General features: G+C 63.5%; 60 protein-coding genes (2 of these 60 only partly in view). 33 read left to right on the forward strand and 27 right to left on the reverse strand.

Features of this window, described 5'->3' with window-relative positions; translation table 11 throughout:
* From BLS13_RS02665 to BLS13_RS02695, 7 genes are all read right to left on the reverse strand, one after another.
* Window positions 1-371: the 5' end (the start) of an acetyl-CoA carboxylase biotin carboxylase subunit gene (locus BLS13_RS02665; protein WP_093449609.1), read on the reverse strand. Its footprint begins 1,612 nt before the window's first position; the window shows 371 of its 1,983 coding nt (coding positions 1-371); it begins with the start codon at window positions 369-371; the stop codon falls past the left edge of the window.
* Window positions 372-434: 63 nt separating this feature from the next.
* A complete protein-coding gene (gene bioB / locus BLS13_RS02670) occupies window positions 435-1,532 on the reverse strand; it encodes a biotin synthase BioB (RefSeq protein WP_093449611.1) in 1,098 nt (365 codons plus the stop codon).
* Window positions 1,529-3,673 (reverse strand): methylmalonyl-CoA mutase, encoded by a 2,145-nt coding sequence (gene scpA / locus BLS13_RS02675; protein WP_093449612.1) that lies wholly within the window; start codon window positions 3,671-3,673, stop codon window positions 1,529-1,531. The genes bioB and scpA overlap by 4 nt, the downstream gene beginning before the upstream one ends.
* Before the next feature lies 1 nt (window position 3,674).
* Window positions 3,675-4,463, reverse strand: a complete 789-nt coding sequence (locus BLS13_RS02680; protein ID WP_093449614.1) for an enoyl-CoA hydratase-related protein — start codon at window positions 4,461-4,463, stop codon at window positions 3,675-3,677.
* Window positions 4,460-4,885 (reverse strand): methylmalonyl-CoA epimerase, encoded by a 426-nt coding sequence (mce, locus tag BLS13_RS02685; protein ID WP_093449615.1) that lies wholly within the window; start codon window positions 4,883-4,885, stop codon window positions 4,460-4,462. The genes BLS13_RS02680 and mce overlap by 4 nt, the downstream gene beginning before the upstream one ends.
* Entirely contained in the window at window positions 4,885-6,072 is a 1,188-nt protein-coding gene (gene bktB / locus BLS13_RS02690; protein ID WP_093449617.1) for a beta-ketothiolase BktB, read from the reverse strand. The genes mce and bktB overlap by 1 nt, the downstream gene beginning before the upstream one ends.
* A 47-nt stretch (window positions 6,073-6,119) precedes the next feature.
* The gene (locus tag BLS13_RS02695; protein WP_093449618.1) at window positions 6,120-7,652 is read right to left on the reverse strand and encodes an acyl-CoA carboxylase subunit beta; all 1,533 of its coding nucleotides are present in this window, start codon (window positions 7,650-7,652) and stop codon (window positions 6,120-6,122) included.
* A gap of 121 nt (window positions 7,653-7,773) precedes the next feature.
* On the opposite strand from BLS13_RS02695, the gene BLS13_RS02700 reads away from it, so the two are divergent.
* Together BLS13_RS02700 and BLS13_RS02705 are read left to right on the forward strand one after the other, a co-directional pair.
* Window positions 7,774-9,192, forward strand: coding sequence for a helix-turn-helix domain-containing protein (locus BLS13_RS02700; protein ID WP_093449620.1), 1,419 nt, complete (start codon window positions 7,774-7,776; stop codon window positions 9,190-9,192).
* Between the two features lie 57 nt (window positions 9,193-9,249).
* The gene (locus tag BLS13_RS02705; protein ID WP_093449621.1) at window positions 9,250-9,714 is read left to right on the forward strand and encodes a hypothetical protein; all 465 of its coding nucleotides are present in this window, start codon (window positions 9,250-9,252) and stop codon (window positions 9,712-9,714) included.
* Window positions 9,715-9,720: 6 nt separating this feature from the next.
* Here the strand turns inward: BLS13_RS02705 and rpoN are convergent, their stop codons facing one another.
* The 5 genes from rpoN to BLS13_RS02730 all read right to left on the reverse strand — a co-directional run bounded on the left by rpoN (window position 9,721) and on the right by BLS13_RS02730 (window position 14,066).
* Entirely contained in the window at window positions 9,721-11,205 is a 1,485-nt protein-coding gene (rpoN, locus tag BLS13_RS02710) for an RNA polymerase factor sigma-54 (RefSeq protein ID WP_093449623.1), read from the reverse strand.
* Between the two features lie 168 nt (window positions 11,206-11,373).
* Entirely contained in the window at window positions 11,374-12,153 is a 780-nt protein-coding gene (gene lptB / locus BLS13_RS02715) for an LPS export ABC transporter ATP-binding protein (RefSeq protein ID WP_093449624.1), read from the reverse strand.
* A gap of 113 nt (window positions 12,154-12,266) precedes the next feature.
* Window positions 12,267-12,812 (reverse strand): LptA/OstA family protein, encoded by a 546-nt coding sequence (locus BLS13_RS02720; protein ID WP_256325677.1) that lies wholly within the window; start codon window positions 12,810-12,812, stop codon window positions 12,267-12,269.
* Complete coding sequence (gene lptC, locus BLS13_RS02725) at window positions 12,809-13,456, reverse strand: LPS export ABC transporter periplasmic protein LptC (protein WP_093449626.1); 648 nt, start codon at window positions 13,454-13,456, stop codon at window positions 12,809-12,811. The genes BLS13_RS02720 and lptC overlap by 4 nt, the downstream gene beginning before the upstream one ends.
* The gene (locus BLS13_RS02730; RefSeq protein WP_093449627.1) at window positions 13,449-14,066 is read right to left on the reverse strand and encodes a ribonuclease D; all 618 of its coding nucleotides are present in this window, start codon (window positions 14,064-14,066) and stop codon (window positions 13,449-13,451) included. The genes lptC and BLS13_RS02730 overlap by 8 nt, the downstream gene beginning before the upstream one ends.
* A gap of 348 nt (window positions 14,067-14,414) precedes the next feature.
* On the opposite strand from BLS13_RS02730, the gene BLS13_RS21150 reads away from it, so the two are divergent.
* On the forward strand, window positions 14,415-15,233 hold the full coding sequence (locus BLS13_RS21150) for a cold-shock protein (protein WP_093449628.1): 819 nt from the start codon (window positions 14,415-14,417) through the stop codon (window positions 15,231-15,233).
* A gap of 98 nt (window positions 15,234-15,331) precedes the next feature.
* Here the strand turns inward: BLS13_RS21150 and BLS13_RS02740 are convergent, their stop codons facing one another.
* Window positions 15,332-17,392, reverse strand: a complete 2,061-nt coding sequence (locus BLS13_RS02740; protein WP_093449630.1) for an NAD(+) synthase — start codon at window positions 17,390-17,392, stop codon at window positions 15,332-15,334.
* A gap of 80 nt (window positions 17,393-17,472) precedes the next feature.
* A complete protein-coding gene (locus BLS13_RS02745) occupies window positions 17,473-18,234 on the reverse strand; it encodes a GGDEF domain-containing protein (RefSeq protein ID WP_256325678.1) in 762 nt (253 codons plus the stop codon).
* Here BLS13_RS02745 and BLS13_RS20945 point away from each other — a divergent pair.
* Entirely contained in the window at window positions 18,202-18,480 is a 279-nt protein-coding gene (locus BLS13_RS20945) for a hypothetical protein (RefSeq protein WP_256325679.1), read from the forward strand. The two genes, BLS13_RS02745 and BLS13_RS20945, sit on opposite strands and share 33 nt — an antisense overlap.
* A gap of 111 nt (window positions 18,481-18,591) precedes the next feature.
* On the opposite strand, the gene BLS13_RS02750 is transcribed toward BLS13_RS20945, so the two are convergent.
* From BLS13_RS02750 to BLS13_RS20240, 4 genes are all read right to left on the reverse strand, one after another.
* The gene (locus tag BLS13_RS02750; RefSeq protein ID WP_256325680.1) at window positions 18,592-18,804 is read right to left on the reverse strand and encodes a DUF2842 domain-containing protein; all 213 of its coding nucleotides are present in this window, start codon (window positions 18,802-18,804) and stop codon (window positions 18,592-18,594) included.
* Window positions 18,801-19,382: a 5-formyltetrahydrofolate cyclo-ligase gene (locus BLS13_RS02755; RefSeq protein ID WP_093449634.1), complete on the reverse strand. Its 582-nt coding sequence runs from the start codon at window positions 19,380-19,382 to the stop codon at window positions 18,801-18,803. The genes BLS13_RS02750 and BLS13_RS02755 overlap by 4 nt, the downstream gene beginning before the upstream one ends.
* 236 nt (window positions 19,383-19,618) lie before the next feature.
* On the reverse strand, window positions 19,619-19,951 hold the full coding sequence (locus tag BLS13_RS02760) for a cell division protein ZapA (protein ID WP_093449636.1): 333 nt from the start codon (window positions 19,949-19,951) through the stop codon (window positions 19,619-19,621).
* The gene (locus BLS13_RS20240; RefSeq protein ID WP_143011851.1) at window positions 19,951-20,154 is read right to left on the reverse strand and encodes a hypothetical protein; all 204 of its coding nucleotides are present in this window, start codon (window positions 20,152-20,154) and stop codon (window positions 19,951-19,953) included. Before BLS13_RS20240 ends, BLS13_RS02760 begins: the two co-directional genes overlap by 1 nt.
* Window positions 20,155-20,300: 146 nt before the next feature.
* On the opposite strand from BLS13_RS20240, the gene tkt reads away from it, so the two are divergent.
* From tkt to thiE, 6 genes are all read left to right on the forward strand, one after another.
* Complete coding sequence (gene tkt / locus BLS13_RS02765; protein ID WP_093449638.1) at window positions 20,301-22,268, forward strand: transketolase; 1,968 nt, start codon at window positions 20,301-20,303, stop codon at window positions 22,266-22,268.
* Between the two features lie 13 nt (window positions 22,269-22,281).
* Window positions 22,282-23,292, forward strand: coding sequence for a type I glyceraldehyde-3-phosphate dehydrogenase (gap, locus tag BLS13_RS02770; protein WP_093449640.1), 1,011 nt, complete (start codon window positions 22,282-22,284; stop codon window positions 23,290-23,292).
* Between the two features lie 162 nt (window positions 23,293-23,454).
* On the forward strand, window positions 23,455-24,651 hold the full coding sequence (pgk, locus tag BLS13_RS02775) for a phosphoglycerate kinase (RefSeq protein WP_093449641.1): 1,197 nt from the start codon (window positions 23,455-23,457) through the stop codon (window positions 24,649-24,651).
* 1 nt (window position 24,652) lies between these two features.
* Complete coding sequence (locus BLS13_RS02780; protein WP_093449643.1) at window positions 24,653-25,069, forward strand: VOC family protein; 417 nt, start codon at window positions 24,653-24,655, stop codon at window positions 25,067-25,069.
* A gap of 47 nt (window positions 25,070-25,116) precedes the next feature.
* Entirely contained in the window at window positions 25,117-26,031 is a 915-nt protein-coding gene (locus BLS13_RS02785) for a class I fructose-bisphosphate aldolase (protein ID WP_093449644.1), read from the forward strand.
* A gap of 134 nt (window positions 26,032-26,165) precedes the next feature.
* Window positions 26,166-26,873 (forward strand): thiamine phosphate synthase, encoded by a 708-nt coding sequence (thiE, locus tag BLS13_RS02790; protein ID WP_093449646.1) that lies wholly within the window; start codon window positions 26,166-26,168, stop codon window positions 26,871-26,873.
* 3 nt (window positions 26,874-26,876) lie between these two features.
* Here the strand turns inward: thiE and fumC are convergent, their stop codons facing one another.
* Both fumC and BLS13_RS02800 read right to left on the reverse strand, forming a co-directional pair.
* Window positions 26,877-28,265, reverse strand: a complete 1,389-nt coding sequence (fumC, locus tag BLS13_RS02795) for a class II fumarate hydratase (protein WP_093449647.1) — start codon at window positions 28,263-28,265, stop codon at window positions 26,877-26,879.
* A 156-nt stretch (window positions 28,266-28,421) separates the two neighbouring features.
* Complete coding sequence (locus tag BLS13_RS02800; protein ID WP_093449649.1) at window positions 28,422-28,904, reverse strand: SspB family protein; 483 nt, start codon at window positions 28,902-28,904, stop codon at window positions 28,422-28,424.
* Window positions 28,905-29,034: 130 nt separating this feature from the next.
* Here BLS13_RS02800 and hisB point away from each other — a divergent pair, with 130 nt between their 5' ends.
* From hisB to BLS13_RS02840, 8 genes are all read left to right on the forward strand, one after another.
* On the forward strand, window positions 29,035-29,631 hold the full coding sequence (hisB, locus tag BLS13_RS02805) for an imidazoleglycerol-phosphate dehydratase HisB (protein ID WP_093449650.1): 597 nt from the start codon (window positions 29,035-29,037) through the stop codon (window positions 29,629-29,631).
* Window positions 29,624-30,244 (forward strand): imidazole glycerol phosphate synthase subunit HisH, encoded by a 621-nt coding sequence (hisH, locus tag BLS13_RS02810; RefSeq protein ID WP_093450122.1) that lies wholly within the window; start codon window positions 29,624-29,626, stop codon window positions 30,242-30,244. Before hisB ends, hisH begins: the two co-directional genes overlap by 8 nt.
* A gap of 51 nt (window positions 30,245-30,295) precedes the next feature.
* Window positions 30,296-31,027 carry a 1-(5-phosphoribosyl)-5-[(5-phosphoribosylamino)methylideneamino]imidazole-4-carboxamide isomerase gene (gene hisA, locus BLS13_RS02815; protein WP_093449652.1) on the forward strand — a complete coding sequence of 244 codons (732 nt, stop codon included), beginning with the start codon at window positions 30,296-30,298 and terminating at the stop codon, window positions 31,025-31,027.
* Entirely contained in the window at window positions 31,024-31,785 is a 762-nt protein-coding gene (hisF, locus tag BLS13_RS02820; protein ID WP_093449653.1) for an imidazole glycerol phosphate synthase subunit HisF, read from the forward strand. Before hisA ends, hisF begins: the two co-directional genes overlap by 4 nt.
* A 146-nt stretch (window positions 31,786-31,931) precedes the next feature.
* The gene (locus tag BLS13_RS02825) at window positions 31,932-32,132 is read left to right on the forward strand and encodes a hypothetical protein (protein WP_093449655.1); all 201 of its coding nucleotides are present in this window, start codon (window positions 31,932-31,934) and stop codon (window positions 32,130-32,132) included.
* Window positions 32,133-32,184: 52 nt separating this feature from the next.
* Window positions 32,185-32,505 (forward strand): phosphoribosyl-ATP diphosphatase, encoded by a 321-nt coding sequence (locus tag BLS13_RS02830; RefSeq protein ID WP_093449657.1) that lies wholly within the window; start codon window positions 32,185-32,187, stop codon window positions 32,503-32,505.
* Between the two features lie 58 nt (window positions 32,506-32,563).
* Complete coding sequence (locus tag BLS13_RS02835; protein WP_093449659.1) at window positions 32,564-32,944, forward strand: histidine triad nucleotide-binding protein; 381 nt, start codon at window positions 32,564-32,566, stop codon at window positions 32,942-32,944.
* A 137-nt stretch (window positions 32,945-33,081) separates the two neighbouring features.
* Window positions 33,082-34,605 carry an amino acid permease gene (locus BLS13_RS02840; protein ID WP_093450123.1) on the forward strand — a complete coding sequence of 508 codons (1,524 nt, stop codon included), beginning with the start codon at window positions 33,082-33,084 and terminating at the stop codon, window positions 34,603-34,605.
* Window positions 34,606-34,640: 35 nt separating this feature from the next.
* On the opposite strand, the gene BLS13_RS02845 is transcribed toward BLS13_RS02840, so the two are convergent.
* Window positions 34,641-35,636 carry an adenosine kinase gene (locus tag BLS13_RS02845; protein WP_093450125.1) on the reverse strand — a complete coding sequence of 332 codons (996 nt, stop codon included), beginning with the start codon at window positions 35,634-35,636 and terminating at the stop codon, window positions 34,641-34,643.
* A gap of 147 nt (window positions 35,637-35,783) precedes the next feature.
* On the opposite strand from BLS13_RS02845, the gene BLS13_RS02850 reads away from it, so the two are divergent.
* Entirely contained in the window at window positions 35,784-36,161 is a 378-nt protein-coding gene (locus tag BLS13_RS02850) for a hypothetical protein (RefSeq protein ID WP_093449660.1), read from the forward strand.
* A 6-nt stretch (window positions 36,162-36,167) separates the two neighbouring features.
* Here the strand turns inward: BLS13_RS02850 and msrB are convergent, their stop codons facing one another.
* On the reverse strand, window positions 36,168-36,653 hold the full coding sequence (gene msrB / locus BLS13_RS02855; RefSeq protein ID WP_093450126.1) for a peptide-methionine (R)-S-oxide reductase MsrB: 486 nt from the start codon (window positions 36,651-36,653) through the stop codon (window positions 36,168-36,170).
* A 114-nt stretch (window positions 36,654-36,767) separates the two neighbouring features.
* Here msrB and queG point away from each other — a divergent pair, with 114 nt between their 5' ends.
* Entirely contained in the window at window positions 36,768-37,916 is a 1,149-nt protein-coding gene (gene queG / locus BLS13_RS02860) for a tRNA epoxyqueuosine(34) reductase QueG (protein WP_093449662.1), read from the forward strand.
* Between the two features lie 35 nt (window positions 37,917-37,951).
* Window positions 37,952-38,821 (forward strand): 3-hydroxyacyl-CoA dehydrogenase NAD-binding domain-containing protein, encoded by an 870-nt coding sequence (locus tag BLS13_RS02865; protein WP_093450128.1) that lies wholly within the window; start codon window positions 37,952-37,954, stop codon window positions 38,819-38,821.
* Between the two features lie 109 nt (window positions 38,822-38,930).
* Here the strand turns inward: BLS13_RS02865 and BLS13_RS02870 are convergent, their stop codons facing one another.
* Together BLS13_RS02870 and BLS13_RS02875 are read right to left on the reverse strand one after the other, a co-directional pair.
* Window positions 38,931-39,695: a MerR family transcriptional regulator gene (locus tag BLS13_RS02870; RefSeq protein WP_093449663.1), complete on the reverse strand. Its 765-nt coding sequence runs from the start codon at window positions 39,693-39,695 to the stop codon at window positions 38,931-38,933.
* A gap of 308 nt (window positions 39,696-40,003) precedes the next feature.
* A complete protein-coding gene (locus BLS13_RS02875) occupies window positions 40,004-41,269 on the reverse strand; it encodes a NupC/NupG family nucleoside CNT transporter (protein ID WP_093449665.1) in 1,266 nt (421 codons plus the stop codon).
* A 229-nt stretch (window positions 41,270-41,498) separates the two neighbouring features.
* Between BLS13_RS02875 and BLS13_RS02880 the strand changes: the two genes are divergently transcribed.
* From BLS13_RS02880 to BLS13_RS02905, 6 genes are all read left to right on the forward strand, one after another.
* Window positions 41,499-42,146 (forward strand): queuosine precursor transporter, encoded by a 648-nt coding sequence (locus BLS13_RS02880; RefSeq protein WP_093449667.1) that lies wholly within the window; start codon window positions 41,499-41,501, stop codon window positions 42,144-42,146.
* Window positions 42,147-42,223: 77 nt separating this feature from the next.
* Complete coding sequence (gene argB / locus BLS13_RS02885; RefSeq protein ID WP_093449668.1) at window positions 42,224-43,129, forward strand: acetylglutamate kinase; 906 nt, start codon at window positions 42,224-42,226, stop codon at window positions 43,127-43,129.
* Window positions 43,130-43,194: 65 nt separating this feature from the next.
* Entirely contained in the window at window positions 43,195-43,488 is a 294-nt protein-coding gene (locus BLS13_RS02890; RefSeq protein WP_093449670.1) for a YggT family protein, read from the forward strand.
* A 32-nt stretch (window positions 43,489-43,520) separates the two neighbouring features.
* Complete coding sequence (locus tag BLS13_RS02895; RefSeq protein ID WP_256325702.1) at window positions 43,521-43,802, forward strand: DUF167 family protein; 282 nt, start codon at window positions 43,521-43,523, stop codon at window positions 43,800-43,802.
* On the forward strand, window positions 43,799-44,692 hold the full coding sequence (folD, locus tag BLS13_RS02900) for a bifunctional methylenetetrahydrofolate dehydrogenase/methenyltetrahydrofolate cyclohydrolase FolD (protein WP_093449673.1): 894 nt from the start codon (window positions 43,799-43,801) through the stop codon (window positions 44,690-44,692). The genes BLS13_RS02895 and folD overlap by 4 nt, the downstream gene beginning before the upstream one ends.
* 4 nt (window positions 44,693-44,696) lie before the next feature.
* Entirely contained in the window at window positions 44,697-45,341 is a 645-nt protein-coding gene (locus BLS13_RS02905; protein WP_093449675.1) for a MarC family protein, read from the forward strand.
* A 3-nt stretch (window positions 45,342-45,344) separates the two neighbouring features.
* Here the strand turns inward: BLS13_RS02905 and BLS13_RS02910 are convergent, their stop codons facing one another.
* Complete coding sequence (locus BLS13_RS02910) at window positions 45,345-47,120, reverse strand: AcrB/AcrD/AcrF family protein (protein WP_176943403.1); 1,776 nt, start codon at window positions 47,118-47,120, stop codon at window positions 45,345-45,347.
* A gap of 115 nt (window positions 47,121-47,235) precedes the next feature.
* Between BLS13_RS02910 and BLS13_RS02915 the strand changes: the two genes are divergently transcribed.
* From BLS13_RS02915 to BLS13_RS02925, 3 genes are read left to right on the forward strand one after another with little or no spacing between them, the layout of a single operon-like run.
* Window positions 47,236-47,652: a GtrA family protein gene (locus BLS13_RS02915; protein ID WP_093449678.1), complete on the forward strand. Its 417-nt coding sequence runs from the start codon at window positions 47,236-47,238 to the stop codon at window positions 47,650-47,652.
* Between the two features lie 3 nt (window positions 47,653-47,655).
* Window positions 47,656-48,639, forward strand: coding sequence for a glycosyltransferase family 2 protein (locus BLS13_RS02920; RefSeq protein WP_305367248.1), 984 nt, complete (start codon window positions 47,656-47,658; stop codon window positions 48,637-48,639).
* On the forward strand, window positions 48,639-49,373 hold the full coding sequence (locus tag BLS13_RS02925; protein WP_093449681.1) for a class I SAM-dependent methyltransferase: 735 nt from the start codon (window positions 48,639-48,641) through the stop codon (window positions 49,371-49,373). The genes BLS13_RS02920 and BLS13_RS02925 overlap by 1 nt, the downstream gene beginning before the upstream one ends.
* Here BLS13_RS02925 and BLS13_RS02930 read toward each other — a convergent pair.
* Window positions 49,301-50,899, reverse strand: coding sequence for a hypothetical protein (locus BLS13_RS02930; protein WP_256325682.1), 1,599 nt, complete (start codon window positions 50,897-50,899; stop codon window positions 49,301-49,303). The two genes, BLS13_RS02925 and BLS13_RS02930, sit on opposite strands and share 73 nt — an antisense overlap.
* Window positions 50,900-51,048: 149 nt before the next feature.
* On the opposite strand from BLS13_RS02930, the gene BLS13_RS02935 reads away from it, so the two are divergent.
* Window positions 51,049-52,653, forward strand: coding sequence for a glycosyltransferase family 39 protein (locus BLS13_RS02935; RefSeq protein ID WP_093449682.1), 1,605 nt, complete (start codon window positions 51,049-51,051; stop codon window positions 52,651-52,653).
* Window positions 52,654-52,736: 83 nt separating this feature from the next.
* On the opposite strand, the gene BLS13_RS02940 is transcribed toward BLS13_RS02935, so the two are convergent.
* Entirely contained in the window at window positions 52,737-53,957 is a 1,221-nt protein-coding gene (locus tag BLS13_RS02940; RefSeq protein WP_093449684.1) for an argininosuccinate synthase, read from the reverse strand.
* A gap of 115 nt (window positions 53,958-54,072) precedes the next feature.
* Here BLS13_RS02940 and BLS13_RS02945 point away from each other — a divergent pair, with 115 nt between their 5' ends.
* The gene (locus BLS13_RS02945; RefSeq protein WP_093449685.1) at window positions 54,073-54,570 is read left to right on the forward strand and encodes an EF-hand domain-containing protein; all 498 of its coding nucleotides are present in this window, start codon (window positions 54,073-54,075) and stop codon (window positions 54,568-54,570) included.
* A 136-nt stretch (window positions 54,571-54,706) separates the two neighbouring features.
* Window positions 54,707-55,318, forward strand: partial view of an EF-hand domain-containing protein gene (locus BLS13_RS02950; protein WP_093449687.1) — the 5' portion only. It continues 102 nt past the right edge of the window; the window shows 612 of its 714 coding nt (coding positions 1-612); its start codon is at window positions 54,707-54,709; its stop codon lies beyond the right edge, outside the window.

Below are 55,318 nucleotides of genomic sequence, written 5' to 3' on the forward strand. Positions count from 1 at the left end.
TTGGCGAGCTTCTTCGATTCGATCTTGTCGCCCATCGCCGCGATCGCACCGATCGGCGGGCCGATGAAGGCAATGCCGGCGTCTTCCAGCGCCTGCGCGAAGCTGGTCCGCTCGGACAGGAAACCGTAGCCCGGATGGACAGCCTCGGCACCGGTATCCTTGCACGCCTGGATGATCTTCTCGGCGATCAGATAGGACTGGTTGGCCGGCGGCGGCCCGATGTGGACGGCCTCGTCGGCCATCTGGACGTGCGGGCTGCGCGCATCGGCGTCCGAATAGACGGCCACGGTCTTGATGCCCATCTTCCGGGCGGTCTTGATCACGCGGCAGGCGATTTCGCCGCGATTGGCGATCAGGATCTTCTTGAACATTCGAGCCCCTTCAACACGCAAATACCGTCACCCGGCCCTGTTGGGCCGGACCGGGAGAGATCATCATTTCGCCAGGGATGGTTTCAGCCCAAGCTTCGCAAATAGTTTCGCATCCGAATCGCCGCCGGCATTGCCCGTGGTGAGCAATCGGTCGCCGGTGAAGATCGAATTGGCGCCAGCCATGAAGCACAAGGCCTGGGTCGCATCCGACATCGACTCGCGCCCGGCCGACAGGCGGACGACCGAATCGGGCATCGTGATCCGCGCCACCGCAACCGTCCGGACGAATTCGATATCGTCGATCCGCGCCGAGGGCACGCCCTTCAGCATGTCGCCGAGCGGGGTGCCGTCGATCGGCACCAGCTCGTTGATGGGCACGCTGCCTGGATGTTCGGGCAATGTGGCGAGCGCATGGATGAAGCCGACCCGGTCGGAGCGCGCTTCGCCCATCCCCATGATGCCGCCGCAGCACACGTTGATCCCCGCATTACGGACACGCTCCAGGGTCTGCAGCCGGTCGTCATAGCTGCGGGTGGTGACGACATGGCCGTAATATTCGGGCGAACTGTCGAGATTATGGTTGTAATAATCGAGCCCGGCGTCGGCAAGCCGCTCGGTCTGCTCGTCGCTGAGCATGCCCAGGGTCATGCAGGTTTCGAGCCCCATCGCCTTGACGCCTTCGACCATCGCCACGATCGCGTCCATGTCGCGATCCTTGGGGCTCCGCCATGCCGCGCCCATGCAGAAGCGCTCGGAGCCGCTGGCCTTGGCCTCGCGCGCAGCAGTCAGCACCTCTTCGACCTGCATCAGCTTGGAGGCCTTGAGATCGGTGTCGTTGCCGGCCGCCTGGCTGCAATAGCCGCAATTTTCGGCGCAGCCGCCGGTCTTGATCGACAGCAAAGTCGATAGCTGAACGGCGTTGGCGTCGTGATGGCGACGATGCACGGTCTGCGCCTGCCACAGCAGATCGTTGAACGGCAGATCGAACAGCGCCGCGATTTCCTCACGGGTCCAGTCGTTCCTGACCGGGCTCCCCTCCCTGCCTGCAGGGAGGGGCTGGGGGTGGGTGGGTGCCCCATGCGCCTCGATCGAGGAGGGGAGGAACCCACCCCCGGCCCCTCCCTTGGCAGGGAGGGGAGAGATTTTTGTGACCTCATTCATTCTGCGGCCTCATCGATGCCCTCGGGCGGGACGTTGTGGCCCAGCAACTGGAGCACTTCGGCCGCCGCGGCAACCAGGTTCGTGCCCGGGCCGAAGATGCCCTGCACACCGGCGTCGCGGAGGAATTGATAATCCTGCGCCGGTATCACACCGCCGGCGATCACCTTGATATCGCCGCGGCCGGCATCACGCAGATGCCCGATGAGCTCCGGAATCAACGTCTTGTGGCCCGCCGCCAGGCTCGACGCGCCGACCACGTCGACATCGGCCTTCACCGCCAGCTCGGCGACTTCGCGCGGCGTCTGGAACAAGGGCCCCGCAACGATATCGAAGCCGAGATCGCCGAACGCCGACGATACCAGATTGGCGCCGCGGTCATGGCCGTCCTGGCCCATCTTTGCGACAAACATCTTGGGCTTGCGGCCCTTGCGCCGTTCGATCGCGGCGACGCCCTCCATCAGCCCGGTCCAGCGCGCATCATCGTCGAACGCGCCGCCATAGATGCCCGAGACCGGTGTCGGCGTGGTGCCGTAGCGCCCAAACACATCCTCCATCGCCGCCGATATCTCGCCGAGCGTGGCGCGCGCGCGCGCGCATTCGACGGCAAGAGCAAGCAAATTCTCGCTACCTTTCGCGCCTTCGCGCAGCGCATCGAGCGCCGCCCGGCACTTCGCTTCGTCGCGGCCGGCCTTCACCTTGTTGATCCGTGCGATCTGCGCCTCGCGCACCGCGACGTTATCGACGTCGAGAATGTCGATCGGCGCTTCATTGGCGAGCTTATATTTGTTGACGCCGACGATCACGTCCTGGCCGCGATCGACCCGCGCGGCGCGGCCGGCGGCGGCTTCCTCGATCATCGCCTTGGGCCAGCCCGCCGCCACGGCCTTCGCCATGCCGCCATCGGCCTCGACCTTCTCGATGATCGCCCACGCCTTGTCGACGAGTTCCTGGGTCAGCGCCTCGATATAATAAGAGCCGCCGAGCGGATCGACGACCTTGGTCATCCCGGTCTCTTCCTGGATCACGATCTGCGTGTTGCGCGCGATCCGGGCGGAGAAGTCGGTCGGCAGCGCGATCGCCTCGTCGAGTGCGTTGGTGTGGAGCGACTGGGTGCCGCCCAGCATCGCCGCCATCGCCTCGATCGTGGTGCGCATCACGTTGTTGTACGGATCCTGCTCGGTCAGCGACACGCCCGATGTCTGGCAATGGGTGCGCAGCATCTTCGAACGCTCGTCCTTCGCGCCGAGATTGGTCATCACCCGGTGCCACAGCACGCGGGCGGCGCGCAGCTTGGCGATCTCCATGAAGAAGTTCATGCCGATCGCGAAGAAGAAGCTCAGCCGTCCCGCAAACTTGTCGATGTCGAGGCCCGAGGCGACGCCATATTTCACATATTCCTGGCCGTCGGCGATGGTGAAGGCGAGTTCCTGCACCTGCGTCGCGCCGGCCTCCTGCATATGATAACCGGAGATCGAGATGCTGTTGAACTTCGGCATTTCGCGCGACGTATAACCGAAGATGTCGGAGATGATCCGCATCGAGGGTTCGGGCGGGTAGATATAGGTGTTGCGGACCATGAACTCCTTGAGGATGTCGTTCTGGATGGTCCCGTCGAGCTGCGCGCGCGGCACGCCCTGTTCCTCACCGGCGACGATGAAGAAAGCGAGGATCGGGATCACCGCACCGTTCATCGTCATCGACACCGACATCTGATCGAGCGGGATGCCGTCGAACAGGATCTTCATATCGTCGATCGTGTCGATCGCCACGCCCGCCTTGCCGACATCGCCGGTCACGCGCGGATGATCGCTGTCATAGCCGCGGTGGGTCGCCAGATCGAAGGCGACCGAGAGGCCCTTCTGCCCCGCCTTAAGATTGCGATGATAGAAGGCGTTCGATTCCTCCGCCGTCGAGAAACCGGCATATTGGCGGATCGTCCACGGCCGGCCGGCATACATCGACGCACGCACGCCGCGCGTGAACGGCGCGAACCCCGGCAGGCCCGGATCGATGCCTGCGACATCATCGGCGGTGTAGAGCGGCTTGACGGCGATGCCCTCCGGCGTCTGCCAGGTCAGATCCTTGCCTTTGACTTCCTTGGCGGCGGCGGCCTGCCAGTCTGCGATCGTCTTCTCGGTCATCTCAATGGCCCTCAAATATCGGCTTGCGCTTCTCGATGAAGGCCGCGACCCCTTCGGCACAATCGCGGGTGCGGCCCGCGACGGTCTGATTGGCGGCTTCGAGATCGAGCGTTTCGGAGAGTGTCAGGGTAAGTGCGCTTGCCACCTGCTTGCGCATCATGCGGATCGCCATCGTCGGCCCGTTGGCAAGGCGAATCGCGATCTTGCGCGCCTCTGCCATCAGATCGGCATCGTCGACGACCCGGGCGATCAGGCCGGCGGCCTTCGCATCGTCGGCGCTCAATTTCTCGCCGAGCAGCGCCATCTCCAGCGCCTTGGCCCGGCCGACACCCCTGGCGACGAACCAGCTCGATCCGGCATCGGGCACCAGCCCGACATTGACGAATGCCATCAGCAGAAAGGCCGATCGCGCCGCGATCACGATATCGCCCGACAGGGCCACGCCGACGCCAGCGCCGACCGCCGGCCCGTTCAGCGCGGTGATGATCGGCAGCGGATAATCGGCCATCTTGCGAAGACCAGGATTATAGGATTCGTCGAGCAAGCCGCCGACATCCTCGGGAAGACCGAAATTGCCGTCCTCGTCGATCAGATCGGCCCCCGAACAGAAGGCCCGGCCCGCGGCCGTGATGATCAGCGCGCGGGCCCCGTCCCCAACCGCCTTGTCCATCGCATCGACCATCTCGGCGAAAACCGTCGGGATCAGCGCGTTCATGCGGTCCGCACGATTGAACGTGATCGTCGCGACATTGTCGGACAGTTCGAACAGGATCGTGCGATAGTCGCTCAATGCGCGGCCCCTTGCTTCGGCGTTTCCATGATCTCGGTCAGCACGCCACCCATATCCTTGGGATGCAGGAAGAAGACCGGCGTACCATGCGCGCCGATGCGCGGTTCGCCCAGCACGCGGATGCCCTTCGCCTCGAAATCGGCCTTGGCGGCATGAATCTCGGGCACCTCGAAGCACACATGATGCTGCCCGCCCGCCGGATTCTTGGCGAGGAAGCCGTGGATCGGGCTATTCTCACCCAGCGGTTCGATCAGTTCGATCTGGCTGCTCGGTGTATCGACGAAGCAGACGCGCACGCCCTGCGGCGGCAGATCGAACGGCTCGTGGATCTTCGTCGCGCCGAGCACGTCGCGATAGAGCGCGATCGACTTTTCGATCGACGGCGTCGCAACGCCAACATGGTTCAAACGCCCGAGCGCCATCAGATTCTCTCCACGATAAGAGCAATGCCCTGTCCGCCACCGATGCACATGGTGATCAGCGCGTAGCGGCCGCCGCTACGCTGCAATTCGTAAACGGCCTTGACCGTAAGGATCGCGCCGGTCGCCCCGATCGGGTGACCCAGAGCGATGCCGCTGCCGTTGGGATTGACCTTTTCAGGATCGAAACCCAGCGCGTTGGCGACCGCGCAGGCCTGCGCCGCGAACGCCTCATTGGCCTCGATCACGTCCATCTGGTCGATCGTCAGGCCCGCGCGCTCAAGCGCGATCGGCACGGCCTTGATCGGCCCGATGCCCATCAGGTCGGGCTCGACGCCGGCATGACCCCAAGCAACGATGCGCGCAAGCGGGGTCAGGCCCTTGGCGTCGGCGACGGCGCGGGTTGCCAGCACCAAGGCGGCGGCGCCATCGTTGATGCCCGAGGCGTTGCCGGCGGTGACCGAGCCTTCCTTGTCGAAGGCCGGGCGCAGCTTCGCCAGGCTTTCCATGCTGGTTTCGGCGCGCGGATGCTCGTCGGTATCGAAAAGGGTCACGCCCTTGCGGGTCTTGAGTTCTACCGGGACGATCTGGTCCTTGAAGCGACCTTCGGCGATCGCCAGGGCAGCGCGGCGATGGCCTTCGACCGCAAGAGCATCCTGCGCCTCGCGACCGATGCCGTACTTCTTCGCGATATTTTCGGCGGTGATGCCCATGTGGAACCCGCCCCATGGGTCGTTGAGCGTCTCCAGCAGCACGTCGAGCATGCTGACATTGCCCATCTTCTGGCCCCAGCGCGCGTCCTTCACGATATAGGGCGCCTGGCTCATGCTCTCGGCGCCACCAGCGACGGTGATACCTGCCTCGCCCAACCGCATCATCTGCGCGCAGGAGATAATCGCCTGCGCGCCCGATCCGCACAGCCGGTTGACCGTCAGCGCCGGCGCGGAAATCGGCACACCCGCGTTGACCGAAGCGACACGCGCCAGATAGGCATCCTTCGGGTTCGTCGGGATCACCTGGCCGATCACGACATGCTCGACATCGGATGCCGCGACGCCCGCACGGCGCAGCGACTCTGCGATCACCGTCGCCGCCAGTTCGGCCGGCGGAACATCCTTCAACGCTCCGCCGAAATCGCCGATCGCTGTCCGCGCGGCGCCAACGATCAGAACGTCCTGCAAATCAACCATGTCACTGTCCTGCTGTCGGCGTCAGGGGCCGAAATATCGGGGGCGCCTCAGAGCGGAATATTGTCGTGCTTCTTCCAGGGGTTTTCGAGGCTCTTGTTCCGAAGCTTGCGCAGGCCCAGCGCGATCCGCCGCCGCGTCGAATGCGGCATGATCACTTCATCGATGAAGCCCTTCGAGGCCGCGACGAACGGATTGGCGAAGCGCTCTTCATATTCCTTGGTGCGTGCGGCGATCTTGTCGGTATCGCCCAGGTCCTGGCGGAAGATGATCTCCACCGCGCCCTTGGCGCCCATCACTGCGATCTCGGCGGTCGGCCAGGCGTAATTGAAATCGCCGCGCAGATGCTTCGAGCTCATCACGTCATAGGCGCCGCCATAGGCCTTGCGGGTGATCACGGTGATCTTCGGCACGGTCGCCTCGCCATAAGCGAACAGCAATTTGGCGCCATGCTTGATGATGCCATTATGCTCCTGCGCGGTGCCCGGCAGGAAACCCGGCACGTCGACGAAGGTGATGATCGGAATATCGAACGCATCGCAGAAGCGCACGAACCGCGCCGCCTTCTTCGACGAATTGATGTCGAGGCAGCCCGCCAGCACGCTGGGCTGGTTGGCGACGATACCGACCGGACGACCTTCGATCCGGCCGAAACCGATGACGATGTTCGCGGCATGATTAGGCTGGACCTCGAAGAAATCGCCCTCGTCGACGACCTTCGTGATCAGTTCCTTCATGTCATAGGGCTTGTTCGCGCTGTCCGGTATCAGCGTGTCGAGACTCTCCTCGAGCCGATCCCACGGATCGTCGGTCGGGCGGACCGGCAACGGCTCGCGATTCGACAAAGGCAGGAAATCGAAGAAATCGCGCGTGGCGAGCAGCACCTCGATATCATTTTCGAACGCATTGTCAGCGACCGACGATTTGGTGGTATGGGTGACGGCGCCGCCCAGTTCCTCCTGAGTGACCACTTCGTTGGTGACGGTCTTCACCACGTCGGGGCCGGTCACGAACATGAAGCTCGAATCCTTCACCATGAAGATGAAGTCAGTCATCGCCGGCGAATAGACCGCGCCGCCCGCGCACGGGCCCATGATCAGGCTGATCTGCGGCACGACGCCGCTGGCCAGAATGTTGCGCTGGAACACCTCGGCATAGCCGCCGAGCGAAGCCACACCTTCCTGGATGCGCGCGCCGCCCGAATCGTTGAGGCCGATCACAGGGGCGCCGACCTTCAGCGCCATATCCATGATCTTGCAGATCTTCTGCGCATGCCGTTCGGACAGCGCACCACCGTAAACGGTGAAATCCTGGCTGAACACGAAGACCAGCCGGCCGTTGATCGTACCGGACCCGGTGACGACGCCGTCGCCCGGAATATGCTCCTGATCCATGCCGAAGTCGGTGCAATTATGCTCGACATACATGTCGACTTCTTCGAACGATCCCTGATCAAGCAGCACGTCGAGCCGTTCGCGCGCCGTGAGCTTGCCCTTCTTGTGCTGGGCATCGATACGTCGCTGACCACCGCCGAGACGGGCTGCCGCGCGCTTTTCTTCGAGTTTTTGCAGGGTAGCCAGCATGGGCCACGATACTCCACGATTCAGGGATGATCGCCCCCTTTTCAAGATTTGCGCCATAGTGCAAATGTAAACTTGTAAATTTGCGAAGTTCCATTTTGCAAATTGCTGAAAGGTCGCGATTTTGGCACGCAAGCTCAAGCATCGATTGTTTGCCGGCCACGAATTGCGCGCCCTTCGCGTGCGGGCGGGGCTGGGACAATCGGCGATGGCAACGCGACTGGGGCTTTCCGTGAGCTACCTTTCGCAACTCGAAAATGACGATCGGCCGGTCACGCCCGCGGTCACGGAGGCGCTGGCGCGGGCTTTCCCGATTGATTGGAACGTCGATCAGGCCGGCGATGCCGAACGCCGGCTGATGGCGATGCGCGAGGCGATCGCCGATCCGCTGTTCGGCGACGAGCTGTTCACGCCCGAAGTGCTTCACCGCGCGGTGGAACAGCAACCGCAGCTGGCGGATCGCTTCGTGCGCCTCCACAGTGCCTATCGCCGCAGCGAGGAAAAGCTCCAGGTCGTCGACGATCGGATCGGGAGCGGCGTTCCCGGCGATGATCGCCTGCCATGGGAAGAGGTTCGCGACTGGTTCCACGAGGCCGGCAATTATGTCGACAGCCTCGACCGCGCCGCCGAGGAACTTGCGCAACAGCTCGATGCCGAGCCGCTGCCGGAAGCGCTGATCGCCTTCTTCCTCAAGGACCGCCATGGCGTCGATCTGGTCACATCCACCGACGATGGCGGGACGATGCGCCGCTTCGACAAGGCGCGCGGCCTACTGACGGTCAGCAGCTCTCTACCGGCGGAAACGCGTCGCTTCATGCTCGCGCATCAACTCGCCTTGCTCGAGTTCAAATGGCATATCGGCGTGGTTGCCGCCGGCGCCAATTTGCGGTCAGCCGAGGCCCACACCTTGCTGTCGGTGGGCCTCGCCAATTATGCGGCAGGCGCACTGCTGATGCCTTACGGCGCGTTTCGGCGGACCGCACGGGCGATGCGACACGATATCGACCGGCTCTGCCAGCGCTTCGGAGTCAGCTTCGAGCAAGCGTGCCACCGCCTCTCGACGCTGCAGCGGCCGGGCCAGCGCGGCGTGCCCTTCTTCTTCTGTCGCGTCGACATGGCCGGTAACATCACCAAGCGTCATTCGGCGACCCGGCTGCAGTTCGCGCGCTTCGGCGGTGCCTGTCCCTTGTGGATCGTCCATGAGGCAGTTGCGATTCCGGACCGCATCCTCGTCCAGCTCGCCGAAATGCCCGATGGCGTGCGCTATGTTTCGATGGCGAAGGGGCTGGTCAAACCCAGCGGCAGCTTCAAACGCGCACCGCGCCGCTTCGCGGTCGCCCTGGGCTGCGAGGCCGAACACGCCCGCGAATTCATCTACGCCGACGCGCTCGACATGGGGAACGCTGCCGCGGCAACCCCGATCGGCATCTCCTGCCGGCTATGCCCCCGCGAGGCCTGCGACCAGCGCGCCTTTCCGCCCGCGGACCGATCGATCGCGGTCGATGCCGATGTGCGGAATGTGGTGCCGTATCGGGTGCTGTAGCAGCGTCTTGCATCACTGATACGGGTATGAAAGCATGCGCATCAAGGGAGAGCCTGCATGTTCAGATCGGCCGCCGAACGCGCAATCGTCACCGCCACCGCCATTTCCGGCACGCTCGACCTGTTGAGCGCTTTCCTGTTCGCGGGCATGAAGGGCAACAGCCCGGCGCGCGTCCTCCAAAGCGTCGCCAGCGGACCGTTCGGCAGCACGATGTTCGATCGGGGGGCGCGTGGCGCACTCGCGGGGCTGCTTGTCCACTATGGACTGATGACGATCATGGTCTCGGTCTTCGTCCTGGCCGTGACCCGGCTTCCGGCGTTGCTCAGACGGCCTGCCATTACCGGCATCACCTACGGATTCGGCATCTATCTGGTGATGTACTGGATCGTGCTACCGCTGCGCTATCCGGCGGCTTTCCCGCAGACCGGCGCATGGCAAGTCACTAACGCCCTGATCTCGCACGTATTATGTGTAGGGTTGTCGATGGGATTGGTTGTCGGTCGGATATTGCGGAAAGGTTGATTGCCGCTACCCGCCCTTTCCGCTCAATGTCCGTTGCCGGCGCCGCTGAACCGACGACCCCAATCCTATCGCCTCGCGATATTTGGCTACTGTCCGCCGCGCGACCTCGAACCCCTTGGCGTTGAGCAGTTCGACCAACTTGTCATCGGACAGGATATCGTCACCCTCGGCACCGATGAGCCTTCCGATTTGGCTTTTCACCGCCTCCGCCGAGACATTTTCGCCGCCATCCGCCGCCTGAACGCCGCTGGTGAAGAAATATTTGAGCTCGTGGAGCCCGCGCTCACACATCAGATATTTGTTCGATGTCACCCGGCTGACGGTCGATTCGTGCATGCCGATCGCATCGGCCACCGCCTTCAACGTCAGCGGCCGCAGATGATCGACGCCCTTCAGGAAAAAGCCTTCCTGTTGTTTCACAATCTCATGCGCGACCTTCAAAATCGTGCGGGCGCGCTGATCGAGCGCCTTCACCAGCCAGTTGGCGCTCGCCAGACATTCGGAAAGCCAGGCCTTGCTGTCCTTGTCCTGCGGACCATGGCTCAATTCGGTGTAATAAGAACGGTTGACGAGCACGCGTGGCAGCGTCCCGCTATTGAGTTCGATCGCCCAGCCACCTTGCGTCCGGCGAATGAACACGTCGGGCGATACCGGGGAGGCCGGCTCGCCACCGAAACGCAGGCCGGGCTTGGGATCATAGTTGCGCAATTCGCGGATCATGTCCGCCATGTCCTCTTCATCCACCCCGCACATCCGGCGTAGCTGCGGCAAGGCTCCACGCGCGAGCAGATCGAGATTGGCAATCAATTTGGCCATGCAGGGGTCATACCTGTCCGCCTCCTTCGCCTGGAGCATCAGACATTCGGCAAGCGATCGCGCGCCGACACCGCTGGGATCAAAAGTCTGGATCACCGCAAGAACACGCTCGACATGAAACAGGGCCTGATCGAGCTGCTGGGCGACATCGAAGGTCTGGCCAATGAAATATCCCGCATCGTCGATCAGGTCGATCAACGCGATCGCGATCGCCAGATCATTGCCAGCCAGTTGTTCACCGGCCTGCCCAACCAGATGGTCTTGAAGCGATATCCGCGCCGCGGCGAACGAATCGAGATCCGGCGCATCCTCGCTTCCCGATCGATCGGAGGCGCTTCCCATGTCGCTGGCGCTGTCATGATGGAAGGTTTCGGCTTCATAGTCGGCATCGAGCGGTTGATCGGCGATCGCATCGCCCGCCTCGATCAACAGGTCCGCCGTCGGGCCATCATCGTCGAAACCATCTTCGCGCTCGCCGCCCTCTTCGACGACATCGCGATCATCGGCGGCTTCGGTACTGCCGCTTTCGAGCAGGGGGTTCTTTTCGATCTCCTCGGCGAGGAACGCTTCGATTTCGAGATTGGACAAAGCCAGCAGCCGGATCGCCTGCTGCAATTGCGGCGTCATCACCAGCGACTGGCTCTGACGCAAATCGAGGCGGGGCCCGATGGCCATTATGCGGTCCGTTTTGAATTGCGCGAAAGAGCGCATTTCAAGGCGGCGCCGGCCCGCTCCCCCACCCGACCTCCCAACGGCAGTATCATATGGGAGGTCGGGTGGGGGAGCGGGCCGGTGCCGCAAATGCGCCGGAGACGCATTTCAAAACAGGCTGTCCGCATCATCTCAAAGCGAGAAACCTTCACCCAAATAGAGCCGGCGGACATTTTCATCCGCGACCAGCGCTTCGGGACTGCCCTGAAACAGCACTTTGCCATCATAGATGATACAAGCACGATCGACGATATCCAGGGTCTCGCGGACATTGTGATCGGTGATTAGCACCCCGATGTCGCGCCGCTTGAGGTCCTTCACCAGATCGCGAATGTCGGCGATCGAGAGCGGATCGATGCCGGCGAAAGGCTCGTCGAGCAGCATGATGGACGGTTCCGCCGCCAGCGCGCGCGCTATCTCGCACCGCCGCCGCTCGCCGCCCGACAGCGCCATCGCGGCCGAATCGCGCAAATGCGCGAGATGGAACTCGCTGAGCAACTCCTCGAGCCGATTCTGCCGAACCGTTGCATCGGGCTCAATCAGTTCGAGCACGGCCATGATATTCTGGCCGACCGTCATCCCGCGAAAGATCGAAGTCTCCTGCGGCAGATAGCCGAGACCCAGGATCGCACGCCGATACATCGGCAAGGTCGTGATATCGTCGCCATCGAGCAATATGCGCCCGGCATCGGGCTTCACGAGACCCATCACCGAATAGAAACAGGTGGTCTTGCCGGCACCATTCGGTCCCAGGAGCCCCACCACCTCGCCCCGCGCGACATCCAGCGAAATATCCGACAATACCTGCCGTTTATCGTATGATTTCGCGATCGACACGACAGACAGGCCGCGGATGATCGCATCCTCGTGCGGGGGCCTGGCGAGCCGTTCAATCGTTGCACTGTCATTCATCAGCCATTGTCCCGGGCAACGTCATCGCGCGCCCCTCAATTAGCGAAAGCCGCGACGCGTGGAAACTGGCAAGCTTCATGCATGCCGCGATTATCGCCAGAGTCGTCCGAATATCAGTTTCCGGTGCGGGCCGGCGGGGTGAAGCGCCCCGTCACCCGGCCATTGGCGCCACCGGCAACGACACCGCCGTCCATCGTCGCCATCCCCGTATTCAGGTTGAAAATCAGGCGCCCACCATGCGTGTCACCTTGTCCTGGACGGGTTAGAACAACGCCCCCGATCATCGTGATCAACCGTTTTTGCAGATCGTAGATGGCGAATTGAGCCCGCGCGGTTTCGGTCCGGCTCTTGAGAACGACATCGCCGCTCGCATCCATGCGATTGACCTGCGTGTGCCCGGCGGACGTATATGCAATCGTCATCCGATCCGACGTCAGCGTCATGTCGCCCTGACGAACGTCGACATTGCCCGAAAGAATGGCGCGATCGGCGCGGTCCTGCAATTCGATGCGATCGGCCGAAAAATCGACCGGCGCATTACTGTCGTGCCCTTTCAGGGCAGATACGCCTTGGGCATGCGCGCCCATGGCCATGCCGAACAAAGCCATCGCGAACAGAGCGCGCACCATCGAAACTGCCTTCCAAACCCCGCTGATCATCGCGCTGCCTTGGACTGGCCCTGCACGATATGCAAGCGCGCGCGCCCCTTGAGCACAACGATACGGTTGGTCAGGTCCGCAGTGAAATGATCGCTGGTAAACGTGCCCAACGGCATCGTCCCATCGACCGCGCCCTCGCTCGCTACCATGCGCGTCACGAGGTCGATGCCGACGTCGCGGGTCTGCATCTGATAGCCGTCGGCGGCGCGAAACAGCACCGGTCCGTCGATATTCACCTTTTCGCTGTCCATGTCATATCGGCCGCGGCCAGCATTGATCGTTGCCGGACCGTCCGGCAGTTGTATCTGCGCGGCGAGGCTGGTCAACTTCACCACCGGATCGCGCGATGTCACCTGCACCGCCGAACCCGCCGTCAGCTGAAACGGCTGCCCCTTCGAATCCTCGCCACGATAGGTGGCGCGCGTCACACGCATCCGCTCGCGGGCCAACTCCACGCGATCTTTGGACAGAACGAAGCTGATATCGCTGCCCACCGTCAACGGCGCCAATGCCAGCAACATGATCAGGATCAGGATCGCCGCCGGCAGCGCCAGCCGCATGATCGCCATCAACCGATCGTGGCTGCTGCCGGGAACGGCCCAAACCTGCCGCTGCGTGCGGACGCGGTCGGCAAGTTCAGACATGCGCGAAAATATCGATCTCCGGCCAGCCGGCCAGATCGAGCTCGGCGCGGGCGGGCAGGAAATCGAAGCAGGATTGCGCCAGCGCCATTCGCCCTTCGCGAATCAGCCGATCGTCAAGCTTCACCTTCATGGCGTGCAGATAGCGCACGTCCGAAGCCGCATATTCCTTCTGGGCATCCGAAAGCTCGGGGGCGCCCCAATCCGATGTCTGCTGCTGCTTCGAGATTTCCTGGCCCAGCAGTTCGCGGACGAGTTCCTTCAATCCGTGACGGTCAGTGTAGGTCCGAATCAGTCGCGAAGCGATCTTCGTGCAATAGACGGGCGCTGCCACGACGCCCAGATAATGGCGGATCGCCGCCAGATCGAAACGGGCGAAATGGTAGAGCTTGAGCCGCGCCGGATCCGCGAGCACTGCCCGCAGATTGGGCGCCGCATAATCGCTGCCGGCGGCAAAGCGCACCAGATGCTCGTCACCCCGCCCATCCGAAATCTGGACGAGGCACAGCCGATCCCGGGGCGTCTGGAGCCCCATTGTTTCTGTATCGATAGCAATGGATCCCGGGGCGAGGACATCCGGCGGCAGGTCTTCCTGGTGGAGATATATGGTCATTGCGCACGCATAGGCCGCAACCCCGCGGGGCTCAACCGCCTTGCCAGTCTTCCTTTACGCTTCATGCCGGCAGGGGACCGAATCGGCGCGCGTTTTGAATCTCGCCGCGTGGCAATATCGTTGGATATTCGCGCAAAATTGCCCGAAATAACGGTAACACAATCGTTCCAGCTACAGTTTGCACCATATTGCCGCGCGCCTTCGAGCAAAACTGCTCGCAGGATCGGGACTTTTGCTTTATGGCAAGTGTTTGGCGTGACTGATTTTGCGCGCCGAAAGGTTCGTGCGCTGGCCCGGCGCATTCGCCTTTCGACGTAACGGGGCGACATTCGGGAAGACTTTGACGGCATGAGTTTCGATAGAGGGCGGCGCGGCCAGCGCGGCGGCAGGGACAAGCGCGATAGCTTCGGTGACGAAAGCTTCGGTGGCTATGGCGGTGGCGGCTTCGGCGGCGGTGATCGTTTCGGCGGGGGCGGTGATCGCTTCGGCGGTGGCGGCGGCGATCGTTTCGGCGGCGGCGGTGATCGCTTCGGCGGTGGCGGCGGGGGCGGTGATCGCTTCGGCGGCGGCGGCGGTGGCGGTTTCCGCGGCGGCGGCGGCGGTGGCGGTGGTCCCCGCGGCGGCATGCCCGCCCAGGTGATCGGCGAAGGCAAAGGCGTCGTCAAATTCTTCAACTCGCAAAAGGGCTTCGGCTTCGTCGTGCGCGATGATGGCGGCGAGGACGTTTTCGTTCACATCTCCGCGGTCGAGCAGGCCGGTCTGACCGGTCTCGCGGAAGGCCAGCCGTTGGAATTCACGTTGGTTGATCGCGGCGGCCGCGTGTCGGCTACCGATCTCAAGATCGATGGCGAACCGATGGCGGTCGAGGATCGCGGTCCTCCGCGTGAACGCGAAGATCGTGGCCCCCGTGACGGCGCTCCGCGCGGCGGTGCGCCGACGCGCCAGCTTACCGGCGAAAAGGCAACCGGCACGGTCAAGTTCTTCAATGCGATGAAAGGCTTCGGCTTCATTCAGCGCGATGATGGACAGCCCGATGCCTTCGTTCACATCTCGGCCGTCGAACGCGCCGGCATGACCAATCTGAACGAAGGCGATCGCCTGGAATTCGAGCTTGAGGTCGATCGTCGTGGCAAATATGCTGCGGTCAACTTGACGCCGCTTTCCTGATCATCGCGCCTCGGCGCGGTATCAATTGAAGGCCCGGTCTCCGCGAGGAGACCGGGCCTTTCATTTTCCGGATGCCAATAAAAAGGCCCCGGCGGGCTCTACGCTTCGCCTTCCAGTGCCTCAGCCAGTTCCTCAAGCCACACGCGCGCCGTTCCGTCCGAAGGCGCCCGCCAATCGCCACGCGGCGAGAGACTACCACCTCCGGACACCTTGGGGCCGTTGGGGATCGCCGACCGCTTGAACTGGCTGATTTCGAAGAAGCGAAACAGGAAGCTTTCCAGCCAGCGCCGAATCGTCGGCAGATCATAACTGTTGCGCAGATTCGCAGGAAACTCGATCGGCCAGAGTCCGGCATCGGCATTCTGCCACGCATGCCACGCCAGGAAGGCGATCTTCGATGGCCTGAGCCCCAGACGTGCGACATGGTGCAGGAAGAAATCGCACAGTTCGTAAGGCCCGATCTTCGATTCGGTGCTCTGGATCTTGCCATCGTCACCCGCCGGTACGAGTTCGGGCGAAATCTCGGCGCCAAGGATGCCGGTCAGGACAGCATCGGTTTCAGCGTTGAACTGACTGGTGCGTACGGACCAGCGAATAAGGAACTGGATCAGCGTCTTGGGTACGCCGCAATTGACGGCATAATGGCTCATCTGATCGCCGACGCCATAAGTACACCAGCCCAGAGCAAGCTCGGACAGATCGCCGGTGCCAACAACGATACCGCGCTTCTGATTGGCGAGCCGGAACAAATAATCGGTGCGCAACCCGGCCTGCACATTTTCGAACGTCACGTCATAACGCGGTTCGCCGCGCGCGAACGGGTGGTCCATGTCGGCAAGCATCTGCCGCGCCGCCGGCCGGATATCGAGTTCGGCGGCAGTGATGCCGAGCGCCGTCATCAGCGCCCACGCATAGCCCTTGCTCGCCTCGCCAGTGGCGAAACCGGGCATGGTATAGCCCAGAATGGCGGTCCGCGGCAGGCCGAGCCGGTCGCACGCCTTGGCGGCAACGATCAGCGCATGCGTCGAATCGAGCCCGCCCGACACGCCGATCACCAGAGTTTCGCTGCGGCTGGCGGCCATCCGCGTGGCAAGGCCCGCCACCTGAATGTTGAACGCCTCATAGCAATCGGCGTCGAGCCGTTCGATATCGTCGGGCACAAACGGGAAACGCGCTACCAGCCGGCGCAGTCCGACATCGGCGAAATCGGGCCGATGGCCGAAGACGATCCGCCTGAAGTGCCTTTCGGGATGCCCCGCCGCCGCCGCCGCATCGTTAAATGTACCGTTGCGCATCCGTTCGAGCCGCAGCCGTTCGACATCGATATCGGCGACGATCAAATCGGATGCCGTTGCGAATCGCCGCGACTCGGCGACGACGGTACCCAGTTCGTGGATCATCGCCTGGCCGTCCCAAGCCAGATCGGTGGTGCTTTCGCCCGGACCGCTGGCCGAATAGGCATAAGCGGCGATCGACCGCACCGACTGGGCCGCCGCCAACAGTGCGCGCTCGCGCGCCTTCCCGATGATGATGTTCGATGCCGAAAGGTTGCACAGGATCAGCGCACCGGCCAGCGCTCCAAGCGACGATGGCGGAATTGGCGCCCAATAATCTTCGCAGATTTCGACGTGGAAAGTGAAATCGACAAGATCATCCGCAGCAAAGATCAGATCGGGGCCAAACGGCACCGTCTGGCCGCACAACAGCATGTCGAGTCCGGACAGCCCGGCACCAGGAGCAAACCAGCGCTTTTCATAATATTCGCGGTAATTTGGGAGGAAGCTCTTCGGCACCACGCCTAAAATACGACCCCGCGCGATTACCACCGCACAATTATAGAGTCGACCCACACGCCGGATCGGAGCACCAACCAGCAATATGGTAGGCAGATCCTTGCACGCCGTGACGATCCGGCCCAGCTCGGCTTCAACCCGATCGAGCAGGGCATCCTGCAGGTGGAGATCGTCGATCGCGTAGGAGGACAGTGCAAGTTCCGGCAGGACGAGCAGATCGACCGCCTCCGCCCCTGCCCGTCGTGCGAGCGTGATCAGCGCATCGGCATTGGTGCCGACATCGCCCGCGCTGGCGGCCGGCGTTCCCGCCGCCACACGCACGAATCCGTGTCGATGAATGGAGCGAAAATTGCCGGGGCGTTTCATCTTGCACCATCCATATGCGGAACGACGAGCGAGGCTATGTCGTTGCCCTTACAGGAGAGGGAGCAGTTACGGCAAATCGCTCAATCCGCAATAAGCACGCGATTTCGGCCTGCTTCCTTCGCGCGGTAGAGCGCTTCGTCAGCGCGCTTCAGGATCGAACCTGGCGAATCATGGCTTTCGAACGCTGCGATCCCGGCCGAAAATGTGAGCTTGCCAAGCGATTGGCCCGTGTTGGTGACCTTCAGTTCACGCGAAGCGATCGCCGCGCGTACCTTGTCGAGCAAGGTGCCAGCCTCGGTTGGGGCCAGCTTTTCGAAGACGGCAACAAATTCTTCGCCGCCATAGCGGGCCACGAACATATCGGCATGGCCCGATCGCGCCAGCGACGTGCCGACAAATTTGATCACTTCGTCACCGATCTGGTGCCCGTGCGTATCATTGAAGATCTTGAAATGATCGATGTCGCAGATCGCCAGCGACAATGACGACCGGGTCCGGCGTGCCCGCTCAAGTGCCGCGCGCAAATGCTGATCGAACGCCCTGCGGTTCGGCAACCCTGTCAGGGGATCGCTGTTCGCCGTTCGCTGCGCGACGGCCAGATCGTCCCGCAACGCCTTCATCTGGATCTCGGTGCGCTGCAGCTCGCCTTCGGCAGCTCGGGCCTTGTCGATCATCGAGCGGGTGAGCCCCATCAACGCGTCGACCGTCGGCGTCAGGTGCGCCCCATCTTCGAGAACGGCAGCCGTGCTCGCAAGCGCAGCCCCGTAATTTCGGGCGTCCTGGCCCGATCGCGACACAATGGCGCTGGCATGATCGATGACGCCGCTGAAATCGACTGTCATCCGTTCGAGGTCATCGGCGGACATACGCGAATCGCGTTGCGCCATGATCGTTTCGACTGCCTTGCCCGTCAGCCCGCCTCCCTCGCGAATCGCGCGATCGACCATCGCGATAAGATCGCGGTCACGGCCTGTCAGATAGCGGTGGCAAAGTTCGAAATTGATGGGGTTCGGTTGCAAACCATTATCGAACAGCAGCTTGCCGATCTTGTCAAAGAGACGGCGCCATTCTTCGCGTTCGGCATGTGACTCGATAATTCGCTCTGCGCGCACGGCGATACATCCCTGACCAGGGTTCCTACTTAGGTCAGGGTTCGATTACATCAGGTTAACGCAGGCCGAAATCCGCTCGCGCTGTCCTTAAGGACGCCAATGCCCGGTTTCCATCCAGGCGAGCAGCGGCTTGAGGGGCAGGATCCACGCCATCCCCAAAACGAGATAGACGATGGCCTGCACCAGCTGCGGCAATACCGCAATAAGAGGCGCGATCTGCAGAACCAGGGCCGCCCAGACGGCAATGATCAACAGGATCAGGAACATTCCGAACGGCTTGCGCCAACTGGGGTTTGTCACACGTTTTCGCCTTCGAACACGGCGCCCTCGGTTACGATCGCGTGGAGCCGTTCATCCCATGGATCGCGCGGAATCTCCGCGACCTGCTGGATCGACCAGCCGACACCGATCCGCCTGGCGTGCGGCATAGCCGCAAAGCCGCGATCATAGAAACCCGCGCCCTGGCCGATTCGCCAGAGCCCGGCATCGAAGCCGAGCAGCGGCGTGACGATCAGATCAGGCAAGACTTCGCGGGCATCGGTTGCCGGTTGAAGCAAGCCCGCGGGGCCCGGCTCGAGCAAATCACCGGGCGACCATGCGAGAAACCGCATCGGCACGTCACGCCGCGTGACATGCGGCAAAGCTGTTTCCAATCCGGCGGCGGCGGCGGCGCGGAGCACCGGCAGGCAACAGAACTCGCTGCCAATCGCCAGATATCCAGAAACGCAGCATGATTGCTCCAGCCATCGGACGAAGGACGTTGCGGCCCGTTCCTCCAGGCGCACGCGTTCTCCGTCCGCCAGATTCCGCACATAGCCATCCCGGCGCGCGCGCAGCGCAATGCGCAGGGCTGCCTTTGTCTCACGAGAAGAAGTCATAAGAGGCCTGGCGGGGTGGCGGGACCGCCATGGTCGTTTTCCGGAATATCCACTGACGCCAGGTACGTCAGGTGGGGGCCATGTGTATCAGACCAGGATCCGATCAGGGACAGCTCCCATGGATGAAGAATCGCCTCAGGGATTTTCGCTAAGCTCGTGCCGGGCAGTACCCGCCAAGGACTAGATAGGACGGCTGCGCCCATTGCTCAAGGCCCACCGTAATTTGGTCGTCCCCGCTATTCGGCAACGCCTTCCAGCCGCACCGCCAGGCGCTCCACCCGTTCGGCGATTCGCTCGATCGCGACGGCATAGGCCGGATCGGGCGCAACGTCCGCAGGCGATTCGTTACGAATCACTGCGGCGGCCCCTCGCACATCATTCAGCTCGTCAGCGATCAACAGCGCGCTCAACAGCAACGTGCGCGCCTCGGTCATTTCGCCGAGCGCCTTGCTGATGTCGGCCGCCTTTTGATCTACGACGCGAGCAAGCGCGCGCAATTGATCTTCCTCACCATCACGACAGGACAATTTGTAGCGGCGCCCGCCTACCGAGACTTCGACGTCTGCCATCAATCCATACCCAACAAGCGATCGATCCGCTCGATCGCCGATTCGGTCGTCTCGCGCAATGTGCGGTGGCGCTCGGCCAGCCGAAACAGCGCCTCACTCTCGTCATGCGTCATCGGCTGAGGCGCAGTCTCGATTCCGGCCTCGACCCGGGCCAAGGCACGCTCCAGTCTTCCCAGCGCTAATATCAGGCGTCGATCAGTCATCTGATACTGCAAATAGCAGGCTGATCGAGCGCGGCAAGCGGCGCGCGCGGTTGACGATACGGTAATAGCGCGACAAAGGGACGCGGGCGATGCGCATATCGCCCATCAAATCCTATATCTGTCCGACATTACAAAAGGCCTTCTGAATGACGATCACCCCGAGACAGCTCGCCAATGCGGTTCGAGCGCTGTCCATGGATGCCGTTCAGGCCGCCAATTCGGGTCATCCCGGCATGCCGATGGGCATGGCCGACGTCGCGACCGAATTATTCACCCGCCATCTCAAATATGATCCGTCGCAGCCCAAATGGGCCGATCGCGATCGCTTCGTCCTGTCGGCCGGCCACGGATCGATGCTGATCTACGCATTGCTGCATCTGACCGGCTATGCCCGCCCGACGATCGACGACATCCGCAATTTCCGCCAGCTGACCAGCCCGTGCGCCGGCCATCCGGAGAATTTCGAGCTCGCGGGCGTCGAGGCGACCACCGGGCCGCTCGGCTCTGGACTCGCCACCGCGGTTGGCATGGCGATCGCCGAACGGCATCTCAACGCTCGCTTCAGCGACGACCTGGTCGATCATCATACCTGGGTGATCGCAGGCGACGGCTGCCTGATGGAGGGCATCAATCACGAAGCGATCGGCCTGGCCGGGCATCTCAAGCTCGGTCGGCTCAACGTCCTGTGGGACGATAACAAGATCACGATCGACGGTGCCGTCTCGCTCTCGTCGAGCGAGGACGTGCTTGCGCGCTATGCCGCGACCGGCTGGCATACGGTTTCATGCGACGGCCATGATGCCGACGACATCAATCGTGCGATCGAGGCTGCGAAGGCCGATCCGCGCCCGTCGCTGATTGCCTGTCGCACCATCATCGGCTTTGGCGCGCCCAACAAGCAGGGAACCTCGGCCACCCATGGTTCCGCGCTTGGCGCCGCCGAGGTGGCGGCGGCGCGCGAAACGCTGGGCTGGACATCCGAACCTTTCGAGATTCCGGCAGATATCGCTGCAGCCTGGGCGAAAGCCGGCGCCCGTGGCGCGGCCGTACGCAGCGGTTGGGAAGGCCGGCTGGTGGCATCCGCCGACAGAGCCGAATTCGAGCGCCGCATGGCCGGCAAGCTGCCGACGAATTTCTCGCTCGATGCCTATCTTGCCGATCTGATCGCCAACCCGCAGAAGGTCGCCACCCGCAAGGCATCCGAAATGGTGCTCGGTCCGATCAACGACCAGCTGCCCGAGACCTTGGGCGGATCGGCCGATCTCACCGGATCGAACAACACCAAGACCAAGAGCCAGGCGCCCTTCACCGCCGACGATTATAGCGGCCGCTACATTTATTATGGCATTCGCGAGTTCGGGATGGGCTGCGCAATGAACGGGATGGCGCTGCACGGCGGCATCATTCCCTATGGCGGCACCTTCCTGGTGTTCTCCGACTATTGCCGCGCCGCGATCCGACTGTCCGCGATCCAGGAGCAGCGCGTCATCTATGTGATGACCCATGATTCGATCGGCCTTGGCGAGGACGGCCCGACCCATCAGCCCGTCGAGCACTTGATGAGCCTGCGTGTCATGCCAAACCTCGATGTCTATCGTCCGTGCGATGTGATCGAGACCGCCGAATGCTGGGCGCTGGCGCTCGAAAAGGGCGATGGCCCGTCGTTGCTCGCGCTGTCGCGTGAAGGCCTGCCGCAGCTGCGCACCGATATTTCGGAGAATTATTCGGCCAAGGGTGCCTATCGCCTTAAGCCCGCCACCGCGGTGCGCCGGGTCGTTCTGATCGCCACCGGCTCGGAGGTTGAGATTGCGATGGCCACGGCCGCGAAGCTCGAGGAGGCAGGTATCGGTGCCGACGTCGTCTCGATGCCATGCTGGGAGCGCTTCGACGCGCAGACCGATGCCTATCGCGACTCGATTCTGCCAGCCGACGCCCTGTTGGTATCGATCGAAGCGGGTACGACGATTGGCTGGGAGCGCTATGTCGGCCGCAAGGGCCTGCGCTTCGGGCTCGACAGTTTCGGTGCCTCGGCGCCGGTTAAGGCGCTGTACGATCATTTCGGATTGACCGCGGACAAACTCGCACCCCGGATCATGGGTGCATTAACGAACTGAGGAGTATTTCGGCATGGCAGTGAAAGTTGCGATCAACGGTTTCGGGCGTATCGGGCGTCTGGTGGCACGGGCCATTCTCGCGCGTCCGGAGAGCGGACTCGAGCTGGTGGCGATCAACGACCTTGCCGATGCCAAGTCGAACGCCCTGCTGTTCAAACGCGATTCGGTTCATGGCGCCTACAAGGGCAATGTCGAAGTCGACGGCAACGATCTGATCATCGACGGCAAGCGCGTGAAGGTTTCGGCCGAGCGTGATCCAGCCAACCTGCCGCATGCCGCCAATGGCGTCGACATCGCGCTCGAGTGCACCGGCTTCTTCACCGATCGCGCGTCGGCTGAAAAGCATATCGCCGCTGGCGCCAAGCGCGTGCTGATCTCGGCCCCCGCCAAGGGCGTCGACCTGACCGTCGTGTTCGGTGTCAACCATGACAAGCTGACCGGCGATCACACGATCGTGTCGAATGCATCGTGCACGACAAACTGCCTGGCACCGATCGCCAAGGTGCTGAACGATACGATCGGCATCGAGCGCGGCCTGATGACGACGATTCACAGCTACACCAACGACCAGCGCATCCTGGATCAGATCCACAGCGACATGCGCCGCGCCCGCGCTGCCGCCATGTCGATGATCCCGACGACGACGGGCGCCGCCCGCGCGGTCGGCGAAGTTCTGCCGGAACTCAAGGGCAAGCTCGATGGCTCGTCGATCCGCGTACCCACCCCCAACGTCTCGGTGGTGGACCTCACCTTCACGCCGAAGCGCGACACCTCGATCGATGAAGTCAACGCCGTGCTGAAGGCGGCGAGCGAGAGCGGCCCGCTGAAGGGCATCCTCCAGTTCGTGACCGAGCCTTTGGTATCGATCGATTTCAACGGTGACGCGCACAGCTCTTCGGTCGACAGTCTCGAGACCGCCGTAATCGAAGGCAAGCTGGTCCGGGTGCTGAGCTGGTACGACAATGAATGGGGTTTCTCGAACCGCATGGTCGACACCGCAGGGGCGATCGCCAAGTTCCTGTAACTCCAAACCCCTCCCCGAGCTTGTCTCGGGCGGGGGACCGCTCGAAGAGCGGTGGAGAGGTCTGCGGAACATTCGAAGGTCGCGCACACCCCTCCACCATCCTGCGGATGGTCCCCCTCCCCGCGCAAGCTCGGGGAGGAACGTCTCCATCGAGGACCGTGTATGAGCAGCTTCAAGAGTCTTGACGATATCGGCGATGTACGGGGCAAGCGCGTGCTCGTACGCGAGGACCTTAACGTGCCGATGGATGGCACGCGCGTGACGGATGACATGCGGCTGCGGGCCGCTGCGCCCACGATCGCCGAACTCGCCGACAAGGGCGCGATCGTGCTCGTCCTTGCCCATTTCGGACGCCCGAAGGGAGAGCGCAAGCCGGACATGTCGCTCGCTCAGGTGACGGGCGCGCTGGAAGGCGTCCTCGGCCGCGACGTTCGCTTCATCGGCGATTGCTGCGGCGAACAGGCCGAAGCCGCCGTTGCGCAGCTTAAGGCCGGCGACATCGCCGTGCTCGAAAATACCCGCTTCCACAAAGGCGAGGAGAAGAATGACCCCGAACTCGCCAGAGCGATCGCCCGGCTCGGCGACCTTTACGTCAACGATGCCTTTTCGGCCGCCCACCGCGCGCATGTCTCGACCGAAGGCCTCGCCCACATCCTGCCCGCCTTCGCGGGTCGTTCGATGCAGGCCGAGCTGGAAGCGCTCGAAAAGGCGCTCGGCAAGCCGGAACATCCTGTCGCTGCGGTCGTCGGCGGCGCCAAGGTTTCGAGCAAGCTCGACGTTCTGCGCCACCTCGTCAGCAAGGTCGATCATCTGATCATCGGCGGCGGCATGGCCAACACCTTTCTGGCCGCACGCGGGGTCGATGTCGGCAAGTCGCTGTGCGAGCACGACCTGAAGGACACGGCACTCGCGATCCTCGATGCCGCCGACAAGGCCGATTGCACCGTCCACCTGCCTTATGACGTGGTGGTGGCCAAGGAGTTTCGCGCCAATCCGCCGGTCCGCACCGTCAACGTCCATGAAGTTGCCGCTGACGAGATGATCCTCGACGTCGGCCCTGCGGCGGTCGAGGCGCTCGGTGATGCTCTCAAGAATTGCCGGACGCTCGTGTGGAACGGCCCGCTCGGTGCGTTCGAGATCCCGCCTTTCGATGCCGCGACGGTCGCGCTGGCGAAAACCGCAGCCGCGCTCACCAAGAGCGGATCGCTGGTCTCCGTCGCCGGCGGCGGTGACACCGTCGCGGCACTCAACCATGCCGGCGTGGCGGACGACTTCACATTCGTCTCGACCGCGGGCGGCGCCTTCCTCGAATGGATGGAAGGGCGCGAACTGCCCGGCGTAAAGGCGCTGGAGGCCTGAGATGATCAGGATACGGGATATCGACCATGTCGTTTTCCGTATCGTCGATCGTCAGGCCATGCTCCGCTTCTACACCGAGGTTCTCGGTGCCGTCGTAGAGAAGGTTCAGGAAACGATCGGGCTATATCAGCTGCGCGTGGGATCCTCGCTGATCGATCTGGTACCGGTCGACGGCGAACTGGGCAGAAGGGGTGGCGGCGCACCGGGTAAGGATGGCCGCAACGTCGATCATGTCTGTTTTCGGGTTGCACCTTGGGATGAAGATGCCATCAGGCGACATCTGATGGAGCATGGCATATCGCCAGTTGAGGTGGTTTCGCGCTACGGCGCAGAGGGAGAGGGTCCGAGCATCTATCTGACCGACCCGGAGGGGAATATGCTGGAGCTCAAGGGCCCGGCATGGCCGACGGACGGATAGGGATCGGTTTTGGTTCGAACAATTCACGTTTTGGGAGCGTAACAGAAATGACGTTTACACCGACGGTCAAGAAGATCCTCGCCGGCTATGAAAGCGACAATCCGGGGACTAAGACGAACATCGCCCGTATCCTGATGCACGGAAAGCTCGGCGGCACCGGCAAGCTGGTAATCCTCCCGGTCGACCAGGGCTTCGAACATGGTCCCGCGCGCAGTTTCGCGATCAACCCCGACGCTTATGATCCCCATTATCATTACAGCCTCGCGATCGAAGCCGGCCTGTCGGCTTATGCCGCGCCGCTCGGTATGCTCGAAGCCGGCGCCGACACGTTCGCCGGCCAGATCCCGACGATCCTGAAGGTCAACAGCTCGAACAGCTGGGCGACCGCGATCGATCAGGCGGTGACCGGCACCGTTGACGATGCGCTTCGGCTCGGCTGCTCGGCGATCGGCTTCACCATCTACCCGGGCTCGGACAATGTTTTCGAGATGATCGAGGAAATCCGAGAGCTTTCGGCGCAGGCCAAGGCCGTCGGTATCGCCACGGTGATCTGGTCCTATCCGCGCGGCGGCGAGCTTTCGAAGGCCGGCGAGCTCGCGCTCGATGTCGGCGCTTATGCCGCGCACATCGCGGCTTTGTGTGGCGCGCATATCATCAAGGTGAAGCTGCCGACCGATCACATCGAGCAGAAGGACGCCATCAAGGCCTATGAGGGCGGCGACTGGTCGACCCAGGCGAAGCGCGTCGCACATGTCGTGCAGAGCTGCTTCGCCGGACGCCGCATCGTCGTCTTCTCGGGCGGCGCGGCCAAGGGCGCCGATGCGGTCTACCAGGATGCGCGCGACATTCGCGACGGCGGCGGCAACGGTTCGATCATCGGCCGCAATACCTTCCAGCGTCCGCGCGAAGAGGCGTTGGCGATGCTCAACCGCATCATCTACATCTATAAGGGCGGCGAATGACCCCTGCTCCCTCTCCTGCTTGCGGGAGAGGGCCGGGGAGAGGGGGCGAGCGCGTAGCGCGAGCCTTCGGCCCGCGCCCCTCTCCCTCCCGTCTGCGACGGGCCCCTCCCTCTCCCGCACGCGGGAGAGGGTAGATGATCGATCTTCCAGAGGAAGATGACGACAGCATCGCGCTTGATCCCGGCTTCGCCGATCGTTTCGAGCGCGATGCGCGCCGTCCGGCTTGCCAGCTCTATCTGATCTCGCCGCCCTCGATCGATTCGCGCTTTGCCGAATCGCTCGCGGCCGCGCTCGATGGCGGACCGGTCGCGGCGTTCCAGTTGCGGCTCAAAGGGCTCGACGATCATGCGATCGCCGAACTCGCGCCGCCGCTCCAGAAAATCTGCGCCGATCGCGATGTCGCCTTCATCATCAACGACAATATCGGGCTTGCGAAGCGGCTCGGCGCCGACGGCGTCCATCTCGGCCAGGACGATGGTGATCCGCGCGATGCCCGGGCGCAGCTCGGCCCGCAGGCGCAGATCGGCGTCACGTGCCATGACAGTCGCCACCTCGCGATGGAGGCCGGCGAGGCCGGCGCGGATTATGTGGCGTTCGGCGCCTTCTATCCGACCACGACCAAGGAGGTGAAGCATCACCCCGATCCGTCGATTCTCGGCTGGTGGTCGACGGTGTTTGAAATCCCCTGCGTCGCGATCGGCGGTATCACTGCCGAAAATGCACCGCCACTGGTCGAGGCCGGCGCCGATTTCATCGCTGTGTCGGGTGCGGTGTGGAACGATCCCGCCGGCCCCGGTGCGGCGGTCGGCCAATTCGCGAAGGTGCTGGCCAAAAAGGGCTGAACCTCAGCGACCGACCATATTTTCAGGCCGCACCACCCGATCGAAGGTTTGCTCATCGATCAGCCCCAATGCCAACCCGGCCTCCTTCAATGTCAGGCCGTGCGCATGAGCGTGCTTTGCGATCTTCGCGGCATTGTCATAGCCAATTTCGGGGGCCAGCGCGGTCACCAGCATCAGCGAACGGCCGACCAGATCGGCGATTCGCGCCCGATCTGGCGCCAGTCCCTCAAGCGCGCGCGTGGTGAAGCTCGTCATGCCCGTGGCGAGCAGATCGATCGACCGCAACACGTTCGCGCCGATCAGCGGCTTGAACACGTTGAGTTCGAGATGCCCCTGCAATCCGCCAATCGTTACCGCCTGATGATTGCCGATCACCTGGGCCGCGACCATCGTTAGCATTTCGCACTGGGTAGGATTGACCTTGCCGGGCATGATCGAACTGCCGGGCTCATTTTCGGGCAGGATCAGTTCACCCAACCCGGATCGCGGGCCGCTGCCCAGTAGGCGAATGTCGTTGGCAATCTTGCTGAGCGACACGGCCAGTACGTTGAGCGCGCCCGATAGCTCGACCAACGTATCATGCGTGGCCAAAGCCTCGAACTTGTTCGGCGCGGTGACGAATGGCAGGCCGGTCAGCCGCGCCAGTTCGGCGGCCACATCCTCTGCGAACCCCGGTGCCGCGTTAAGGCCGGTGCCCACCGCCGTTCCGCCCTGCGCCAACCGATAAAGACGCGGTAGCACCGCCTCGGTGCGGGCGATGCCGCCTTCGACCATCGCGGCATAACCCGAAAATTCCTGGCCCAGCGTCAGCGGCGTCGCGTCCTGCAAATGGGTGCGGCCGATCTTGACGATATCGTCCCACGCGACCACCTGCCCGACAAGCGCGAGATGCATCGTCCGCAGCGCGGGCAGCAGATCGCGATCGATCGCCCGCGCAGCCGCGACATGCAACGCGGTGGGAAAGCTGTCATTCGATGACTGGCCCATGTTGACATGGTCGTTGGGATGAACGGGGCTCTTGCCCCCGCGCGTGCCGGCGATCACCTCGTTCGCGCGGCCAGCGATCACCTCGTTGACGTTCATATTCGATTGGGTGCCCGAACCCGTCTGCCAGATGACCAGCGGGAAATGATCATCGAGCGCGCCCGTCGCCACCTCGGCCGCCGTCGATTCGATCGCTGCGGCCAGTTTCGAATCGAGCCCATGGTGGCGATTCACGCGGGCAGCCGCCTGTTTTACCAGTGCCAGCGCATGGATGATACCGATTGGCATGCGCTCAGCCGTTCCGAAGGGGAAGTTTTCGATCGATCGCTGGGTCTGCGCGCCCCAATAGGCGTTTGCCGGGACGTCGATGGGTCCGAACGAATCGGATTCGGTGCGGGTGTCGGGCATGGCCGTCCAATCTCCCCTCCCTGCAAGGGAGGGGTAAGGGGTGGGTAGCGACCGACGCGGCTCTATGCCGCGGAGGGCGCATTTGCGGGGCGGTCGGATGGTCGCTGCGCTCGCACCCACCCCCTTACCCCTCCCTCGAAGGGAGGGGAGATTTCCTTATTTCTTCCGGGTGAAATCGATCGAAACGACGTTCGAACCGTCCTCGATCGGGGTCGCGGTCGGGGCATCATTGCCCGCGGAGCTGACCTCAGGCTGACCGTCATCATCGACCTGCGCCTGGAATTGCAGCGCGAAATTGACCGCCGGATCGACGAACCCGGTGATCGCAGCGAACGGAATGATGAGCTTAGAGGGCGTCTGGTTGAACGACAGACCGACCTCAAAACCGTCGGGCTTCACCTTCAGATCCCAAAAGCGGTTCTGGATGACGATCGTCATTTCGTCAGGGAAGCGCTCCATCAAGTGGCGCGGGATTTCGACTCCGCTCGCCTGCGTCTTGAAGGTGATGTAGAAATGATGGTCCCCCGGCAGGCCGCCACCCTTCTCGACCTCACCCAGCACACGGCCAACCACGGCGCGCAACGCCTCCTGGACGATCTCATCGTAGGGAATCAGGCTATCTGGCGCTGTGTCGCTCATGCGCCACTTCGTGGACGCGTGGGCCGCGCGGGTCAAGACGTGCGTTGCCACATGCGCGAACCGCGTTATAGCGACGGCGTTCCGGTGCGGCGTCAAAGCCACACCTTCAGGCCAGCGAAGCGAACAGACCATGCGGACGGCATCGATCACGCGCAAAACCAACGAAACCGACATCGCGGTTTCGATCAACCTTGATGGAACGGGCATATATGAGGTTGCGACGGGCATCGGGTTTCTCGATCACATGCTCGAGCAATTGTCGCGCCATTCGCTGATCGACATCAGCGTCAAGGCGGTTGGCGATCTCCACATCGATCAGCACCACACCACCGAGGATAGCGGGATCGCCCTCGGTACGGCTGTGGCGAAGGCCCTGGGCGACCGGCGGGGCATCACTCGCTATGGCCACGCCTATGCACCGATGGACGAGACTCTGACCCGCAGTGCAATCGACATCTCGGGGCGCCCCTATCTTGTATGGAAGGTCGAGTTCAGTCAGCCCAAACTCGGCGATTTCGACACCGAACTGTTCCGCGAATGGTTTCACGCCTTTGCGGATGCGGCCGGCATCACCCTGCATGTCGAAACGCTCTATGGCCGCAACAACCATCACATCATCGAAAGCGCCTTCAAGGCAACCGCGCGCGCGCTGCGCACCGCGGTGACGATCGATCCGCGCAAGGCCGATTCGGTGCCGTCGACCAAAGGAACGCTTGGCGGTGCGTGATCGAATTGCGCTTATCGATTATGGCGCGGGCAATTTGCGATCGGTGGAAAATGCGCTGCGCGCGGCCGGCGCTGGCGCGATCGACGTAACCGCCGATCCGAATGCCGTGCGCACCGCCGATCGCGTCGTATTGCCGGGCGTCGGTGCGTTTGCCGCCTGCATGGGCGCGCTTTCGGCAATCGACGGCATGATCGCAGCGATGGATGAAGCGGTCCATGGTCGCGGCATGCCGTTCCTCGGCATTTGCGTCGGCATGCAATTGCTGGCCGACGCGGGCCACGAATATGGCCGCCATGCGGGACTGGGCTGGATAGGGGGCGACGTCCGGTTGATGCGGCCCCACGATCCGGCGCTGAAGATCCCACACATGGGCTGGAACGACGTCCGTCCATCCCGGCCGCACCCACTGATCGTGCCCGGCGAGGCCTATTATCTTCACAGCTATGCATTTGAGGTGTCAGATCCGGCCGACGTGCTGGCCTTAACCGAGCATGGTGCGCCGGTGACGGCGGCGGTGGGGCGCGACAATGTCGTCGGCGTGCAATTTCATCCGGAGAAGAGCCAGGCTTACGGGCTGGCGTTTCTGGAGAAGTTCCTGGCGTGGCGGCCGTGACTCCCAATATTTTTCGTCATCCCAGCGAAGGCTGACGATAAGGATCGACTCATGACAATCACCGTTTTCCCCGCGATCGATCTCAAAAACGGGCAGGTCGTGCGACTCGCCGAGGGCGATATGGATCGTGCAACCATCTATGGCGACGACCCAGCCGATCAGGCACGCCGATTTGCCGAACAGGGCGCCGACTGGCTGCATGTCGTCGATCTCGACGGCGCCTTTGCCGGCCGGGCAGTCAATGCCGGGGCCGTCGAATCGATCCTTAAGGCCTTTCCTGGCAAGGTCCAGCTTGGCGGCGGCATCCGCGATCGCGCCGGCATCGATCGCTGGCTCGGCCTCGGCGTCCACCGCGTGATCATCGGCACCGCCGCGCTCGAAAATCCCGATCTGGTCAAGGCCGCCGCGAAGGAACTGGCAGGCCGTATCGTCGTCGGCGTCGATGCACGCGACGGATTCGTCGCAACCCACGGCTGGGCCGACGTGTCCACTGTCAGCATCAACGACCTCGCCGACCGATTCGCCGATGCCGGCGTCGCGGCCCTGCTGTTCACCGATGTCGGCCGCGACGGGCTGCTCAAGGGCTGCAATGTCGAGGCGACCGTCGCGCTCGCCCGCCATGCTACGATCCCGGTGATCGCCAGCGGCGGCGTCAAGGATATCGACGATATTCACGCGCTTGCGGCCTATGCGGGCGACGGTATCGAAGGCGTGATTACCGGCCGCGCGCTCTATGACGGCCGTCTCGATCTCGCCGAGGCGCTGAAGGTCGCGCGGGCATGACCGTCCGCGTTCGCATCATCCCCTGCCTCGATGTCGCTGGCGGCCGCGTCGTCAAAGGCGTCAACTTCGTCGATCTCGCCGATGCCGGCGATCCGGTGGCGCAGGCCAAGGTCTATGATGCGGCCGGTGCCGATGAAATCTGCTTCCTCGATATTACCGCCAGTCATGAAGGCCGCGGCACCTTTCTCGACGTCGTCGCGCGCACCGCGGCGGTCTGCTTCATGCCGTTGACCGTCGGCGGCGGCGTGCGCACGGCCGAGGATGCACGGGCGCTGCTGCTGGCTGGCGCCGACAAGGTGGCCGTCAACTCCGCCGCAGTCGCCCGCCCGGAACTGTGCGCCGATATGGCCGAGCGATTCGGCGCGCAATGCGTGGTCGGCGCGATCGACGCGCGCAATGTCGGCCCCGGCAGATGGGAAATCTACACCCACGGCGGCCGCAAGCCGACTGGCATTGATGCCGTGGCCCATGCCAGGCGTCTCGCCGAACTGGGCGCTGGCGAGATATTGCTGACCTCGATGGACCGCGATGGCACGCGCGACGGCTATGACCTGGCCCTGACCCGCGCCGTCGCCGATGCCGTATCGGTGCCCGTCATCGCCAGCGGCGGAGTCGGCAAGCTTTCCGATCTGGTCGATGGTGTCGCGATCGGCGGGGCCAGCGCGGTGCTCGCCGCATCGATCTTCCACTTCGGCCAGCACAGCATCGCCGAAGCCCGCGCAGCGTTGCGCCAGGCGGGCCTTCCGGTCCGAACCTGAGTCGGAAAATCTTACATCGGCCGCGAATCGGCCCGAGGCCGATCTTCATAAATTATTGAAAATACGTACAATCCCAGATTTGGCCCGCAACTTGCTGTGCTATCCCCGAACCAGTTCCGGCATCTGACGCCATGGGGGATAGCGATATGATAGCCAAATATATGCTTCGCGGCGGTGCGCTGCTGGCCGCAATTGCGATCACGTCGCCGGCGTGGGCCGGTTGGGAAGACATTTCGGCCTGGCTACCGAAAGCGACGCCTCAGCCCGGCGGCCTCGGCATTCTGGTGCTGGCCGTGCTCGGCGTGCTGGTGGGCCGCTTCGCCAGTCGCAAGCGCCGCGATCCATAAGGCGGGCAACAGCACGATTGACCTTTCGGTGGCGCCTGCGCTTAACGCCGTCATGACCCATACGCTCGAACAGCTCGAATCGACCATCGTCGGCCGCCGCGCGGCCGATCCGGCGACCTCCTATGTCGCGAAGCTATTTTCCAAAGGCATGCCGAAGATCGCCCAGAAGCTGGGCGAGGAAGCCGTCGAGACAGTGATCGCCGCGGTCGCGGGCGATCGCGAAGGCGTGATCGGCGAGGCTGCGGACCTGCTCTTCCACCTGACCGTGCTGCTCGCAGCCGCCGATATCCCGCTGAGCGCGGTCATGGCCGAGCTCGAACGGCGCGAAGGCGTGTCAGGCCTCGCGGAGTATGCGGCCCGAAAACCGGAATAGACATCGAACATTCGCGGGTTCAAAATCCGCGTCGTCGTACCATGACCGGAAAGCCAAGATGCCGATCGACCCCTCCCTGCCCTATGATGACAATAACATCTTTGCGCGGATCCTGCGGGGCGAGATTCCGTCCCGCAAAGTCTATGAAGATGAATATGCCTTCGCCTTTCATGACATCAATCCGCAGGCGCCGGTTCATCTGCTGGTGATCCCCAAGGGACGTTATGTGTCGTGGGATGATTTCAGCGCCAAGGCATCGGATAGCGAAATTGCCGGCTTTGTTCGCGCGGTCGGCGAAGTGGCCCGGCAAGCGGGGCTTTCGGAACCCGGTTACCGGCTGTTGGCCAATATGGGCGGACACGGACATCAGGAAGTCCCCCACCTCCACGTTCACATCTTCGGCGGCCGCCAGTTCCGCGCGATGATCCCGCCGGCTTGAGGGTCTGGTTTGAAGCGCGGCTTTGGCGGATTTCCAAACCGGCTCTCAAGCCTATTGCGCGGGGCGAATAAGCGGTTAGGCTCCCAACCCCATGACTGGCCGATGCTTTGGACATCGGCCTCCAAGGGGAAATCCGCATGATTTTTGGGCGCGTAAAATCACTCGACGCCATTTTAGCCACTGCCGCTAAGAAATCGCTCCACCGCTCGCTCGGTCCCGTTCAGCTCACAATGCTCGGCATCGGCGGGATCATCGGAACCGGTATCTTCGTTCTCACCGCCGAGGCCGCGCAAAAAGCAGGCCCCGGGATGATCCTCGCTTTCATCATCGCCGGCTTCGTCTGCGCGGTAGCAGCGCTCTGTTACGCCGAGATGGCGGCGATGGTACCGGTATCGGGATCGGCCTACACCTATAGCTATGCCGTCATGGGCGAACTGGTCGCCTGGATGGTCGGCTGGGCTTTGGTCCTCGAATATGCCGTGGCGGCGGGCGCCGTTTCGGTCGGCTGGTCCGGCTATGTGGTCGGACTGTTCCAGGCGATGACCGGGATAACCATCCCGAAGGATTTCATCCTCGGGCCAATCGATGGCGGCATCGTCAACGTACCGGCGGCAATCATTGCGGGCCTGGTCACCTGGCTGCTGGTGCTGGGCACCAAGGAAAGTGCCACGGTCAACGCGGTGCTGGTCGGTATCAAGATCGCGGCACTCGCGCTGTTCGTCGTGCTGGCATTGCCGGTGATGCACCTCCAGAATTTCCACCCATTCGCGCCAACCGGTTTCGGCGGGATTTCCGCAGCCGCCGCCTCGATCTTTTTCGCTTATGTCGGCTTCGACGCGGTCTCGACCGCCGCAGAGGAAACCAAGAATCCTCAGCGCAACATGCCGATCGGGCTGATCGGATCGCTCGGCGTGTGCACGGTTTTCTACATCCTTGTCGCGATGGGGGTGATTGGCGGCGTCGGTGCGCAGCCGATGCTGGACGGATCGGGTCATGCCATCGCCACGGGTTCGACCGAACTGGCCCAGAGTTGCTCGGCGATTCATGACAATGCCGTGGTCTGCTCGAAGGAAGCCTTGGCCTGGACACTACGCCAGATCGGATGGCCGCAGATCGGCAATCTGCTCGGCCTTGCCGCCGGGCTCGCGCTCCCCTCGGTCATCCTGATGATGATGTTCGGCCAGACCCGCATCTTCTTCGTGATGAGCCGTGACGGCCTGCTGCCGACCGGCCTGTCCAAGGTCCATCCGAAATATCGCACGCCGCATGTGATCACGATCATCACCGGCATCTTCGTCGCGATCTTCGCTGCCCTGTTCCCGGTCGGCGCGCTGGCCGATATCTCGAATTCCGGAACCTTATTCGCCTTCATGCTGGTGGCGATCGCGGTGATGGTGCTGCGCAAGACGGATCCGGATCGCCGTCGCCCGTTCCGTACCCCTGCGGTCGTGCCGGTGGCTAGCCTCGCGGTGCTCGGCTGTATCTATCTGTTCTTCAGCCTGTCGAACTACACGATCACCTTGTTCTTCAGCTGGGCCGCGATCGGGCTCGTCGTCTATTTCCTCTATGGCTACCGGATGAGCAATGTCGCGCGCGGCATTGTCGAAACCCATGAGCTGGACGAGGACGCACCGCACTCCCCGATCGATCCTTTGCTGTGAAGTCCGAGACATCCCGGCCGGCCACGGCCGGGATGTCAGCCGAGCCGCGCCGCCATCAGCGCAGCCAGATCTTCGCCGGTCGCCAGCCGAGGACCGATCTGCGTGATGATCTTGCCCGCCGCGATCGATCCCATGCGCAGGACGGTAGGCAGCGGGCGGCCCTGCACCAGGCCGATCAACACACCGGTGGCAAACAGATCGCCGGCGCCGGTCGTATCGACCACCGGACCGATCGGTTCGGCCGGCGTCGTGTGGCGCATGCCACCCTCTACCGCGATCGCGCCATCAGCGCCTCGGGTCGCGATCAGCAGCCCGACATGCGCCGCCGCCCAATCGACCGCCGCATCGAAATCGGCGGAACCGGTCAGTTCGGCCAGTTCGCCCTCATTGGCGAACAATATGTCCACCTGGCCGCTCTCGATCAGCGCGCGAAAATCGGCCCTGTGCTGACGGATGCACCATTCCGCCGACAAGGTGAACGCCACCTTGCGGCCCGCGTGTCGCGCAATCGTGATCGCCTCACACACCGCTACGCGCGGCTGCTCGGTCGCCCACATATAGCCTTCGACGAACAGGACCGCCGAATCGGCGATCAGCTGGCGATCGATCTGTGGTAGAAACTCCGACGCACCGATCGCGGTGTTCATCGTGCGATGGCCATCGGGCGTGACGATGATCAGGCAGCGGCCGGTCGGCGTGCCGTCGGTCAGCGGCGGCGTATCGAAGACGATCCCACGATCCGCCATGTCCTGGCGGAACAGCCGGCCCAGCCGATCGTCGCCGACCTGCCCGACAAACGCGGCGCGCACGCCGAATCCCGTAAGCCCCGCCAGCGTATTCGCCGCCGATCCGCCGCTGACCTCCTCACAGGCACCCATTGCCTCATGCAGGGCGACACCGCGATCGGGCGCAATCGGGCGCATCAGCCCCTTTTCCAGCCCCTGTGCAGCAACGAATTCGTCATCCCTGCTGCAAATCACATCGACGATCGCATTGCCGATGGCGACGATATCATAAAGAGGAGATGTCAAAACGGCGATATCCTCGAGAAGCATTGGGAATCGGCATCGTCTAGACGATCGCCAATCGGACCGCAAAGGAGGCAATCCACCGCGATTGCAGCTCATTGGGTGCGATTCATGCTTGCTTCGGATGCACGATGATGGTCCCTCGCCGCAATGAACTCGCTGCGTATCGTGCCGCTCGCGGCCCTCACCCTGCTCGCCGCTTGCGGCCCGTCAACCTCCCCGCACCCCGCGACCATGTCCACGGTAGCGGCCTCAAGCCGCCCGGAGGCTGGCCTCGATCGCGTGCTCGGCCACGATGCCCGCGCGCTGATCGTGCTGTTCGGCACGCCCGATCAAGATGTTCGCGAGGAGCCGGCGCGCAAGCTGCAATATGCGAGCAAACTCTGCGTTCTCGACGCCTATCTCTATCCGCCGTCGTCCGGTGCCGAGCCAATCGTCACGCATGTCGATGCGCGGCTGCCGAATGGCGAAGACATCGACCGCGCCTCATGCATCGCCGCGCTCAGCCGGCGCAAAGAAGCACGATAACGTCGATCAGGCTTTCGGCACGAACTTCAGCGCGACGCCGTTCATGCAATAGCGCTTGCCGGTCGGTGCAGGGCCGTCGTCGAAGACATGGCCAAGATGGCCGCCGCAGCGCCGGCAATGGACCTCGGTCCGCGGGTAGCCGAGCGCGTAATCGGTCTTCGTGACCACCGCTTTGGGCAAGGGTTGCCAGAAACTGGGCCAGCCCGTGCCACTATCGAACTTGGTGTTCGACGCGAAATTGGGCAAATCGCAGCCCGCGCAAAGGAAGGTGCCGACGCGGTGCTCCTTGAGCAAGGGACTCGTAAATGGCCGCTCGGTAGCCTCATGCCGCAAGGTTTCATACGCGTCCGGCGAAAGCTTCCGGCGCCATTCGGCGTCGGTCCGCGTGACTTCGAATTTTTCGGAATCGGCACCGAAGGCCCGGCTGCCCAGCACGACACCCAGCGCCGTCGCAACACCCGCAGCGCCAATCAATGTCCGGCGATCGATCATCGCTCCCATCCTCATTCCCGGTTCGAGCAACATTGTTCCGCACACTATACGCGGCAGCCATCAATAAAGTTACATAGACTTGCACCAAAACGGACGGGCTTTCATGGTCAGCCGATGACCGATGCAGACGCCAAATCGCAGCTCCGCGACGCAATCCGCGCGCAGGCGCTCGCGATTGGCTTTGCCTCCTGCGGCTTTGCCGCGGCCGATGCTGCGCCGGAAAGCGCCGACCGTCTTCGCGAATGGATCGACACGGGCGCTCATGGCGAGATGGGCTGGATGGCGGACCGGCGCGACCAGCGCGCGCGGCCAACGACACTTTGGCCGGATGCGCGATCATTGATCATGCTTGGCATGAACTATGCGCCGCGCGAGGATCCGATGCGGCTGGAGGCCGCCCCCCGGATCGGCCGGATCTCGGTTTATGCGCAGGGCAGCGACTACCATGACGTGGTGAAGAAGGCGCTGAAGGCGCTCGCCCGCTGGATCGTCGATGCGGCCGGCGGCGACCTTAAAGTGTTCGTCGATACGGCGCCGGTGATGGAGAAGCCGCTGAGCGCCGCGGCCGGCATCGGCTGGCAGGGCAAGCACAGCAATCTGGTATCGCGCGATCATGGCAGCTGGCTGTTTTTGGGCGCAATCATGACCTCGCTCGATCTGCCAGCCGACGCCCCGCATCCCGATCGTTGCGGGACGTGTGACGCCTGCCAGCGCGCCTGCCCCACCGATGCCTTCCCGGCGCCCTATCAGGTCGACGCCCGGCGCTGCATTTCCTATCTCACGATCGAGCATAAGGGGCCCATCGCGCGCGAATTCCGCAAGGCGATCGGCAATCGCATCTATGGCTGCGACGATTGTCTCGCCGTATGCCCGTGGAACCGCTTTGCGCGCAGCGCCGCCGCCAATCGCGCCTTCGCGCCGCGCGCCGAACTGGCAGCACCCGAACTCGGTGACCTTATCGAGCTCGACGATGCCGGCTTCCGCGCGACCTTCGCGGGATCGCCGATAAAGCGCATCGGCCGCGACCGGATGATCCGCAACGTCGCGATCGCCGCCGGCAACAGCGGGGAGCGCGGTATCGTACCGAAATTGCTGGCATTGCTCGACGATCCCGCAGCGATCGTGCGCGGAGCCGCGATCTGGGCGCTGGCCGAACTCGATCGCGATCAATGGCTTGCCGAACGCGCGCGGCGGCTCCCCTGTGAAAAAGACGAGGACGTGGCTGCCGAGTGGCGGCTTGCGGACGCCGGGAACCGCCGATAACAGCACGGCGTCACTTTATTATCATGGGGAATGTCATGCAGACGATCGGCATCGTGGGCGCGGGGCAGATGGGCGCGGGCATTGCCCAGATCGCGGCCCAATCGGGCATGAAGGTTTTCCTGTCCGATGTGTCGCTCGAGGTCGCTGCCAAGGGACGCGACGGGATCATCAAGATGCTCGACAAGGCCGTCGATCGCGGCAAGCTGGACGCGACTGCGCGTGACACCGCCGCCGCTCTGATCGAGCCGATCGGCGATCTCGCCCCGATGGCCGCCGCCGACATCATCATCGAAGCAGCGACCGAGCGCGAGGCCATCAAGCGCGCGATCTTCGCCGACATCTGCAAAGTGCTGCGTCCCGATGCGATCCTCGCCACCAACACGTCCTCGATCTCGATCACCCGGCTCGCGCAGACCACGCCCGATCCGAGCCGCTTCATCGGGATGCACTTCTTCAATCCCGTGCCCCTGATGCCCTTGCTCGAACTGATCCGCGGGCTCGCCACCAGCGACGCAGCCGTCGAGATCGCGCAGCAATTCGGCAAGGTGACGGGCAAGCAGACCATATTGGCGAAGGACAGCCCCGGCTTCCTGGTCAACCGCATCCTGCTGCCCCTGCTCAACGAAGCCTTTTTCGCTTTGGGCGAAGGAATCGGATCGGTCGAGGATATCGACAAGGGCGTGAAACTCGGCCTCGGCCATCCAATGGGCCCGCTGACCCTGGCCGACATGATCGGCCTCGATACCATCCTCGAAATCTGCCGCATCGTGCAGAATGATTTCGGTGATCCCAAATATCGCCCGGCACCGATCCTGGTCAAATATGTCGAGGCCGGCTGGCTGGGCCGCAAGACCGGACGCGGCTTTTACGATTATTCGGGGCCTGTGCCGGTTCCGACGATGTGAACCGTTCCTTCATTCGTCACCCCAGCGAAGGCTGGGGTCCCTCCAAAGCCTGTTCAAAAGACGAGCCTGGAGGGGTAAGCCTTCGCTGGAACGACGAAAATGTGGAAGGTCAATCCGCAGCTCTCGCCGCCCCTGCCGCCTTGATAAAGTCCCACACCGCCATCGCGAACGGTGGCGTCTGCTCGGCCTGCCACTCACCCATATTGTCGTAGAGCTTCGCCGCGCCCCGCATCATTTGAGGGGTCGCTGCCTTCGTGAACGGCTCCAGCAGCGCCCGCCACTCCTCGAGAAACGCCTGCGCCCGCTCCGATGCCGGATCGAGCGGCAGCGCCGCCTCGACCCGGGCGGAGAGATCGCTCCACCGGTGGCCATAAGCCTCCTGATCGAAATCGGCGGGCACATCGCCCGCCCGATCCGCCCAATGCGCTTTTTCTTTGGGCGTAAAATAGCGGTCGGTCACCGCTTTCCAATTTTCGGATTCCATCACCGATTCTCCACATCGTATCAACGAGCACAGGGTCGCGACGTCGATCGGCTCGCCACGATCGATGCGGGACTGGACAGAGAGGAGAAGCGTGCGCGATTCCGCCAGTTCGGCAGCACGCGCATTGATTTCGGCGAGTTGCGCTGCCACCAGCCGGCCGAGATCGGTGTGACGCGCGCCGAGCATCCGGCCGATTGCGGCCAGGCTGAACCCCGCCCGCTTGAGCGCGACGATCGCATTGAGCCGCGCGAGCTCGCCCGCACCGTAAACCCGCCGCCCGCTGCCGGTCCGAAGCGGCCGCACGAGCCCGCGCGCCTCGTAGAAGCGCAGCGCCCGCGCTGTAAGGCCGGTCTGTCGGACGACATCGCTGATATCGAGAATGTTCTCCATGAACACCCTCGTAGCGGTTTACGTTACGTCAACTGCAAGCGGTTTTTGCTATTAGAATCTCTGCGAGCGGAGTCTAGCGGAGCGAGCGAAACCGCTTGGAATTCCCGATAGCAAGCCAACTACCCAAGTAGAGCATCACCCAGGCCCAATATGCCCAGTCGGGAGCGGCCAACCCGTCAAGGACATATGTCCCTACGAGCCATACGAGCCCCAATCCCAAAGCGACTGGCAGAAGGCGTCGCCACATGACACACATCGATATTACGCCTTCGAAACATCTTGGTAAGATAGCAAGATCGCCTTTCCATTCACCCCGGCAGCAATATCCCCGCCAGCGCCGCGCTCATCAGGTTGGCGAGCGAGCCCGCTGCCAGCGCTTTCAGCCCCAGCTTCGCAATTAGCGGCCGTTGATTCGGCGCGAGGCTACCGGTCACCGCCATCTGGATCGCGATCGAGCTGAAATTGGCGAAGCCGCACAACGCGAAGGTCACCACCGATACGGTATGCGGCGACAAGGTCTTCTGCACCGCGCCGAGATGGATATAGGCGACGAATTCGTTGAGCACGATCTTCTCGCCGAACATGCCGCCGGCGATGCCCGCCTCGTTCCACGGCACGTTGAGCAGGAACATCACCGGCGCGAACAGATAGCCGAGCAATTGCTGGAAGCTCAAATCGGGATAGCCGAACCAGCCGCCAATGCCGCCGAGCAGACCATTGGCGAGTGCCACCAGCGCGACGAACGCCAGCACCATCGCGCCAACCGCCACGGCCAGCTTGACGCCGGTCTGCGCGCCGGTCGCAGCGGCCTCGATGATGCTCGCCGGCCGCACGTCGACCTCATGCGCCTCCACGGCTGCGAGCACCTGCTCCTCGGTATCGTCACCCAAGGGCAATTCGCCCGGCCGCGCCAGGTTACGTGCGTCGGGCATGATGATCTTCGCCATCAGGATCGCGCCGGGCGCACCCATGAAGCTGGCCGCCAGCAGATGATCGATGCTGATCCCCATCGATGCATAAGCGGCAAGGATCGTCCCCGCGACGCCGGCCATGCCTGAGGTCATCACCATGAACAGCTGCGGCGGGGTCAGCGAAGGGATGTAGGGCCGGATCACCAGAGGCGATTCGCTCTGCCCGACAAAGATGTTGGCGGCGGCGCACAGCGCCTCGACCTTCGATACGCCGATGATCCATTCGAGCGCGCCGCCAATCCAGCGGATCACCGCCGGCATGATCCGCAAATAATACAGGATCGACACCAAAGCTGCGAAGAAGATGATTACCGGCAGTGCCTGCAGCGCGAAATTCTGCCCGAGCTTATCAGCGGCCAGTGCGCCGAACAGGAAGGCCGTGCCCTTGTTCGCGTAGGACAGCAGCGCCGAAACCCCTCCCGAAAGCCACTCGATCGCCGCACGACCGGCCGGCACATACAGCACAAGCAGGGCTATTCCGGCCTGCAGCGCGAACGCCGCCCCGACCACCCGCAACCGAATCGCCCGCCGATCGGAAGACAACGCCAGCGCGATGGCGAGAATCAACGCTATCCCACACAGGCCGATCAGGATTTTGGTCATTGCGGAAAGAGCCCCCGGGGAAAATGAACGCCATCACCATGTGGGGCGATCGACGGACACAGCTTGCGCGGCCGGTGGCTCGGGTCAAGCAGAGAGTGACCCGATTTCGCGTCCGGGTTGCGGAAAGCGCCTGCACAGGCAACGATGGTCGCCTTCCCACGGCAACCTTCTGGCAACGCCGCCAAATCCTCCATTTCCCCCGCGCGGAAAAATAATCTAGCACCATAGGATGACGACATCTCCTGCCCCCGCCATTCCCCGCTCATTATTCGTGTTCGCGCTCTTCTATGGCGGCATGGTCTGCATATCCGGCGTGCTGGGGGTGAAGCAGGTCGCGCTTGGGCCGCTCGCTGTGGAGGCGGGCATCTTCGGCTTTCTGCTGCTGGTCGTGATGGGAAGCGCCGTCACTGAATTGCATGGCCGGAACGCCGCCGATGCACTGGTGCGCTGGGGCTTCCTGCCGCTGATCATTTCGGCCGCCTTGATCCAGCTCGTCCTGGCGCTGCCGACTGACAGCGGCATGTATCCGCCCGCGATCGCCGCCTTCCCGATCGTCGTCGGCCAGGGCGCTCGAATGATGATTGCCGGGCTGATTTCCTACGGCACCTCGCAGACGCTCAACGTGCTGATCTTTTCGAAGCTGAAGTCCGGCGAGGGGCGGGGTCGGCTGGTGTGGTTCCGCGGCATGATCGCCAGCGTCATCAGCCAGGTGATCGATACCGTGCTGTTCATCTCGATCTCCTTCTACGGCGAGCGGCCGATCATGGCCCTGATGGCCGGGCAGATGGCGACCAAGGTGGTGCTATCAATCATCCTGGTGCCACCCCTGATCACAGCCTTCGTCGCCATCGGTCGAAAGCTCGACGCGCGCGCCTGAACGGCGGCGATCAAACAGCACGCCAAAGGTGAACCGAATCCTTTCGCTGCCGCTCCTGCTTCGCTAAGGGCTCCCCCATGTCGACCAACAACGCCCCCGATCCCGGCCTGCTGGCCAAAGCCGAAACGCTCGTCGAGGCGCTGCCCTATATGCAGCGTTATGCCGGCGAGATCTTCGTCGTGAAATATGGCGGCCATGCGATGGGCGATCCCGAGGCGGCGCGCGACTTCGCCGAGGATGTCGTGCTGCTCAAGGCCGTGGGCATCAATCCCGTGGTCGTCCATGGCGGCGGGCCGCAGATCGGCCAGATGTTGAAAACGCTCGGCGTCGAGAGCAGCTTCATCGACGGGCTGCGCGTGACCGACGCCGAGACCGCACGGATCGCCGAAATGGTGCTGTGCGGATCGATCAACAAGGAGATCGTCTCCTGGATCAGCCAGGCCGGCGGCCGTGCCGTCGGCATTTCGGGCAAGGACGGCCGGCTCGTCGTGGCGGAAAAGGTTCAGCGCACGACCCGCGATCCCGGCAGCGCGATCGAACGCATCGTCGATCTGGGCTTTGTCGGCGAACCCGCCGATATCGATCGCCGCGTGATCGACACGATCTCGAAGGCGGGCATGATTCCCGTCATTGCCCCGATCGGCATCGGTACCGACGGGCACACCTACAATATCAACGCCGATACCATGGCCGGCGCGATCGCGATCGCATTGGGCGCGGCGCGCCTGTTTCTGCTGACCGATGTTGCCGGCGTCCTCAACAAGAACAAGGAACTGATCCGCGATCTGACACCGCGCCAGATTGGCGAGTTGCGCACCGATGGCACGATCAGCGGCGGCATGATCCCGAAGCTCGAAACCTGCGTCCATGCAGTCGAGGGTGGAGTCGACGCCGCCGTCATCCTTGATGGCCAGGTGCCGCATGCGATGCTGATCGAGGCCTTCACGAAACGTGGTGCGGGCACTTTGGTCCACGCAGATTGACACGGCGCTTGGCCACAACGGCGAATTTCGGCTAGATACCGAACGGCTCTCGTGAAGGAATTGCGATGATTGTTCTTTTCCAGATCATCGATCTGTTACTGGGCGTCCTGACCTGGATCATCGTGATCCAGGCGGTGATGTCGTGGCTGGTCGCGTTCAACGTGATCAACACCTACAATGATTTCGTCCGCCAGTTCCTCTATGCGCTGGATCGGATCACCGAGCCGCTCTATCGCCCGATCCGTCGGATCATGCCCGATTTCGGTGCATTGGATCTGTCGCCGATGGTGGTCCTGCTGCTGCTCTATATCGCACGCAACATCCTTTTGCCGGCGGCCGCGCGCGCGGTGATCGTCTGACCTGCTGGGCGCTGGAAAGCGACGGCATTTCGCTGTCGGTACGGGTCACGCCACGCGCGTCGCGCAACGCGATCGAGGGTGTCAGGACCGCAGACGATGGCCGTGAATGGCTCGCCGTCCGGCTGATGGCCGCGCCGAACGATGGCGCCGCCAATGTCGCGCTGGTGACTTTGCTGTCCGGCGCGCTGGCAGTGCGGAAGAACGACATCACACTGACGAACGGCGCGACCTCACGGATGAAGCGCATGCAGATCAAGGGCGATCCGGCGAAGCTGATCGGCGCCATCGCCAGCTATGACGGGGAACGGGAATGAGCGCGGACATCATCGACGGCAAGGCCTTCGCTGAAGGACTGCGCACCCGGCTGGCCGCGATCGTCGCGGATTTTCGCGCCAAGGCCGGGCGTGCTCCGGGGCTAGCGGTCGTGCTCGTCGGCGAGGATCCGGCGAGCCAGGTCTATGTCCGTTCCAAGGGCAAGGCGACCCGCGAGGCGGGCATGGAAAGCTTCGAATATAGGCTGCCCGCCACTGCGACGCAGGACGAGATCGTGGCGCTGGTGAAGAAACTCAACGCCGACGATGCGGTCGACGGCATTCTCGTGCAGCTGCCCTTGCCCGCGCATGTGAACGAAGATCTGATCATCGCGACGATCGACCCCGACAAGGATGTCGACGGCTTCCATGTCGTCAATGTCGGCCGCCTCTCGACCGGGCTTCATGGCTATGTGCCGTGCACGCCGCTCGGCTGCATCATGCTGCTCCGCGATCGGCTTGGCGATCTGAGCGGGCTCGACGCGGTGATCGTCGGCCGCTCCAACATCGTCGGCAAGCCGATGGCGCAATTGCTGCTGGCCGAGAATTGCACGGTGACGGTGGCGCACAGCCGCACGAAGAACTTGCGCGATGTCGTGCGCCGCGCCGATATCGTGGTGGCGGCGGTCGGCCGACCCGAAATGATCCGGGGCGACTGGATCAAGCCCGGCGCCACCGTGATCGACGTCGGCATCAACCGCGTGCCGGGTGCCGAACCGGGCAAGACAAAGCTGGTCGGCGATGTCGCCTTTGCCGAAGCGGCCGAGGTCGCGGGCGCGATCACGCCCGTGCCGGGCGGGGTCGGGCCGATGACGATCGCTGTCCTGCTGCGCAATACGGTCGTTGCCGCACACCGCCGCGCCGGCGTGCCGCTCGCCAAGGGAGCGATCTGATCGCATGATCGCGGCCTTCCTCTCGGCCTTCGTCACTTTGTTCGTGGTGATCGATCCGCCGGGTTGCGCGCCGATCTTCGCCAGCCTCACCAGCGGCGCATCGAATGCGCACCGGCGGGCGATGGCCCTGCGATCGACGATGATCGCGTCGGTGCTGCTGCTGGTCTTCGCCTTGATCGGCGAGAAATTGCTCGATACGCTCGGCATCAGCCTCGACGCGTTCCGAATCGCCGGCGGGATCATGGTATTCCTGATCGCGCTGGAAATGGTGTTCGAGAAGCGCACCCAGCGCCGCGAGGACCGCGCCGAGGAGATCAGCAAGAAGGCGGCGCAGCAGCATCGCGGGGTCGAGGCCGAGGATATTTCGGTCTTCCCGATGGCGATCCCGATGATTGCCGGCCCGGGATCGATTGCAACCACCATGCTGCTCGTCTCGCGCAGCCGCGGGATCGAGCAGACCGCGATCGTGATCATGGCGCTGATATCGGTCTTGGTGCTGACGCTGGCTGCCCTGATGGCCGCGGGCCCGATCATGCGCGTGCTGGGGCCGAAGCTGGAAGCGATGATCACCCGCATCCTGGGCGTCCTGCTCGCCGCGCTCGCCGCGCAGTTCGTGATCGACGGGATCAAGGCGAGCTTTGGGCTCTGACCCTTATCCGACCCGCCGCCACAGCTTGAAAGGCGCGTTCGCGGGGAGTTCCACCGGCTGCAGCCAGGCAGGCACCTGGCCGTGGATCAACTGCTCGTAAAAGCCTTTCGGATTCTGCGCGGCATAGAGTGTCGTCTCCGACATGCCGGGGCACAACAACAGCATCGTTGCCGCATGTCGAACCATCACGTCATGCGCGACTTCGGGATCGAGGCTGCGAAAAGCATGATGTACGTCGAGGATCGCGGCAGCGTTGCGATGATAGGGTCCGGCGATCGCACGGTGACCGGTCATCGCGATCAGGCGTGGGCTGAGGTCGACCAGGGTCAGCATCGTGGCCGGCGGGATTTTCGAGAGCATGTGCAGTGCCGGGAGCGTCGGGCAGCGCCGGTTGGCAGTCTCCACCGCCTTGCGGCTCTTCGGCACCGGTGTTTTCGGGAGATACCCCACGCCATATTCGACGAGCAGACCCGAGCAGGCGAGGAACGCCAGCGTCGAACCGCCCATGCGGATGATCGCGTTGGGATGATCGAGCGTGAAACGCAACGCCAGCCAGGCGAGCATCGTCGCGCCCGGCACGCCGAGCAATTGCGCCTGCGGCCCATAGCGGCTCTGCCACAGCATCAGCACGGTCGAGAACGCCGCGAGGAGCGTGATCGTCGCCCAGGGCGCGCCGAGCGCCGTACCCCGTGCCCGCCAGCATGCCACAGCCGCGCCGATCACCCCGACCACCGGCAGCGCGGCGATGCTCAACGCATCGGCCCACGGCTTGGTATAAAGCGGCTTGACCTCGCGAATATTGCGAAACCACAGCCTGTCGAGCTCGGGTGAGATATGTTCGGGCCGGCCCAGGCATTGCGGCGAGAAGCCCGCGAATGCGGCCGCCACGATCCCGGCGGCGGCCAGTGCCAGCAGAAGTCGCGCGGCGCGACTTTCGATCCGCAGCATCGCCACGACATAGAGCAGGGCCGAGGCGATCAGGATCGGGCCGAGATAGACCGGCGACAGCGCATCGCAGACCATCTGGCGATTGTCGTAACTTGCGAAACCGGCGAATGCGATCGCGGTGCTGCCGCCCAAGGCAATCGCATAAGTGGCAAGCCGCTGCGCCTCGTCGCGATCCCATATCCAGCGCAGCACGATCGCCGCCCCCGCCATTGCCATAGATGGCAGCAATTCAAGCCCGATGCCCGTCGAAATCGCTGTCGCCACCGCGACGGTGACGCCGCCGCGCCGCTGCTGCGGATCGGCAAGGCCGGCGACCGCCAGCATCAGCATCGCGAGCTGCCAGCCATGATGATCGATCCGCGTCGGCATCCACATGAAGAGCGCGGCCTGCGCCGACATCAGCATCGCAAACGCCAGCGGGTAAGCCGTCGGCGCGATCAACCGCCGCACGGCGAGGATCAATGCCCACAGCGTCGCGCCGAACGCCAGCATCGGCGCCACCGCGCAAGCGACCTGCTGCGCTACGAAACTGCCCGCGATCGGCTGCACGACCAGGATCATCGCCGCGATCGGCAGATCGACGATGCGCGTCCAATGGATGTTCGCACCCAGCGGCGGATCGAGCTTATATTGCCGCAGATCGTACCAGCTTTGCCCGTTCAGCAGCGCCTGAACCTGCGCGAAGCGGATATTGTCGTCGGTATCGCTGAGCGACAGCCAGCGTATCGCGTTCCACTTATAGGCGAGCATGTAGATCGCCGCGCCGGCGAACAGCAGCCAGAAGACACGGCGCCAGTGCCGATCGATATAGGCGATGATCCTGTCTTCCACGCGGCCCTCTCGTCGGCGTTGTGCGCGGAGCCATAGCCGATCACGGCGACGGAGCAAGCGCGCCGATATTCGAGCGCTTGAGGCCGCGCCGCTTTTATGGAAGAGCGCGTCCCCGATGCGCACCGCTACAGTCTTCACACAGGATCGTCTCGCTTTGTTCGGCCAACTGGTGCGCTATGCGATCACCGGCGGCTTTGCGAGCCTGGTCAATATCGGCATCTATCATGCCGGAGTGAAGCTGTTCGGCCTCGATCCGAACCTGGCCTGGACGATCGGCTTTCTCGGCGCGGCGGCGAGCGGCTACCTGATCCACAGCAAATGGAGCTTCAAGGGGCATGGCAGCCGCGACAATGTCTGGCGCAACACCGCGAAATTCATGGTCGTGTCGCTGATCAGCTTTGCGCTGAACAGCTTCTGGGTGTGGCTGCTGGTGCGGCATTTCGCGCTGCCGATCTGGTCGCCTTACCCGCTGGCGCTCGGCGTCACCCCGCTGCTCGTTTTCTGGCTGAACCGTCAATGGGTTTTCGGCTAGGGCATGACGATGGAAATTCCCCCGTCCCCGTCTCCCCTCATTTCGGTCATCGTGCCCGTCAAGGACGAGGAGGATGCGATCCTTCCCTTCGTGGCGCGCGTCTCCGCGATTCTCGACATGCTGCGCGAAGCCGATGGCAGCGCCGCGGCCTGGGAGATCATCTTCATCGATGATGGCAGCAGCGATGCGACGCTTGCAGCCATCCTGAGCGCCAACGCAGCCGATCCGCGCATCCAGGGGCTCTCGCTGTCGCGCAATTTCGGCAAGGAGGCGGCGCTTTCGGCCGGGCTCGACAACGCCCGCGGCCGCACGGTGATCCCGATCGACGTCGATCTGCAGGATCCGCCAGAGGTGATCGGCGAGATGCTGGACCGGTGGCGCGAGGGCCATGAGGTCGTCTATGGCGTGCGCCGCAACCGCATGACCGACAGCCTGCCGAAAAGGCTGACCGCGGACCTCTATTATCGCGCGCACAACTGGCTATCGATGGACAAGATCCCCGAACATGCCGGTGACTTCCGCCTGCTCGATCGCAAGGTGGTCGAGGTGATCAAGCGCATGCCCGAGCGCAATCGCTTCATGAAAGGCCTGTTCGCCTGGTCCGGCTTCCGCCAGACGGCGGTCGAATATGATCGCGCCGAACGGGAAGTCGGCACCACCAAGTTCAATTACTGGAAATTGTGGACGCTCGCGATCGATGGGATCACGTCGGCATCGACCGTGCCCTTGCGCGTCTGGAGCTACCTCGGCGGGCTGATCGCCTTGTTCGCGCTTTTTTATGCGGTGTTCCTGATGGTGCGCACGCTGCTGTTCGGGGTCGACGTCGCAGGCTATCCATCGATGATGGTCGCGATCCTGTTCCTGGGCGGCGTGCAATTGCTGTCGCTCGGCATATTGGGCGAATATGTCGGCCGCATCCTGGTCGAGACCAAGCATCGCCCGATCTACATCGTAAGGCAGCGGATCGGCTGCGAGGAAGGGCACTGATGGATCGCGCCGTTTATGACCGGATGGCGGAGATCGATGCCGATCATTGGTGGTTCACCGCGCGCCGAAAAATCATCGCCCGGCTGATCGAACGCTTTCAGCCCCGGCCATCGCCGCTCAAGATCCTCGAGGTCGGCTGCGGCACCGGATCGAACCTGCCGCTCCTGCGCCGCTATGGCGATGTCGATGCTATCGAGCCCGACGACGGCGCCCGCGCGCTCGCCGAACAGCGCAGCGGCCTCGCGATCAAGGGTGGCTATCTGCCGCATGGCGTACCGCTGGAGGATGGCTATTACGATTTGATCGTGCTGCTCGACGTGCTCGAACATATTCCGGAGGACGTACCCGCGCTCGCCGCATTGCGCAGCAAGCTGGCACCCGGCGGCCGGATCCTGGTCACCGTGCCGGCCATGCCTTGGCTATGGAGCGCGCACGATGTCGCGCACCATCACCAGCGCCGCTATACGCCCGCGAGCCTGAACAAGGTGTTCCACGACGCCGGGCTGAAGCCGATCCACCAGACCCATTTCAACAGCCTTTTATTCCCGCTGATCGTCGCGGTGCGCGCGCTGCACAAGCTCACCGGCCGCGAAGGCGGGGATGATGAGATGCCGTCGCGGCCGGTCAATGCCGTGCTCGCCGCCCTGTTCGGAACCGAGCGTCACTGGGTGACGACCTTGTCCATTCCCTTCGGAGTGTCCATGGCCATGGTGGCGGAACCGACGACGCGGTAGAGCGCGCCGCGCGTCCCCCCGTTCCAGACCATCTTCAGGGTCGGATCATTGCCCGGCCAATGGTCCGGCGTCGCATCGATCAGCCAGAGATAGTCGAAGGCCTGCCGCGGGAACAGGGCGATCGAGCTTTCGATGCTGCGCGCATTCCACGCCCGGCAATGTTTCGGCCGCATCACCTGCGTCGGATCCTCGGCATAGCCCTTGGCCGGCGCATATTTGATGCTGAGCAACTGGGCGCCCGCCATCGTCCACTGCCCGTTGACGAACGCCTGCTTGCGCACGATCGCCATCGCGCCGAGATGCTCCATGCGCGGCGATTCCCAGCGGCTCAGGCAGGGCAGATCGACCAGCACGAACACACGTGAGCCGGTTTCGATATGCTCGACCGCCTGCAGCTGCGCTTCCTGATGCGATGAAAACGCCTCGTAGCGGACCGTCGACAGATAGAGGCGAAAGCCGAAGATCGCGAGCGCGAGCAACGCCACGCCCTGCAATGCATAGCGGTTGGTGAAGCGCGGCGCGACCGCCAGCACCCCGATCGCCACGACATACGGCGCCAGCCGCATATCGGCATAAGCCGACCCGATCACGATCCGCGGCATCAGCACATAAGCGATGATCAGCACCAACGTCGCCACGCCCAGCGTGCGACGCATCCGGAAGCCGAGGCCGAACAATCCGAACACCGTCATCACGATCAGCCCGGCGACGAGCCGGATATCGAACACCATCCAGTGATTGCGCAGCGAGGATACCAGATAGACATATTTGGCTACCCAGTTGAACCAGTCGGTGGTTGCGCCAGAAACGGCACCACTGCGCCACATCGCCATCAGCACCAAAGGCGGAGCCAAGGGCAGGCAGTGCACGGCGCCGAGCAGGATCGACATGCGGTGCGACTGGCCTGCATCGCGCACGCGCACGATCTCCGCGGCAAAGGCGAGCAGCCCGAGCACGCCCCAGGCGAAGCCATGCGCGAGCCAGATCAGCGCACCGATCGGAACGAACAGGATCGCACGCAGCCGGATACGCTCGGTGCGGCCAAGATAGAGCCAGAGCGCGAACGCATTGAGCGCCAGCGCCATCGCCAGCACATAGTTGATGAAGCCCCACTGGAAGGGCCAGCAATACGCGAAAGGCGCGGCAAACACCGCCGTAGCGGGCAGCCGGCCATGCACTTCGCGGGCGATCAGCATCATGCCCGTGAGCGTGAGCGGCGGCACCATCATCACGATCAGCTTCACCGCCAGCTCGAGACCGAAGATCTTCGACAAGGGGATGACGAGCAGGTCGACGCCGAGATTGCCCATCAGCGCCCATTTGAAATCGAAATAGCGCGTGCGGAGCGGCGATTGCGGATCGGCCAGTTCGACCGAATAGCGCCCCATGTGGCCGAGCAGATCGACCAGCGGCGGGATATGCGGTTGCCAGAGCGGAATCACGCAGATGAGGGCCAGCACACCGATATACCAGGGGCTGGTCCACCAGCCCTCCGGTGGCAGTTCATGCGGCGTGGCGCGAAACATATAGTCGGGCCTTATTTCGCCACGCTTTCGCCCGCAAGGGGTGGCGCGCATCAGCGTGCGGCTATTTGGGTTCACACGGTGCCGTCCCACGCAGCCGAAGGACATCGGCGATTGTCGTTTGGTGCCGCGTCTTCTAAGCCCCGAAGCGCATGACCGACGCACAACCGCGATTATTCCGCATATCTCCACTCGCCTGGACCAGCCTGGTTTCGATCATCATCGCCGCCGGCATCGGTTTGCGGGCGTGGCGGATCGGCAGTGATCCGATGTGGCTCGACGAGGCCTATAGCGCCTACGCCGCCGCCGGGGGATGGCATTTCCTCTGGTCCGTGGTGCCGCGCTACGAGACCCACCCACCCTTTTATTATTCGTTGCTGCGCCTGTGGACTCTGATCGCGGGCAACGGCCTGCTCGCGCATCGCATGCTCGGGCTGGTCTGCGGGATCGCAACGATGCCGCTGGCCGCCTGGGCGACATGGTCCGCGGCGAAGCTTACCGGCCTGTCGGCGTCGCGCGCCCATCTGGGCGCTCTCGCCGCGCTGACCCTGACCGCGGTGGCGCCGATGCTGATCCGCATGACGCGCGAGGTGCGCCCCTATCCGGTGATGATCCTGATCTACGCGATCGCGATCCTCGCGCTGATCGCGATCGCGCGCCGTACGAACGAAGGCCATCCGCTCGCGAGCCGGGCCTACATGCTGTATCTGGCCATGACCGGCGTGATGCTATGGCTGCACAGCCTGGGTCCGCTTTACGGCGCCTCGCTCGGCCTCGCCTTGCTGACAGTGCTGCTCCGGCGCGGCATGACGCGCGCCGACTGGTTCTGGCTGATCGGCGGCCATCTGGCCGTCGGCCTGCTATATGCGCCCGCTTTGTACATTTTGTTCGATCAGGCGCCGACCTGGATCAGCTCGACATGGCTCAAGTTCGGCACCGAGGATCTGTGGCGCACCGTGACCAGCATCCACGCCGGCCCCGGCGACGAGATGCGGATCGGCGCGCTGGTGCTGGTGGTGGCCGGACTGGCGACGCTCGGGCGATCGGCGATCGGGCGGAGAATTGCCGCCATGCTGCTGATTCTCGGCCTGCTGCCGGCTTTGCTGTCGATCCTGATTTCCGCGACGATCGCGCCTGTCTTCATCGTGCGCACGATGACCCCGCTGGCGGTTCCGGCAACGATCCTGATGGGTATCGGCACGGTCGGGCTGATCGGCCCCGCCCGTTGGGCAAGCTTCGCAGCGTTTGTCTGGCTGGTCGCGCAGCAAGCCGATCTCGGCGTCCAGATGCGCCGCGCGCCGCCGATGCAGGACTGGTATCGCGCGATCGCGTGGATCAAGCGGCAATATCGGCCCGGCGACGTGGTGCTGGCGTACCCGAATGAAGGTGCGCTGCCGTTCGACCGGGCGGTCCGCGACCTCAAGCTCGACATGCCCAGCGTGCCGATCCCGAGCGCGGTGCCGACCCTGAACCCGCCGCCGGGCAGCTGGTATCCCACCGGATCGCGCGGAGTCGCTTCGCTCGACAAGGCGCATCTGCAGGCCATCGCCGACGCCCCGCGGACCCGCGTGATCCCGACGATCTGGCTGCTCCGGCTCGGCCCATGGGCCTATGACAAGGGCGACGTCCTGCTCGACGACCTCTCCGAAGGCCGCACGAGCATCGGATCCTATGAGGACGGCCCGATCATCATCGACGGCCTGCGCCGCGACGATCTGGTGACGCGGGGCATGCATCCCGTCGACGAGACGCATTGAGCCGGTGAGAGCCATTCGCTCCCCCTGGCGGGGGAGGGGTGAGAAATACCCATACCCCTTCCCTTGCCGGGAGGGGTGTTATGTTACCGCCCGTCGCGCCGCCCCAGCAGCCGCAGCCGCAGCGCGTTGAGCTTGATGAAGCCTTCCGCGTCGCGCTGGTCATAGGCGCCGGCGTCGTCCTCGAAGGTGACGACCTTTTCGGAATAGAGGCTGTAGGGAGATTTGCGGCCGATCACATGAACGCCGCCCTTGTACAGCTTGAGCCGCACGGTGCCGGTGACCTTCTGCTGGCTGTGATCGATCGCGGCCTGCAGCATCTCGCGCTCGGGCGAGAACCAGAAGCCGTTGTAGATCAGCTCGGCATAGCGCGGCGCGAGCTCGTCCTTGAGATGCGCGGCGCCGCGATCGAGTGTGATCTGCTCGATGCCGCGATGTGCCATATGCAGGATCGTGCCGCCCGGCGTCTCGTACATCCCGCGCGACTTCATCCCGACATAGCGATTCTCGACGAGATCGAGCCGGCCGATGCCATGGGTGCGGCCGAGATCGTTGAGCTTCGTCAGGATCGTCGCGGGCGACATGCCCTCGCCGTTGATCGCCACCGCATCGCCACGCTCGAAATCGACCGTGATGATTTCGGGCTTGTTCGGCGCGTCCTCGGGGTTGTTGGTGCGCGAATAGACATAGTCGGGCACTTCCTCCCACGGATCCTCGAGCACCTTGCCCTCGGACGAGGTGTGGAGAAGATTCGCGTCGGTCGAGAAAGGCGATTCGCCGCGCTTGTCCTTCGGCACCGGGATCTGGTGCTGCTCGGCATATTCGATCAGGCGGGTGCGGCTCGTCAGATCCCATTCGCGCCACGGCGCGATCACCTTGATGTCGGGTGCGAGCGCATAATAGCCGAGTTCGAAACGGACCTGATCATTGCCCTTGCCGGTGGCGCCATGGCTGACGGCGTCGGCGCCGACCATCTTGGCGATCTCGATCTGGCGCTTGGCGATCAACGGCCGCGCGATCGAGGTACCGAGCAGATACAACCCCTCGTACAGCGCGTTGGCGCGCATCATCGGATAGACATAGTCCTTCACGAACTCTTCGCGCAGATCGTCGATGAAGATATGCTCGGGCTTGATCCCCATCAGCAGCGCCTTGGCGCGCGCGGGCTCCAGTTCCTCGCCCTGCCCCAGATCGGCGGTGAAGGTGACGACTTCGCAGGCGTAGGTTTCCTTCAGCCATTTGAGGATCACGCTGGTATCGAGCCCGCCCGAATAAGCCAGCACGACACGCTTTACGTCATTCGCCATCTCGATCTCCTTGGGGGGGCGCGCGGGCGGCCCTTGCCACAGCGGGTGCCAACCGTTCAAGCAGGATACAGACAATGGCGGCCAATAAGGGCGGGTTTATGTGGAGAGAGAGATCATGATCGCCAAGCCGGCGGGATTCCTGCTGCTGATCACCATGGCATCGCCGCTGCTCGCGCAGGCGGCCGGCGAGCTGCCGACGACGCGGGCGGGGCTCGATACCGCCATCGCCGCGCGCTTCGCGGCCGCCGACGCTAATCGTGACGGCCAGATCGACCGGCGCGAGGCCGCAGCCGCGATCGGGCTGGCCGCGCAGGGCGTATCGCGGCGCTCCGGTACTACGCTGTTCGACGTCGAGGCCGGCCCCGACGGCCGCCCGCGACTCAGCTTCAGCGAGGACGGTCCGCTGGGCCCGCGCGGCATGTTCGACACAGTGTTCGCGCAGATCGACACGAATGGCGACGACCGCCTCTCACTGGCCGAGGTGCAAACCGCCGCCCGTGCGCAATTCGACATGGCCGATCGCAACCGGGACGGAACGCTCAGCCCCGCCGAACTGAATGCGGCTCGCGGCCAATTGTCACTGCTCCAGCAAAGCCTGAACGGCGCGCATTGACGGCGTCTGTTTCAAAGCAGACACATCGATACAGTCCCGAACTAAATCGGCAAGAATGACGCGTTAACAAGAACGTCGAGATGGGCCGGCTCCCCCCTTCAACGCCGGCCCATCGACATCCTCATGGAGAGAATCAATGACCCGAACCAAAAGCCTGTTGTTCGGCGGCGCGGCACTGGCCGCCACGCTGACGATCGCCGCCTTCGCCCAGCCCGCGCCGCCCGAGCATGGCATGGGGATGGGCATGGAGATGCCGACAACGCGCGCCGGCCTGCAGGATATGATCGCGCAGCATTTCAAGGCGATGGATGCCAATGGCGACGGCTTCGTCACCAAGGCCGAATTCGACGCGGCCCGCGAGGCGATGCGCAAGAAGATGGAAGCGAAGCGCGAGGAGCATCGCGCCGAAATGTTCGCGATGCTCGACAAGAATCACGACGGCTCGCTGTCGAAGGACGAGTATATGGCACCGCCGCCGCATGACGGCATGATGGGCCACGACATGAAGGAGCATGGCCCGGACGGGCACGACATGCCGCCGCCTCCCCCCGGCGGCCCCGATGGCGATCATGACGGCGATCACGACGGTGGGCCGATGCACGGCCAGCGCATGATGATGATGCATCGAATGGGCGGCATGGACGGCATGGGCAGGGGCGACAAATGGTTCGATCGCGCCGATGCCAACCACGACGGCAAGCTGACCCTCGCCGAGGCGTCCGCCGGTCCGCTCGCCATGTTCGACCGT

It is taken from the genome of Sphingomonas sp. YR710 (genome assembly GCF_900101455.1).
Taxonomy (GTDB): domain Bacteria; phylum Pseudomonadota; class Alphaproteobacteria; order Sphingomonadales; family Sphingomonadaceae; genus Rhizorhabdus.

What these genes read in the sequence shown, in the direction of transcription:
- BLS13_RS02720 (WP_256325677.1), bottom strand. Translation starts at nt 12,812, where the DNA reads ATGATCAGCGGGGTTTGGAAGGCAGTTTCGATGGTGCGCGCTCTGTTC.
- BLS13_RS02945 (WP_093449685.1), top strand. Translation starts at nt 54,073, where the DNA reads ATGATCGCCAAGCCGGCGGGATTCCTGCTGCTGATCACCATGGCATCG.
- BLS13_RS02920 (WP_305367248.1), top strand. Translation starts at nt 47,656, where the DNA reads ATGACGATGGAAATTCCCCCGTCCCCGTCTCCCCTCATTTCGGTCATC.
- BLS13_RS02800 (WP_093449649.1), bottom strand. Translation starts at nt 28,904, where the DNA reads ATGAGCGACACAGCGCCAGATAGCCTGATTCCCTACGATGAGATCGTC.
- BLS13_RS02880 (WP_093449667.1), top strand. Translation starts at nt 41,499, where the DNA reads ATGACGACATCTCCTGCCCCCGCCATTCCCCGCTCATTATTCGTGTTC.
- mce (WP_093449615.1), bottom strand. Translation starts at nt 4,885, where the DNA reads ATGGCGCTCGGGCGTTTGAACCATGTTGGCGTTGCGACGCCGTCGATC.
- tkt (WP_093449638.1), top strand. Translation starts at nt 20,301, where the DNA reads ATGACGATCACCCCGAGACAGCTCGCCAATGCGGTTCGAGCGCTGTCC.
- queG (WP_093449662.1), top strand. Translation starts at nt 36,768, where the DNA reads ATGACCGATGCAGACGCCAAATCGCAGCTCCGCGACGCAATCCGCGCG.
- gap (WP_093449640.1), top strand. Translation starts at nt 22,282, where the DNA reads ATGGCAGTGAAAGTTGCGATCAACGGTTTCGGGCGTATCGGGCGTCTG.
- BLS13_RS02870 (WP_093449663.1), bottom strand. Translation starts at nt 39,695, where the DNA reads ATGGAGAACATTCTCGATATCAGCGATGTCGTCCGACAGACCGGCCTT.
- BLS13_RS02930 (WP_256325682.1), bottom strand. Translation starts at nt 50,899, where the DNA reads ATGTTTCGCGCCACGCCGCATGAACTGCCACCGGAGGGCTGGTGGACC.
- BLS13_RS02865 (WP_093450128.1), top strand. Translation starts at nt 37,952, where the DNA reads ATGCAGACGATCGGCATCGTGGGCGCGGGGCAGATGGGCGCGGGCATT.
- BLS13_RS02740 (WP_093449630.1), bottom strand. Translation starts at nt 17,392, where the DNA reads ATGAAACGCCCCGGCAATTTTCGCTCCATTCATCGACACGGATTCGTG.
- hisF (WP_093449653.1), top strand. Translation starts at nt 31,024, where the DNA reads ATGACCGTCCGCGTTCGCATCATCCCCTGCCTCGATGTCGCTGGCGGC.
- BLS13_RS02780 (WP_093449643.1), top strand. Translation starts at nt 24,653, where the DNA reads ATGATCAGGATACGGGATATCGACCATGTCGTTTTCCGTATCGTCGAT.
- pgk (WP_093449641.1), top strand. Translation starts at nt 23,455, where the DNA reads ATGAGCAGCTTCAAGAGTCTTGACGATATCGGCGATGTACGGGGCAAG.
- BLS13_RS02830 (WP_093449657.1), top strand. Translation starts at nt 32,185, where the DNA reads ATGACCCATACGCTCGAACAGCTCGAATCGACCATCGTCGGCCGCCGC.
- BLS13_RS02705 (WP_093449621.1), top strand. Translation starts at nt 9,250, where the DNA reads ATGTTCAGATCGGCCGCCGAACGCGCAATCGTCACCGCCACCGCCATT.
- hisB (WP_093449650.1), top strand. Translation starts at nt 29,035, where the DNA reads ATGCGGACGGCATCGATCACGCGCAAAACCAACGAAACCGACATCGCG.
- BLS13_RS21150 (WP_093449628.1), top strand. Translation starts at nt 14,415, where the DNA reads ATGAGTTTCGATAGAGGGCGGCGCGGCCAGCGCGGCGGCAGGGACAAG.
- BLS13_RS02905 (WP_093449675.1), top strand. Translation starts at nt 44,697, where the DNA reads ATGATCGCGGCCTTCCTCTCGGCCTTCGTCACTTTGTTCGTGGTGATC.
- BLS13_RS02760 (WP_093449636.1), bottom strand. Translation starts at nt 19,951, where the DNA reads ATGGCAGACGTCGAAGTCTCGGTAGGCGGGCGCCGCTACAAATTGTCC.
- lptC (WP_093449626.1), bottom strand. Translation starts at nt 13,456, where the DNA reads ATGTCTGAACTTGCCGACCGCGTCCGCACGCAGCGGCAGGTTTGGGCC.
- BLS13_RS02940 (WP_093449684.1), bottom strand. Translation starts at nt 53,957, where the DNA reads ATGGCGAATGACGTAAAGCGTGTCGTGCTGGCTTATTCGGGCGGGCTC.
- msrB (WP_093450126.1), bottom strand. Translation starts at nt 36,653, where the DNA reads ATGATCGATCGCCGGACATTGATTGGCGCTGCGGGTGTTGCGACGGCG.
- rpoN (WP_093449623.1), bottom strand. Translation starts at nt 11,205, where the DNA reads ATGGCCATCGGGCCCCGCCTCGATTTGCGTCAGAGCCAGTCGCTGGTG.
- BLS13_RS02835 (WP_093449659.1), top strand. Translation starts at nt 32,564, where the DNA reads ATGCCGATCGACCCCTCCCTGCCCTATGATGACAATAACATCTTTGCG.
- BLS13_RS02785 (WP_093449644.1), top strand. Translation starts at nt 25,117, where the DNA reads ATGACGTTTACACCGACGGTCAAGAAGATCCTCGCCGGCTATGAAAGC.
- hisA (WP_093449652.1), top strand. Translation starts at nt 30,296, where the DNA reads ATGACAATCACCGTTTTCCCCGCGATCGATCTCAAAAACGGGCAGGTC.
- BLS13_RS02935 (WP_093449682.1), top strand. Translation starts at nt 51,049, where the DNA reads ATGACCGACGCACAACCGCGATTATTCCGCATATCTCCACTCGCCTGG.
- BLS13_RS02745 (WP_256325678.1), bottom strand. Translation starts at nt 18,234, where the DNA reads ATGACAGTCGATTTCAGCGGCGTCATCGATCATGCCAGCGCCATTGTG.
- BLS13_RS02875 (WP_093449665.1), bottom strand. Translation starts at nt 41,269, where the DNA reads ATGACCAAAATCCTGATCGGCCTGTGTGGGATAGCGTTGATTCTCGCC.
- lptB (WP_093449624.1), bottom strand. Translation starts at nt 12,153, where the DNA reads ATGAATGACAGTGCAACGATTGAACGGCTCGCCAGGCCCCCGCACGAG.
- bktB (WP_093449617.1), bottom strand. Translation starts at nt 6,072, where the DNA reads ATGGTTGATTTGCAGGACGTTCTGATCGTTGGCGCCGCGCGGACAGCG.
- bioB (WP_093449611.1), bottom strand. Translation starts at nt 1,532, where the DNA reads ATGAATGAGGTCACAAAAATCTCTCCCCTCCCTGCCAAGGGAGGGGCC.
- BLS13_RS02755 (WP_093449634.1), bottom strand. Translation starts at nt 19,382, where the DNA reads ATGACTTCTTCTCGTGAGACAAAGGCAGCCCTGCGCATTGCGCTGCGC.
- BLS13_RS02825 (WP_093449655.1), top strand. Translation starts at nt 31,932, where the DNA reads ATGATAGCCAAATATATGCTTCGCGGCGGTGCGCTGCTGGCCGCAATT.
- BLS13_RS02890 (WP_093449670.1), top strand. Translation starts at nt 43,195, where the DNA reads ATGATTGTTCTTTTCCAGATCATCGATCTGTTACTGGGCGTCCTGACC.
- BLS13_RS02850 (WP_093449660.1), top strand. Translation starts at nt 35,784, where the DNA reads ATGAACTCGCTGCGTATCGTGCCGCTCGCGGCCCTCACCCTGCTCGCC.
- folD (WP_093449673.1), top strand. Translation starts at nt 43,799, where the DNA reads ATGAGCGCGGACATCATCGACGGCAAGGCCTTCGCTGAAGGACTGCGC.
- BLS13_RS20945 (WP_256325679.1), top strand. Translation starts at nt 18,202, where the DNA reads ATGATCGATGACGCCGCTGAAATCGACTGTCATCCGTTCGAGGTCATC.
- BLS13_RS02925 (WP_093449681.1), top strand. Translation starts at nt 48,639, where the DNA reads ATGGATCGCGCCGTTTATGACCGGATGGCGGAGATCGATGCCGATCAT.
- BLS13_RS02840 (WP_093450123.1), top strand. Translation starts at nt 33,082, where the DNA reads ATGATTTTTGGGCGCGTAAAATCACTCGACGCCATTTTAGCCACTGCC.
- BLS13_RS02695 (WP_093449618.1), bottom strand. Translation starts at nt 7,652, where the DNA reads ATGCTGGCTACCCTGCAAAAACTCGAAGAAAAGCGCGCGGCAGCCCGT.
- BLS13_RS02730 (WP_093449627.1), bottom strand. Translation starts at nt 14,066, where the DNA reads ATGACCATATATCTCCACCAGGAAGACCTGCCGCCGGATGTCCTCGCC.
- fumC (WP_093449647.1), bottom strand. Translation starts at nt 28,265, where the DNA reads ATGCCCGACACCCGCACCGAATCCGATTCGTTCGGACCCATCGACGTC.
- scpA (WP_093449612.1), bottom strand. Translation starts at nt 3,673, where the DNA reads ATGACCGAGAAGACGATCGCAGACTGGCAGGCCGCCGCCGCCAAGGAA.
- BLS13_RS02915 (WP_093449678.1), top strand. Translation starts at nt 47,236, where the DNA reads ATGCGCACCGCTACAGTCTTCACACAGGATCGTCTCGCTTTGTTCGGC.
- thiE (WP_093449646.1), top strand. Translation starts at nt 26,166, where the DNA reads ATGATCGATCTTCCAGAGGAAGATGACGACAGCATCGCGCTTGATCCC.
- argB (WP_093449668.1), top strand. Translation starts at nt 42,224, where the DNA reads ATGTCGACCAACAACGCCCCCGATCCCGGCCTGCTGGCCAAAGCCGAA.
- BLS13_RS20240 (WP_143011851.1), bottom strand. Translation starts at nt 20,154, where the DNA reads ATGACTGATCGACGCCTGATATTAGCGCTGGGAAGACTGGAGCGTGCC.